Origin of the sequence: Pedobacter sp. L105, from assembly GCF_009765875.1 — a bacterium.
GTDB lineage: Bacteria > Bacteroidota > Bacteroidia > Sphingobacteriales > Sphingobacteriaceae > Pedobacter.
Genome location: NZ_LMUP01000008.1, coordinates 57,672 through 105,429, shown reverse-complemented (window position 1 = coordinate 105,429; position 47,758 = coordinate 57,672). Strand labels below are relative to the sequence as shown.

Genomic DNA, 47,758 nt, shown 5'->3' with positions numbered 1-47,758 from the left:
CGTTTTTGAATATATAGAGACTTGGTACAACCGTAAAAGACTACATTCTACACTGGGGTACTTGTCCCCGGAAGAATTTGGTAGAAACTTAAATAAACAAAATATTGCCGCTTAACTAAATGTCCACTTTAATGTTGCAAATCCAATCGTTGTATAATCAGTAACAAATTTTCCATACAGTAATGTTTTAGCTTAAGACCTCTGAATTATTCTTGATATTTTAATTAAAGCACTTCGATATAACTGATGATTTTTCTCAATTTCACATCCAGTTCTTTAGTCGCAGATTCCATCATTATCAAAGACTCTTTATCGGATTTATAGTCATCATGTTTAATAAGGTTCATCAACCCTAAAATAGAGGCAACCGGTTTCCTGTATTCGTGTGATAGATTGTTTGCTATTTCTAAAAGTGATTGGTTTTGACTGATGATTTCTGCCATTTGTTTTTGCGCTCATTCACATTTGAAGCAGTAAAAGCAACACTGATAACCTTGTTTTTATCGTCCGATATCGGTTGAAACGATAGTGACCACCATACCTCATAATTGTTTGTTTTTAGTAGAAACTCCTTGTCTACCCTATTTCCTTTTAATGCCAGTTGGAAATTATTAATAAACTTTTTTTGATACGTTTGATCGATATAAGGAATAATCCACTTTCCATTTTTAATCTGCTTACCGTAAAATTCATTAAAGAATGTTTCAGTCTCTTTGTTATAATCGAGGATTCTATAATAGGTGTCAATTAAGATATGGCATGCGGGCGAACTATTGAAAAAACCTCTCAATTTCCTTTCAGATTGTACTGTTTTTTTGTCTTCTGCGCTTTCAAGGCGATATTTTTATCTTTTATTAAATCAAGACCTAATTGCAACTCCGTCACATACATCACTTGCCTTGAAAGTATAGCTAACATCTCTTCCTGATGATCGGTAAAATGATGCCGGTTAAAATCAGCTATACAATAAGATCCGATTTGAATCCCAGAAGAAGAAACAAGTGGTACGCTGGTATAAAAACGAATAGTTAAGTCTTCCGTAGCAGCTGTATTTTCTTGACAATGCAGATCATGAACTGCATGACTAACTACCTTCGTCGTATCTGATTTAAAATATTCAGAGAGGAGGGTCTCCACTTGAGCTTCTTCCAGATCCAGACCAAACTTATATCTGATCGTCTGATTGTTTCCCTGATTCAATGTCAGTAGCACCACAGGTATTTTGCATATCTCTACGGTCAGAATAACGAGATCATTCAACTCTTTATTGGTAGAGAAATTTAAGAGGTTAAATTTCTCTACCAACTGATTTTGTTTAATTTTTGCATTATTCATAGATCATATGATTAGTGACGAAAAGAATTGCCATTCAGCCTTTTTTAGGATGCAAGTTTTCCCATAACAATGGACACTGCAATAGCTGACGTTTTTTTTATTGTCCGATTCTTTTTAACTTTAAAACTAGGGTTGAAAAAATTCAGCAGTAACATTTTATAAGTATCAACCTGTTCAATGTTGTTAGTTATCTCTATCAGAGCAGAAATAGCGAACTCAAAATACGGATCGTAGCTGTCAAACTTATCTATTTCAGAAACGATGGTTTCATGGAATTTACCTTCATCTAATAGGCTGATGAAAGATGAATTGTATTGAGATCTGTATTTAATTTCTTCTGCCATATACAGCACTAGTTTAGTCACAATAAGAGGCTCGAAATTGACAGAGAAAATTAAAGTCAGTGGTTTAAAATTGCCTGTTTTTAATAAAAATCTTATCGTCCACTGTAGTAATCGAATCTCAACCGGACTATTTTTGTATTTTGATTTGACATGTTTAAAGAAGTCCTCATTTATAGTTAAACTGAATTTTTCAATAAGCTGAACAAAGAGAAAGTATTCAAATACGCAATCGTGTTTAAACCTTATCGTTTCCACTCTGCTTTCTTCCACATATTTGGTCTCCTTGATCAGGATATCAGTATCAAGCAACTCGTCGTAAGCTGTTTTATAGATGGAGGTAATGCCCGGCACATTTGTTATTGGTACAAAAGGATGCTCAACTCCAACTTTAGTCAGTTGGGCTATTTTTTTTAGAAGCGGGATTTTTTCGCTACAGTTTTTGGTATTGTATATGCTTCGTTGAATTAGCATCGATACCAATTCATTCGAAACAGTGTCACAATAACAATTTAGGTTGGTGTTTTTTTGGTGGAAATCAAAATATAATTTGATAAAATCCGTCGATTTAAGTTGGTCTTTTAACGTGGGACTGATGATGTTATTTAAGGCTGAATTGATGTTTAATAGTAGCAATTCGGTTTCTTCATTAGACAGTTTTGGTATATTCGTATGGTCTTCCAAGCGGTAATGACTACCAGGAAACCACATGGATTTTAAATAATCGGATTGCTGAATACATAGGTAGAATTTGGACCACATAATTGTTCTCATACTGATGACCAATTTTATATTTCCAAAGTATTTTAGCGTTAAAATTAGGTTTCTAAGGGTACTAAATAGTTGATCGCAGCTCCATCTGGATAAAAAGTGATCTGTGAAATCATCCAGAATAATAACGAACTTCCCTCCATTAGTAATATGGCCATGATCTAAGTATTCGAACATATCTCCTCTAATTTCCATGCCGAGAAGCTGTTTTAGTCGGAGATCGGCGTCAAAGTTCGCCTCCCCCTCATGGAAAAAGTCACCTGCAGTCATGTACAAGAGCGTGGAATTATTATAGGTGGATTTAGAGGTCTTGAATAGTTTTTGCGCCAAATTGCTGATTAGGACAGATTTCCCATCACCTGCTAAAGAAACAAAACTTGTGAATATAGAAGTACTCGTATAGAATTGCATAAAATCTTCTTCTGCAAAATTTCTGGCAACTGTCATACCATGAGGGATACCGCAGCTATCACTAATTTTCTGTAAAGTTCGGTCGGTAATGTTATTTGATATAGCTTTAATAGCTTTCCACTCATCTACTTTTTGCAGGGCATCTTCATCTATCGTTTCGTATTTGGTATATTCTATATTTAGGAAATCTGATAATGTTAAAAGTGTAAATGTTGAGAACTTATACCGTTGTACTGCCAAGCCAAACAACCTCTTGAGTGTGGTCACACTAATATGCTTACTAACCTCTTTATTTATTTGTAAGGAGATGCTTTCGCAATCTTTAGGTGTAACATTCTTAATATTAACTTTTAATAGCAATAGTCGTTTTATTTCTGTGAGTTGAATAGCATAGGTCATAGCTTTTTTCTTTTAAATCGAGTGATAATTAGACTCCCACAATTGAATGGCGAAATGTTCAATGTGATAACTTATAGGAAAGATGAGCAATAAAATAGGTAATCGTTCTTAGTGAGTATATACGTGTGTTCATATAACAGATATTAGAACTGATTGCATGTATTCTGAACAAATATGTGCTTTTTACGATAGGGGAAGAAGCGTGTACTAACTGTTTTTAATGTTATTATTCCTGAGACTTTGTAGAAAAATGGTCGGACTCATACCTTGTTTTTTCTTAAATGCCATAAAAAAGGTTGTTCTTGAAGAAAAGCCTGCTTCATATGCCAATCCTTCAAAAGTTAATTCTTCCCAATCCAGCGCAGTCAACCTTCTGATTACATAAAGTATTCTGTATTCATTGATAAAATCATTGAAGTGTTTATTGTAAATGTGCCGCAGCATAAAAGAAAGTGCACGGACCGGGACTTTACATTGTGTAGCCAATTGCCGTATAGTGAGCCCTTGTTGCCTGTATAATTCTTGTTCAGCGAGTTCCGCCTCCAGTAATTTCTGATATATCAACAAAGTACTTGTAGAAAATAGTGGGCTATTATTATCTGTGGAGATAGCTGTGCTTAAATCACCAATTTCCTGATTGGCTATGTTAGCCACGGTGACTAATTGAGGCGGCTTAGTTTTTCCATCCTTCAGCAAATGCTCTTCAGTTTTCATATCATAACCAAACAATATCCTGGGATTTAGGTAAACATAAACGGCGGTAAAAATCAGTGATGAACACATGAGTACTGCTGGAAAGTATATCGCATGAATGAGGTATATCCCATCTGAAAAGTTCGTTATTAAAATAGCTGTGTAACCAGTCATACATATGTAGATAGTTCCTTGCATCATGACAAGGATTAAAGACCATTGATAATAATTTTTGTAAGGTTCCGATTTAAGATTGATACTGTTGTTCTCCTTATACAACCTTAACGAAATGACCAGATAACAGAGGTAACCAATTCCTTGAATTGGCATTAAAGCGTAATATAACCACATGGGTATAGCTCCAGGTGTGTCTTTAAAAATATAACTGTGATCTTTAATAATAGACGATACGATTGCGACCCGAGCATAGCTACTCATTCCTAACCAGGGTATAACATCTATTAAAGTTAATGCGGCTGGTAAAAAATGAAGCCAGTAGCGGTGGTTCCATTTTTTTTCAGTGCTTAATATGGTTTCGATATATAAATAGATGCATGGCGGAACAAAAAAATAAAGTGGTTTTACCAATTTATAGAAAATAGGGAAACCAATAATGAATTCTGTTAAAAATAGAAAATGGCAGGTGGCGTAACACCCTATGGAGAAAAACGTAAGTGCTACAAGAGTATTGGTTCTTTGAGTTTTATGCTTAAAGAATAGGATGAGGCTAATTGGAAAGCAAAGTATAATGCTACAAAAAAGCAGTACTATGATTAAACTGTTCATATTATTGTTGTTTATAGTATATTGGTTTCTTTGTCAAAACTGAAGGAGTGTCAATTTTAGCACTCTTCTACTATATACAATCTACATTAATATATTAGTTAAACAATTTGCTGTTTTGTATTCCCATTATAATTCGATATTTATGTTAAAGCTATAATTGCTTAGTGATTTTTACTTTCATTGAAGTATTATCTTTTTCTAATAAAAGTATTTTTTAAAGTTAAGCTTAAGGTGGTGCGATTTTTGTATTTTTAAATTTTATGTAAAATGCTCTACAATAAGTGGTTATTCTTTTTTTTTTGTAGAATTTGGAATGTCGCAAAGGTGTTACAAGCATTGTTTTAATGAAAAACTATGATATGTATGATAAACGTGACGAACATCATTTTTTTATTCCTAAAAATACTATATTAAAAATAATTACGTTTAATTAAATTATTGTTATATATTTCATAAATATTTCATGTCAGCCATAAGCATATAATAATTTTTTATTGCTCTTAAAACGGTAGTCATGTGTACTTAATCCAATTAACTATATAACTTCGGCAACGCTAATTTATTCTGATCATCTATTTGTGAAAGCATGTAGCTGCAAGTTTTGATTTTATTGCTGTTCCTAATCCAACAATCGGCCCTACCGTACGCATCCCTTATGTACGCCAGAAATTATGTAATTATATCATTGAGCAGGTATAATGTAGTTCAATTTTGAATAAAGCTATTCGAAGACTCCATGATTTTATCCTTAACCACCAAATATGAACACCCTCTCCTTATTAGCCGACAGACTAGTTGCAACACTATTTTGTGTTCGCCAGGTCAAAACTTATGTTATATACTTAAATAGGATAAAGGTATATCCTCCTCCCAATTTTTTGCATTAGGAATTTTTGGTGTCATACAAATTAGTTTGATGTTAAACTAAAGTTAATTTAAAGCTTTATTAAAGACCTTCTATGGAATAGTAATCGCCTGAAAATGATTATCATTTATTCATGGTTCTGTCAGCTAATGAAAAACTTGGCGTCAATTCTATATTTATCTTCAGGACGATATATACTCTACCTGAATTTTAATTTCACTTACATATATACACGTTACAGTGTATAATTGTCCCGATTGAATAGTCAATGGGAATTTGAAAATGCTATACTAAAATGAGAAAAGATGGATACTGATTATACCGACTTATTAAGCAATCACAAATTTATTTTTATCGTCGCCCTGCTCTTTGTAATAATCATTACAGTAATGACCGATTACGGCATTACATTATTTAAAAAATTTAGGCATGATCAAATTACCGTCTCGCAAATGATTGTTGCCGCTGAAGTAGTTGTCGTTGATGTAATTACCGCTATACCAGATCAGGTCATTGCATCTGGCTATGGTCTGCTTCAAGAGCAGAACGCGGAGAAATTGCATGCAATCATCCAGTTGGCACTTAAAAATGATGATGCTTTTTTTCTTAAATTCAATGAATTTGATTCCGACTTTCGTAAAAGCCTGTTGAAGATTGCTCCCGACCTGGTGTCAACTGAACTGGAGTTTTGCGCCTTATTGAAACTGAATTTTGATACCAAAGAGATTGCCCGATTTACAGCTATTTCCGTTAGGGCTGTTGAAGGAAAAAAATACAGAATCCGTAAAAAGTTAAACATTGGTTCCAAAGAAGATATAAACATCTTTATGGTGAACGTTTAACTAAGTACCTTTACCTCGTCACCTTGGATAATAAATATTCTCCACAGGATACAAATTCCATTTGAGCTGCTCATCTACCTAGTAAAGCCGCATGTAGATTGAATATTGTATCTGCCTTCTAGTTTTTTTAGCTTTTACTGCACCTCTGGTCTGTATGCTAATCAGTTATGCCCTATTCATAACTAATATCACCTTTCATTCTTGCTGGCCACTGGATATATACATGACGATTATCATGCCGGCATTTTGTCTTTAAGGCTTTTATTCTTTTTAGGGCTTATATACGCCTCATATGAGCATATGCTGAAGGATGTTCCGACTTTCTTATCATTTAAACTTTTTCTTATTGGTTGATATAGTCGCTGTTTGGGCACTGTTTTGCCCACTATGTGTACATATGAGTAGGAGTGTGAAGTATATGTAAGGAGTGGCCTGAAGTATATGTGCGTATGGAATTATAGTATATGGTGTTCTTTGCAATATAACTTTACTGTTAATAGTGGTTGCTGCTGCACTCGTAAATATCAATTGATCAAACTACATTATTTTAACCTTCTCCTATGATAAAATCTGTACTCTCAACTAATGCACTGCAATGTGCTGCCTATTTCATTCTCTTTTTCACGCTTTCGCCACAAGCTTTAAGACAGCATATGGCAAGATCAAGTAAGTCCTTTATAGTCCTTAATCCTTGTCTGAAGAATCTACTATTACTTTTATCGCATATTTCTTTCACTTTATCAACTTGTAGGAGATCCTTCCTGCAAGCATTGAACTGTGTTAGTCAGCAACTGTATAATATTTTTATTAAATGCAAATCCGGTAATATTGATTCAGCTAATGTGCAGGGCAACCCATCACTTGGTTCACTACCTGTTCCAATTTATTTGCGTTTATCAGAATATGACCTTAAAGTTAGAAGAGCGGCATCTGATTAAAATATTTGTGATTAAATGTGAATGTCGATATCGAATCTGACATCTGCTAAGTAACATTTCGAAAAGCATATTCCCTTCATATTTCTAATTAAACGTTCTTATGATCAGTTTAAAACTTACCTCCAAAAAATCTACATTCGTTGATGCTTTCCTGGGCATCATCTTGTTTTTTACCTTATTCCTTATCGGCAATAATGCTTTTAGCCAAACCAACCTGGCATTGGGAAAGGTAGTCACCTCATCCAGTAATCCAAACGCGGCCACAGCGCCTAACAGTAATTTGGTGGATGGTGATTTTACCACCGAAGCTGCGACAGGCAATACGCAAACCGGCCAAAATTCAGAATGGTTTTTGGTGGATCTGGGTGCAGATTATTTTATACAAAATGTAACCATTGGGGAGGATGTTACAAATCCGGTTGCGAGTAAAAGGTTTATGATCATTTCCTGGCCAAGTAGCGCAGGCCCTCCTGGTGGATTAGGCATCATCGCCCAAAATTATTTAAGAGGAAATGCTGACATCTCTTTGTATAACAGATTGCTTTATCAAGCGGGTAAATTAAATGCTAATGTAAATGCAGGTATCGGCAATGACCCCACTTACCTGGGCCCGAATTTCACTAACAACAGGTTTTCTTTTGATTTCGGATTGCATAAAGCAAGGTATGTCATGGTACTTAACTTGCAGCGCTCTACCTTTAATTTGTCAGAACTTCAGGTATTTCAAACACAAAGTGCTCCCGTAAGACAATTTACAAATGGTGGTTTTGAGTTGCAAACAGGTGGCGCCCTAGTCTATACACCCGAAGGAACCATGGCGGGATGGAGTGCTACTGAAGCCATAGGAAATACAGATCAAAGTCAACCTGTAAATGGAGGTTTTATAGAAATTTGGCAAAGTGGTTTTAATGGGGTTACTGCACATTCAGGAAGTCGTTTTGCTGAATTGAATGCCTACACGGCCGGGATGCTTGAGCAACAGCCAATATGTGTGTTGCCAGGTGAAACTTTTACCTGGTCTTTCGCACATCGCGGCAGGACCGGAATAGACGTTATGCGCTTGCGGATTAACGACGTAGATGTAGGAGAATTTACAGATAATAATGCAGTGGCTGGACCACATACTGGAGTGATTTTACCTGCAGGAACTTCTACCAGATTAACAACGGCCAGCCCTGCTACAGCGGATGCTAATGGTTGGACAGTTTGGAGAGGAACCTGGCAAAATACTACCGGAACAAGTCAGTCTGTTGCTTTTGGCTTTAGAGCTGTTTCTTCAGACGGTTCTACCTCAAATACCGGCGTTGGGAATTTTCTGGATGATGTAACCCTTCTTTCTTTATCTCCACTTCTTTCTTTAACTGGAGGGGGAACAGCCTCAGGACCAGAATATGTGAGTACAGCGAACCTTCCTAAGTTAAGAATTGCAGGAAATATACCTGCCAATTCTTCTGTTAACCTGAATATCACTGGTGGTACGGCTACCAGGGGCGTGGATTACGCTACACCAACTGCGCTTACCGGTGTGATCAATATCCCGATACCTGCAGGAAATTATGATGGTACAGATGCAACAGCTTTAAGCTTAGCATCCTATATAAAAATTTTACAAGATGATGTGAGTCCTGAGCCTAATGAGACTATCATTGGGAATCTGGAAGGTGCTACCGGGACCATGCTAATTGCAGATCCTAATGCCTGTACGGTTTCGCCAACAGCAGGAAATTTCAACTATACCATTATTGATACTCCACCCATAACTATTGCAATTGCGCCAAGTAATGTTACCTGTTTTGGTCAGAACAATGGACAAGCGGTTGCCACTGTAACTGGGGGGAGTGGGAGTTATAGATACTCCTGGAGCACTACACCGATACAAACGACCAGTACGGCCACGGGGCTTGCTCCGGGAACTTATACTTTGACGGTGACCGATCAAAATTCTCCGGAAGTACGGTCGGCTATAGTAACTATAACCCAGCCAACAGCACTGGCTTCCACCTTTACCACTACACCAGCTTCTGCACCTAACCAACATGATGGGGCTGTAGACTTAACAGTAACTGGTGGTACTGCTCCTTACGCTTATGCATGGTCAAACAGTACGACTACTGAGGATCTCACTAATGTAGCAGCAGGCACCTATACCTATACGGTAACGGATGCAAATGGCTGTAATATTAGCGGTACTGTAAGCGTAAAATCCAGACCTGCTGCTACTGCGGTTACTGATCCAACGATAATTTCGAATCAGTCGACCGGTACCACTATCCCCGCCTTAGCGGGTACCGATCAGGATGGTACCATAGCCAGTTACACCATCACCACTTTGCCACCTGCATCACAGGGTGTTTTAAAACTTGCAGATGGCACAGTAGTGACAGCTAATACGGTGTTAACCCCAGCTCAGGCTTCATCACTGGTATTTGTACCAAGCTCAAGCTATTATGGTCCTGTCACTTTTAATTACAACGTGACAGATAATGATGGCCTAACCAGTAACACACCTGCAGTTTACACCCTTAAGCTGGGCTCACCTCCTATAGCCAACAATGTAAATTATACCACACCAATATCCAACCAGGCAACAGCTACTACCATCCCTGGTTTGAGTGCTACAGATGTTGATGGTACGATTGCCAGTTATACCATTAGTACGCTGCCAACAGCTGCGGAAGGTATACTGAGGCTCGCTAACGGTTCTGCGGTGACTGCCGGACAGGTGATCACTCCCGCGCAGGCCGCAGGACTTACCTTTACGGCAACGCCCAATTATACAGGCCCTGCTAGTTTTACCTACACGGCCACAGATAATGATGGCTTTGTAGATAGCACACCAGCTACTTACACTTTAAGTGTTGTTAGGCCAGTGGCTGATTTAAGCATAGCCAAAACAGCAAGTCCTAAACCGGGTATCCCCGGTCAGGCTTTAACGTATACGCTTACCTTAACCAATAACGGTCCGGGCAGCTTGCTGAGCACAGATATTACCACTATCCAGGATCCACTGCCAACTGGTTTCACTGCTTCCACTTATGCGGTAAATAAAGGTTCTTATACCAGCAGTAATGGTCAATGGACAGGGCTAATGCTCAATACCGGAGAAACCGCAGTACTGACCATTGCAGGAAATATAGCTGCCTCTGCAACCGGTACCCTAAGTAACACTGTTACCATGGTTCCGCCGCCAGGTGCAGCAGATCCTGCAACAAGCAATAACACGGCTACGGACAATACAGATTTAACACCCAAGCCAGTATTAAATATAAGTAAAACAGGACCTTCGAGTCTTAATGCTGGTAATATTGTAACCTATAACCTAATTGTAACCAACAGTGGATCAAGTGATGCTGTTGCAGCCAGCATTAGCGATATAGTACCTAATACGTACAGCAATGTGAGCTGGACAAGCAGTATACAAGGTGCTGCCAGTGTGGGTGCAGGAGCTAGCGGAACAGGAAATAATGTAAACCTTACTGCAAGTATTCCCGCTGGTGCAACTAATAAAGTACTGGTAACCATCACGGCTACACTTAGTGCTGCCGCAACAGGAAATGTAAGTAATACGGCAACTGCCACACCTGCCGAACCCGCAGGAACATCTTCTACGGCTACACATACGTCCAGCATTACCAGTAGCCCAGGGATAACTATAGCTAAGAGTGCTCCGGCCAATTTAGCTGCAGGTAATTCCATTACTTACTCTATTGTAGTGGGGAACAATGGCCCTAGTAACGCCGTAAATACCAGTATTACTGATGCTGTTCCGTCATCGGTTACTAACGTAACCTGGTCGGCCGCCACAGCAGGAAGCTCCACCATTATTGGAGCAAGCAGCGGATCTGGTAATGCAGTGAATTTAACAGCAAATGTGCCTGCGGGTGCCAGTAATAAAGTAACGGTCACCATAACAGGTATAGTAAGCAGCACCTTTACCGGGCAGCTGACCAATACTGTGGTTGCTACCCCTTCAGAGTCGGGCGCCACTCCGGCCCAATCTGCAGCCAATACAGCGGTGACGGCTACGCCTGATTTTACCTTTTCAAAATCAGGACCAAACAGCCTGCTTGCGGGAAGTAATATCAGCTACACCCTTATAGGAATCAACAATGGCCCATCCAGCAGCAGCGCTACTGTGATCACTGATAATGTGCCCTCACAAGTGTCTAATGTAAGCTGGACAGCCTCGATAACCTCCGGTACCGGTACCATTACCGCTGGGGGCAGCGGAACAGGTAATGCAATCAGCGTAACCAGCAACCTTTCTCCCGGTGCAAAAATATCAGTTATAGTAAACGGAGTAGTGGCTGCAGGTTATTCAGGAAGCTTAGTCAATACAGCAACATTAACTCCGTCAGAACCTAACGTACCAGCAAAACCGGCTTCGGTCACCACCGCGGTTACCCGTGTTCCAGTATTATCTATTCAGAAATCAGGTCCGGCTTCCCTCAATGCAGGAGAGCAGATTACCTATACCCTCATCGCCAAAAACACAAGTACAGCTGATGCCTTAAATGCAATTATTTCGGATGTTTTACCTGCCGGAATATTAAATCCAAGCTGGACCTCTACTACCACAGGTACGGCTACAGTATCAGCGGGTGCATCTGGGAACAACAGTACGGTTAGCGTAACTGGCAACATTCCGGGCGGAACCGGTAATTCGATAGTGATTACAGTTGTTGGAACGGTAGATCCTGCTTCATCCAGTAACCTGGTGAATACAGCATCACTTCAACCCTCAGAGCCCGGGGCAGTTGCCCAAACCAGTAATCCTGTAACCACCACCGTAAACAGAAAACCTTCCGTTACGCTGGCAAAAAGTGGACCGGCAAATGTGGCTGCAGGTCAGCACATCACCTACCAGATTGATGCCATTAATAACGGGCCATCCAATGCAAGCAATTTAACCATTACCGATGCGATACCATCTGGGTTGGTCAATGTAAGCTGGACAGCAACCAGTAGCGGCACTTCCACAATAATCAGCGGTGGTACTGGAACTGGCAATAGCTTAAGTTTAGCAGCGAATTTAAATGCTGGTAATGCCAACAAAATCAGTATAACGGTCAGCGCAGATGTACCGGCAGACCAGGCCCCGAATACCATCACTAACGTGGCTACAGGTACGCCAACGGAACCTGGTATTAATCCGGTCAATTCAAATACGGTGACTACCAATATCACTACACAGAGCAGTCTGTCTGTAGTGAAATCTGGTCCCTCGGCAATGAATGCCGGTGAGCAGGGAACCTATGTGCTGACAGTTACCAACAACGGGCCGAGCAATGCACTTGGAGCACTGATCGCAGATGAGATTCCTGCAGATTTTACTGCTGTAAGCTGGACAACTGCTGTAACAGGTACTGCGGCGGTAACGGCTACTGGCAGCGGAACAGGCAATGCAGTGAGTGTTACTGCAAACATACCTGCAGGTGCTGCCAATAAAGTCACCATCACTATTACCGGAACTTTAAGTGCCGCAAGTACGGCTGCTTCACTTCAGAATGTAGCCAGCGCGACCATACCAGGTGGTGGCTCATCAAATTCCAATACAATGACCACGCAGGTCAAAAAAGAAGCAGACTTGAAGCTTGTAAAATCAGGTCCGCAAAGTCTGGCAGCGGGTCAGCATATCACTTATACCTTAAATCTCAGCAATGCCGGTCCTTCCAATGTGACGGGTGCAATCCTTATAGATAATATTCCTGCGGGGATTTTAAATCCAAGCTGGACCGTGGCGGTACAGGGAGCGGCTACGGCAAGTGTGAGTTCTGGTACGGGCAATGTAAGCTTAACTGCTAACCTCACTGCAACTGCGGCCGATCAGGTAATTGTTACGGTCAGTGGAACAGTTGATCCTACTTATACCGGTGCACAGATCGTAAACAGTGCCAGTGCAACTCCGCCAACAGGAGTAACAGATCCTAGTCCTGCTACATCCACTGTTACTACGCAAATTGCTAAAGAGGCGGATGTAAGGGTCACTAAATCCGGCCCGGGCACAAGAGGTGCAGGGGAAACCATGACCTATACCGTAAGGGTAACAAACGAAGGCTATACCACTGCAGTAAACACACAGATTACAGATAATATCCCTGCTACTATTTTAAATCCTACCTGGACGGTCTTAGCAAGTAGTGGGGCAACAACTCCTACAACTAATGGATCGGGAAATGTGAGTTTGATTGCCAGCATCCCTAAAGGAGGGGTGATTTTTATCACGATCAACGGACAGGTTGATCCGGCTGCGGCCAATGGCAGTAAGATTACCAACTCTGCCTCTGCAACAATAGATCCTTCTATTGTAGATGTAAATGCTGCAGATAACCAATCAAGCATTACCACAACAATTAACAATAACCCAACACTAAGAGTTTCTAAATCCGGCCCGAGTGATGTGAAAGTAGGAGATGAGGTTACTTATACGATTATTGTAGAGAATATGGGCACTTCAGTTGCTACAAATACTACGCTAACGGATAATGTACCAACCGATCTTACTGTTACTTCCTGGTCTGCCACGGTAACTAATGGTATACCTACTACTGCACTATCTGGCACCAGTCAGGATGTAAATATCGTCGCAACTCTTAATCCTGCGGCAAGTCCTCTGCCTGCTGGTAAAATTACGTTAACCATCAATGGAACGGTGAAACCTGAGGCGAGTGCAACCTTTACCAATACCGTACAGGTAGTAGTTCCTTCTTCCAATGAATCGGCCGTTGATGCCGTAACTACCGCTGTAAATACAAGTACAGACCTGTTTGTTGTAAAAACGGGTCCTACAAGTGATACTGCGGGCGGACAGATTTCTTACACCATCAAAGCGGGCAATAACGGGCCGATCAATGTAAATGGTTTGAGCATTAATGATGTAGTGCCATCTACAATACACAATGTGAGCTGGACTGCAACTGCCTCTGGTGCAGCTACCGTTAATAGCGCTGCTACCGGTACTTCTTCTACCATTGCTGTCAATGCCAGCATTGAACCTGGTGATGCTAATTTTATCACCATTGTAGTAACAGGTAAGATCCCTTCTGATGCATCAGCTACTGATATCGAAAATACGGCGACCATTACGCCTCCCGGATCAGTGCAGGACTTTAATAGCAGTAACAACAGTTCTACAGTGAAAACAAGCATTGTAGTAACTCCACAGCTGGTGGTTCAGAAATCCGGTCCGAATGCTGCCGGATCAGGTGAAGCCATTACTTATAATGTAAGAGTAACCAATACAGGACTAAGTGACGCCGTAGGTGTAAATATATCAGACAGGATAGCTACCCAATTAAGCAATGTAACCTGGTCCGCAACCACACAGGGCACAGCTAGGATCATTAGCGGGACCACAGGCACTGGCAATGCGGTTGCTATGTTAGCCAATGTGGCGGCAGGTGCCGGTAATGCAGTGGTAGTGACAATTAGTGGAACAATCAACCCTGATTTTAGAGGGGTGATCAATAATACTGGCCAGGCCGCTATAGGAAATGATACTCCGGTTAATTCACCAACGATCACTACTGAAGTAACGCCGATGGCCAACCTGAGCATCATTAAACATGCGCCAGCAACAGTGATTGCAGGCCAGACGCTTACCTATATCATTCAGGCAGATAATGCTGGTCCGAGTAATCTGCTGAACACAACTATAGCTGATGCAGTACCAGCATTGTTAAGCAATGTAAGGTGGACGGCAACGGGCACGAACGGAGCTAGCTTATTAACCGGTGCATCGGGTACGGGTAACCAAATGAATCTAACTGCTAACTTACCAGCAGGTGGAGGTGTGATAGTTACGATTACCGGATCTGTGCCACCTGATGCTACAGGTACACTGAACAATACGGCTACAGTGACACCGGAGGAAACTGGAATACCACCGGTTACCTCTGATCCGTCAGTTACAACGATTCAAAGCATTCCTAATCTAGGTTTAATAAAAATCGCACCCACAGCGATATCCTCTGGTGAGCAGATCAATTATAGTTTGATCTTAACCAATGACGGACCATCAAATGCCTTAAATACGTCCATTGCCGATATCATCCCAAGCCAGGTGTTAAACCCAACATGGGTAAGCAAGGTGAGTGGCGGTGCGTCGATAGTAAGCGGTGGAACCGGTACTGGAAACACCCTAAATACGGTGGTTAATATCCCGGCAGGTGCACGTGTAGAAATTGATATTACTGGCACTGTTCCACCTACATACAATGGAACACTGGTTAATACTGCTACAGCCACCCCAACAGAAACAGGAGCTGCTACAGTAACATCTTCTACCAGCACCAGGGTAACTCCTAAAGTAAGTATGGTTATTGTCAAATCTGCCCCTTCCCAATCAAATGCAGGAGAGGTGGTTAATTACCAGATTAAGGTAAGAAATGACGGGCCTAGTGATGCTACAAATAGTGTGATCACGGATGTGGTGCCATCAGCTATACAAAATGTAAGCTGGACGGCCACAGTAAGCGGGTCTGCAACGGTGAGTGCAGCCAACGGAAACAGTAATAACATTAGTATCACCTCCAATATACCAGCGTTAACAGGTGAGGTAGTCATTAATATCACAGGCACAATAGACCCATCATATGCTGGCACTATTGTGAATACTGCGGCCGTGACTCCGGCAGAACAAGGTTCTACACCTGCTACAACAAGTGTGACCACCGATGTGAGCAGGGTTCCTTCCCTGCAAGTGGTAAAAACAGGACAGGAAACAGCAAATGCAAGTTCAGCAGTTAATTATGTGATTACAGTTACCAATACTGGTACCGGAGATGCCATTAACACGGTGGTAAGCGATATGGTACCTGCGGGCATAGAAAATGTAAGCTGGACAGTAAGTGCTGCAGGCAGGGCCATTGTAAATGATGGTGCTACAGGGACAGGAAATGCGGTAAGCAGTAATATAACTATTCCTGCGGGTCCAGCCAATATCATCACGGTGAATGTTGCCGGCACGATCAGCGCCACGGCATCAGGCTATATTAACAATACAGCTTTCGCCACACCATCGGAACCGGTGATACAACCTAAAGGCTCCAATCCGGTACAGACGGCCATCAAAGGCTTGGGTACCCCGGATGAAGCACGCACCTTGACAGGTACCCCAGTTAATATTCCCGTAAAAACTAATGATCCAAATTCAACTAACGAGACTGTAGTTGCGGGTACTTCTCCTTCCAGTGGTTCACTAATCGTTAATGGTGACGGATCCATTACCTATACGCCAGCTCCTGGCTTCACCGGTGTGGATACTTTTACCTATCAGTTACAGAGTCCTGAGGGTATTCTATCTGATCCAATTACGGTGACGGTAACCGTTTATAATGCCATCTTCACCTTAACTAAAACGGCCTTGAATATAGGTACCAAGGCAGGGGATGTGGTGAACTATAACATTGTAGCTACCAATACCGGGCAGTCTGTACTGAATAACATCATCGTTACTGATGCAGGTGCAGATGCTGGCTCGATGACGCCATCCACTATCGCCAGTTTAGCGCTTGGGGAAAGTGCCACTGTTACTGCTAAACATACCTTAACACAGGCTGATGTGGACGCGGGTACCTTTAGTAACCAGGCCGGTGCAGCAGGGAAAGATGAGAACGGCAATGTCATTACCGTAGCCCATTCTGATGATCCAAATAAGCCCGGGCTGACAGATCCAACGGTAGTTACTATTGTTCCTGTTTCTTCTATGACCCTGGTTAAAATAGCAACACAACAAACAGGTAGCAGTATCATTACTTACCGGTTTCTCATCACCAATACAGGAAATGTAACCTTAAGCAATATCCTGGTCACTGATGCCAAGCTAGGCATCACCAATCAGGTAGTTCCAGGTTCACTGGCACCAGGTGCAAGCACCACAGTAACGGCAAACTACACGCCAACACTGGCAGATTTTGATGCAGGTCTGGTGACCAATACGGCAACGGTTAAGGCCAATACCCCGGGTGGGAAAACCATTACGGATGTTTCCGGTACTGGGGCCGATAACAATACGCCAACAGTGATTTCCATTAAACAGCTACCGGCAGTAACGCTGGTGAAAACAGCGGTGGCGGCTGCTGATGGAATGAGTATCAACTACCAGTTTATGGTTAAAAACACTGGTAACGTTACGCTAAGCAGTATTTTACTTTCTGATGCCAGACTGGGGACCAGTAACCAGGTCATCGCCCTGACGCTTGCTCCGGGAGAAACTACATCCATCAGCATAAAGTACAATACCACCGCGGCCGACAGGAGCGCAAATTCGGTCAGCAATACCGCTAATGTATCCGGTAAAAGTACTGGTAGTATCCTGGTGAATGACATCTCCGGAACGGAAGAAAACAACGATACACCAACAGTGGTCTTGCTCTTCAATGGCGAAGTTTTATCTCCACCTAACTTATTTACTCCAAATGGTGACGGCACCAATGACCTCTTTGAAATTAGAGGGCTGAACCAATACCAGCAGAATGAACTGGTTATCGTTAACCGTTGGGGAAATGAAGTGTACAAGATGAAAAACTACCAGAACAACTGGGATGGTAACGGACTGAATGAAGGAACATACTACTATTTGTTGAGAGTCAAAAAAGACGCTTCAACCGACTGGAAAACACTGAAAGGCTATGTTACCCTGATGAGAAAAAATTAATTGAACTGTAAAAAACGATCAAGATGAAAAAGCGCTTATTCACCCTAGCTGTACTGTTAACCATCATGTGCCAAATCGCCTACGGGCAGCAGGACGCACAGTACAGTCAGTACATTTTCAATGGTATTTACATCAATCCTGCTTATGCAGGTTATAAAGAAGTGCTGAACCTGCATAGTTATTACCGAAACCAATGGACAGGGGTAAAAGGAGCCCCTAAAACAATGAACCTTGCGGTAGACGCAATTGCCAATGACGGGAATGTGGGCCTGGCGTTTCAGGTAGTGAACGACCAGCTTGGGGCTCAAAGTAATACTTCGGCCTATGCCAGTTATGCCTATAGAATACGTTTCAATGCAGACGGAAGTTCCAGACTTGCCTTCGGGGTGAGTCTGGGGATTGCCCAGTTTGGCCTGGATGCGACCAAGTTAAACCCTAATGATCCCGAACCCAACATCACCAACACCGACAATAACATACTGCTGCCTGATGCAAGGGTGGGGGCTTTCTTCTCCAATAACCAGTTCTTTGTGGGTTTATCAGCTGATAACTTACTGGCCTCTCAATCCAGTGATAACCGTTTTACGGGGATCCCAAAACCAGCCATACATAGCTACCTGACTGCAGGTATGCTCGTGCCGTTGAGCGAGGGAATCCAGCTGAAGCCTTCATTCCTAGTGAAGGAGGATTTTAAAGGCCCTACAAATTTAGATCTGAATGCCTTTATCTTATTTGGCGAAAAATTATGGCTGGGTGCTACTTACAGAAGCGGGATCAAGCTTTGGAAAAAGAGTAACCTGCAGGATGATTTGAGTAACTCGGATGCAGTAGTAGCCACCTTTCAGGTTTTTCCAACCAGCAACCTTCGTATTGGGTATGCCTACGATTTTTCTGTAGGTCCATTGAAAGGAAACTCTGGCGGGAGTCATGAAATTTCTATCGGATACATGTTCAACAGAAGAAATGCAAGAATGGTTTCGCCAAGATATTTTTAACCTTTGCCCCTTATAATAAGACTTTTATCTATCAATTAACAAAAAAATATATCACAAGCTTAATCATTCAGTCATGAAGAAAAGTTTACTATGCCTCATCCTATTCTCTCTGCTTATACTGTTTCATCACAGTGCAAAAGCACAGTACATTTTAAAAGCAGCTGATCAGCAATATGAATTGTTTAATTACAGCAAGGCCATAGATCTTTATGAGCAGGCCTATAGGAAAAAACCTACCCTGCGGACGGCAGAGCGCTTAGCAGAAGCAAATCAATTGACAGAAGATTATATTCAGGCAGAAAGCTGGTATGCACTTGTTGTGACCCTGCCGGGCAGCAAGTTGGAGAACATCTTAAGTTATGGCAAAACATTGCAGCAGAACTCAAAATATAGTGAGGCAAAAGTTCAGTACCTGAGCTATTTTGATCAGAAAAAAGATGCTCCACAGGAGTTGAGATCCAGGATGATCGCTTCCTGCGATTCTGCGCTTTCCTGGATGAAACATCCAAAACCGTTTCAGCTGAATAATCTGAATAGGATAAACAGTGCGCAGTCGGATTGGGGGAGTTTCCCTTATCAAAATGGAATTGTTTTTACATCAGACAGGGCAACAAGAGTTAGTAAAACCCATACCATAAGACCGTTTTTAAAATTTGATGGTGCCCGGTTGCCCAGTAAAAAAATATATGGATGGACAGGGAACAGCTACCTGAAGCTTTATATGAAAATAGGAGTGGATAGTGTTAAACTGTTTCCTTTACCAGTGAAAACAGGCTATCATATTGGTCCTGCCAGCTTTACCGCTGATGGGAAAACAATATACTACACTCTGACTAAAATTCCAGAACGGCTTAAAGGGAAGTTAACGACTATTTATCTGGAAATTTACAGCAGTACAAAAGATTCTACAGGGAATTGGACAAAACCAGTCGCATTCGCTTATAATAAACCAGGTGTTTATTCTGTGGGTGATCCTTATATTTCCCCTGATGGAAAGAAATTATATTTTGTATCAGATATGCCAGGCGGAATGGGCGGAATAGATATTTATACTATACAAAAGGACGAACAGGGGGTATGGGGTATGGCCGCTAACCTAAAAGAGGTAAACTCCGCAGGCAATGAAAGAAGTCCTTATCCTGGGCAGAAGAACCACTTTTATTTTGCTTCCGATGGACGAGTGGGGATGGGTGGACTGGATATTTATCAGTACACAGCAAATTCGGTAAACCCTATTCAGAATATGGGTTATCCTATCAATTCTCCACAGGATGATTTTGCCTTCAATGTGGTCGGAACAAAGGGTCTGGCTTATCTTTCTTCTAATAGATATGGTGGATTGGGAAGCGATGATATTTATGCGATGAACGAACAAAGGGTTTTTGCCTTTAAACTGGTTGGAACAGTCTTTAACAGCAAGACCGATAAGCCTGTGGGCAATGCAATGGTGACGCTTCAAAAATTGGATGGTACTGCAAAAAGGATAGAGACGGATGCCTCAGGACGTTATAGTTTTGACCTGGAACAAGAAATGGATTACGGGCTGACTGGTGAAAAAACAAATTATAGATCTTATACGGCCACGGTTAGTACTAAAAGCTTACGAGATTCCGCTACGCTTAAAAGAGATTTGTTTATTGACCTTATAGAAATCGACAAAGCGATCCGCCTGGAGAATATTTATTATAATTTTGATAAATGGAATATTCGTCCGGACGCTGCGGTAGAACTGGATAAACTGGTTACGGTTATGAAGGAAAATCCGGGTATCTGGATCGAATTGGGCTCCCATACCGATAGTCGTGGTAAAGTGGTGTATAACCAATGGTTATCTCAGAAAAGAGCGCAATCTGCTGTTGATTACATCATTCAAAGAGGAATCAGCAAAAACAGAATCATAGCTAAAGGTTATGGAGAGTCACAATTATTGAACAAATGTTCCGATGGGGTGAATTGTACAGAATCACAACATCAAATGAATAGAAGAACAGAGTTTAAAATCACCAAAAAATAAGTTAATTAACAATAGAAATAGGTAGCAAAAATAAGACTCCACTTTAAAAACTAAGGGCTGCCAATTGTGCTTGCCCTTAGTTTTCTTCTTTTAAATTTACTCACTAGTTTTTAGGATTAATCAATAAAAGCAGATCAATCAGGTTACCTATAATCATATCCGGATGAGCTGATTCCAGCTGAGTTGCCGTATGTGCACCTGTAGTTATACCGATACTCAGGGAACATCCTGCATTCTGCCCCTCTTCAATATCAATAATTGAATCACCAACCTTCACTACTTCTGCGCTATCTGTAATATTGAAACGTTTCATGGCAAAGTGGATCATTGCTGGATCAGGGCGGTTAAGTGATACATCCGATGCTGTTACCAAACCATCAAAATCAACTCCTTCTTTCCATCCTAATTTGTCAATAATAGATTGTGCAGTTGCCCTGTCATAACCTGTATTCAACACTGTTAAAATTTCTCTTTCTTTCAATGCTGTAAAAAGTTCAATTGCGTTGGGCTGTGGCAGAATATCTTCAATGGCGTAAGCAGCTGTAAGCTGAGTGATAAAATTACCGTAGATCTGTTGCGTCAATTCTTCATCCTCAATGTTTCCATAGGTTTTTAAAACAGAACGGATCGCTTGTTTTTTCTCTTTACCAGCACCTTCTGCAAGTACTTCGTCCAGACTAAAATTATGTCCGGCTTCATTTATTGCATTCCTGAGCGTTTTATAGACTACATTATTTTCATTGACAGTAGTTCCGGCCATATCAAATACGACCATTTTTAGTTGTTTCTCCATTGTATGTGATTGAGTTAATATATTAATTTTTTAACAGATTTGGATACCTACCCGAACCGGTTTCTCTTCATTTGCAAACCTGAAAGCCTCTTCCTCATCAGCAAGCTGATATTCTTTTTCAATCAGTTGATCAAATGGATATTTCATATGGTTTTTCTCAATAAAGGCTGTAGCCTTGATGAAGTCCTCATAATTGTAGTTGTGCAGCCCTTTTATTTCCAAAATCTTACGCACTATTTTTTGCGCATCTACAGGTACTGAACTTGCAGGGAACACAGCGCCTATCCAAATAGCAGTGCCACCTAGAGCGAGTGAGTCAATACCGGTTTTCATCGCCGGCGGACTTCCCGTCATATCAAAAACCATATCTACTTCGGGCCAGGGTAATTCACCACTTGTATCTTCGGGGAAAATGTAAGTTTCATTGGCTCCGAATGTTGGCCCCCAATGCAAGCGCGATGATTCTGTGTCAATTAATCCGATCCATTCTGCTCCGGCCTCTTTGCACATGGCAACATAGGAAATACCCAATAATCCCGCGCCAAATACCAGCACTTTTTCCCTTTTATGTTTCCAGCTACCCTCAATGCGCCCATTACGGTTGAATGTGCACAACTGATTGTTGCTGCAACTTTTAAAGAGATATCGTTTGATATTTTAAGGAAAGCCATATTGGGTTTCAAGAGACAATAATCGGCCATACCGCCGCTAAAAATATCACTTTCAGTAGCTAACGCATGCCCGTATTTAAACAGCTGCCCGCTCTTTTGCGGCATATCTGCTCTCGGTGCTGCCACATCAGTCGGCACAGCAAAAATTAACCATACAATTGTGTCTCCAATTTGTACCGTCTCCCCATTTAAATCCTTTAAGGGTTGCTGAGGATCAAACCACAATACTTCACCAACAATTTCGTGGCCAAGCACTACAGGTTCTGGCTCTGTGCGATGACCACAATAGGTGTGGATATCACTGCCGCAGAGTGTGTATAACAATTTCTGACCAGTACTTCCTCTGATCTGAGTAATGGCACCTCACGGCTAATCATTTCAAAGGGCTTTCCGTGCCCCTTAAACAGCACAGCCCGGCCTGGCGAAATCTTTGTCAACTTGTTGTGCAGTGTTTTTTTATTTCGCGTTACAGTGGGACATTGATGTTATTCCATTGATGTAGCCTAGGCTATAACGGTGGGTATAATTTTGAATGAAATTGTGACAAATTCATTGAAATATGCGTTTCCAAATAATGAAATTGGAACAATCCACGTACTTGTTAAACGAATTGCAAACTTTATATAGATGCAGGTCAGCGATAATGGAGCAGGTTTGCCCGCAAATCTCAGTTTAGCAAGTACACCTAAATTAGGAATCACACTTTTAAAGGGACTTAGAGCACAGCTAAAAAGTACATTTTCTATCGAAATTATAATGGATTAACTATTACATTAAAATTCCCCAATGAAGTTGCCGTCATTAAGGTACAGCTATCAATGCATCAAAAATCGCTGTATAGTGAGATTGGATTTGTTTTTTCTATGACATAATAGTTTACGACTATAATAACTAATTTTTGCTCAGGCTTTCTCTTCAACAAATCCATTTTACAACCAATTCCAGCAATGGCTTATTACCGAAAAACGGTGATTTAATCATAAATTTCATTGAATATACTAATAAAAGTATAATATCTAAACTTGATGGAAGTTCCAGTTATAGATTTTACTCTGGTTAAAAATTCGGGTGCTAACAAAAATGTTGCCCTAATTTTTCTTTAAAATTGTCATATGAAAAGTTCTTTTTTAATGCTCCAAGACTGTAATTGTTTTCATCATTGCACTTTTTGGTGTAACCCTTGTCACTTTTTTTTCACTTTTAATTTCTTTCGATTAGCGGTATGAATGTCCGAGATAATTATCAGAATGATATCAAATCACTTTTAGAAGCAATCGATAACTTTGTGAATTCAGAAGCAATCTTCATCGGCCTGAAGGTTAAATGTAAAAACTGCGGATCGAATCTTTGGTATCCACTGAAAGAACTTAATCACCAGACGACTTGCCGGGGATGTTCTTTTGGAATCACACCGGAGGCAGAAAGTCCATTCTATTATAAAGTTAACGACACTATACTCAATAATTTGATGAGTGATCCAATAAGGCGGAAAAAGGCTTATGGAGGAAATTACGCAGTTTTGAAAGTGCTCGACCAGCTGCGTGACCCGCATCTAGACCAGATGCCTACTGCCTTCGGTTACTGTGCCAGCCTAGACATTTATTTAGATCAGGGGAATTTCCGTCAAACTGATCTCGATATTATTGCAATTCAGGATGGTAAATTGATCGTTGGCGAAGCAAAGATGAGTGCATCGGATTTTGATAACAAACAGATCAAGCAGTTAATATGGATAGGAAATGAGATCCGGCCTGATGTTGTTCTGCTCGCTTATAAAGATGGTAACTTAAATGAGCAAGTCCTTGATCAAATCCGTCAAGGAATTATCCACTCGCATATAGAAGTACGTGAAATGAGAGTGTCTAACTCACAATTTCAATTTGGTGCACTGCTAGGCCATAGTTAAGAGATACTTTATCGTAATAGAAACAATAAAAGGATAGTTTATTAAGTTATGTAGTTTATCAAACAAAAGGAATGTTATGGTTATTCTTCATGATGTCATGCTGTGTTAATCAGTTTGTATCATTGATATAAGTCAACTTTTATCCAATGTGATGTTTGTTGTGAATAAAATCAATGTGTATTGTGAAAAATTTCAATGTGTAGTGATGATCAACTTTTTTTAATAGGTCGAAACCATCTAATTTTGATGAATACATTGCTAATTAGAATCAAAAGCACTTTTTTAAATTCTTAAATGTGTAACTTGTAATGGAGCAAAGTTCAAGAACGTAGACTTTAGCTGCGACAAGTTGTTTGACACGTATTGACCTGCGATTAGATGAAAACCATACTGGTTACAAATACGTCACAGAGAGATTTTAAAGAAGTTGTAATCATCTGTAATTTAGACGATTATGTATGAAAATATAGCCTTGATCATCTGACTGTTAATCAGAGGGTCGCTGGTTCGAGCCCAGCAGAGGGAGCCAAGATTTTCAAGACCGAAAGTCACTTAAAAACCCCACTTCTAACGATAGAAATGGGGTTTTCAATTTTCAAAATAGGAAATTCTCCTAAATCGGACAGATATCAATTACCGTTTTTTAACAAGTTTTACATTAGAAAATGCAAAGTTTGTTATGAGCAAGTGATCGACTTGAGGTATTCTTTTTAATAAGTGTAATCGTGCGTAAAGTCGCTAGTTTTGGTAACCTGTACGTTCTCAATATTATTTTTCACTTCACCATTGATCTCTGCTTTATAGCTAATTGTATAAGGTGCATCACCTGGGCTAAGGCATTGTACACCTACACTAATGGTTTGTAAAGGTATTACCGATTCAATAACATATGTTTTTGTATTGCCACTAAAATCGTTCTGTCCAAGGGTAACAGCCTGCTCATTACTCTGGGTAAGGTTGTTTATTTTCCAAACCGTAGAATTTGATATATCTGTTCCTATGCCAGCCATCACAAAAGAGACATAGGAGGATTGAGAAGCTCCGGTAACAGTTATAGTAAATTTGGCATTTTTTCCCTTGGTTGTCTGTGGGGTACCTCCGTCGTCGTTCTTTTTGCTGCATGATGATAAGATTGTAAAAAGAGCGATACAGATGATTGCGACTGATTTTTTTTTAAAAAAAGATGTTTTCATAGTGTTTTAAATGAATTGAAATTATAGATTAAATAAATATATATGGATATGTTATTTTGGATTTACTAATTGGTTTTAAGCTGATCAATTTCAATTTTTATAGAAGGATGATTGGTGTAACTGGAATTTTGAGAAGCAGTGCTTCCATCCTAACTGTTTACTGATGGCAAAGCTATTTCTTGTCTAAACGAAATGAAATACCTTTATTTTATTGTTTTTTTCTCCTGATTTTTAGGTATTTTTATAACTAACAGAAAATAAATTATACATTATTTGATTTTTAGGCAGATATTTAAAGTTGATTAGACCTGCAGATGGCTTAAATGCCTGTATAGGTTAAGATGCCGATACCTGATGAAAATAATATACCTGCTACTACTTTCTTTGCTACTTCATATAACGGCTTTCCCTCAACAGCAGATTCCGCTTAACGAGAGGAAATACGTAGATAGTTTAGAGACTATTCTCAGAAAAAACATCGCTGATAGTTCTAAAGCCAATGCCGACTTCCTTTTGGTTGATTACTGGAAATTTAAAGACACTATAAAAAGTAAGACTTATCTGTTAAGGGGGAAAAAACTTGCTCAGCATTATCCATACTATAAAGCCTTATCATTCTTTTACGAAGGCCAGTACTATTTCAACATCAATCCTGATAAAGCATCGCTGGCATTTAAAAAAGCGGAAGAGGCACTCGCGCCCTTTACTACTAAGAGAGCATACGGTAACCGTGCTGCGGCCTGGTTTAACTATGCTTTAATGATCAAGGATAAAAAGGGGTATGAATTTATCACAAAAATTACACTTGATAAGGCCATTCCAAATGCCGAGAAAGCGGGGAATATGGTGATGCTGGCCCATTACTACACGCAGCTTTCTACTATTTTCATGAATAATTATCAATTTGCTAAAGCAGCGGTTTATGATCAAAAAGCGATTATATTACTCGACAAAGTAAGTCCGAAATCGGCTACTTTAGTATTTGCGTACCTTAGCGGTGTGGGTATTTACTGCTATGATAATCACCCGGAGAAAGCCCTCCCATTATTAAAAAAAGCCGCAATATTACTGGCTCCTTTCCCCCAATCGGTAAATTATCCCTTATATTATTATAATGAGTCATTATATTATACTACGGTTAAGCAACTAGATAACGCTTTAAAGAGTGCAGGTGAAGGGCTGGTGTTGGCAAAAAAATATCATCAGCAGCAGTTATATGCACAGTTCTTTTTCAGGAAATATGAAATTTTTAGTCAGCAGAAAGCTTACGCAAAAGCAAGACAGACTTTGCTTGATATCATCGCCGAAGGCACACTTACTGCAAATGTTAACGATCGGGCGGAGTTATATGCAGAATTAGCCAAAACAACCGAGCACCTGCAAAAGTATAAAGAGGCCTTCGGTTGGTTAACCAAACAGCGCCAGGTAACTGATAGTATCAACAATAGCCAAACCAAGGTTAAGATAAACGAATTGGAAACCAAGTATAGAGGCTTGAAAAACCAGGAGAAAATAAATGCTTTGCAAGCGCAAAATAAACAGGCTTCTTTAAAGGAGAAATATGAGCGCTGGTACAACTGGATGTTTGGTTTAGGATGCCTCTTTCTATTAGTAATTCTTGTTTTTGTAATCATCAATACGAAGATCAAACATAAGTTTAGTCTTCAAAAAGAAATCAACTATCAGCAGCAGCTAAAAGAGCTGGAACAAAAGCAGCAGCTAAAAGTTGCCAAGGCAATATTGGATGGTGAAGAGCATGAACGAGAACGTATTGCCCGCGATCTGCATGATGGTTTAGGCGGTATGTTGTCTGGAGTGAAAATTGGCTTATCAGGCTGGACAAGTAATAATGCAGAGGTATCTAACGATCAGGGGCTTCACCGCATTATTCATCAGCTGGATAGTTCTGTTAGCGAATTGCGCCGTATTGCCCGTAATATGGTTCCTGAAACTTTATTGAAATTCGGTCTTGAAGTAGCCTTGAAGGACCTTACCGAATTTTATATGCGGGAGGGATTACATATTGAGTTTCAGAGTTTTGATATTGAAAAAAATATTGCGTTAGCTGTGCAGTTACATATTTACCGGATTGTGCAGGAGCTTCTTTCAAATACTATCAAACACGCCAATGCAACTTATATTATGTTGCAATGCAGCCAAAATGGGCATATCTTTTTTATTACCCTTGAAGACGATGGCGTAGGATTTGATGTCTCCGTTTCAGGCAATAAAAAAGGTATGGGGCTTGATAATCTTAAAAACAGGATCGCATTTTTAAAAGGAAAATTTGAAATACAATCAACCCTGAGGGAAGGGACAACCATTAATATTGAACTAAATACAAGTGCTGATGGATAAATTATTGACAGCTATCGTTGATGACCACCCTATTGTAATTGAGGGGTTAAAAACGATGCTGCAAAACGAGGAGAATGTGCAGATTGTTGGCGGGTTTGGCGATGGAGAGAGTATACTTTTTTACATGAAATCCAATCAGGTAGACCTGATCCTGCTTGATGTTACTTTGCCGGATATTAATGGAATGGATCTTTGCCAGATGATCAAAAAAGAATCGCTTAGTACCGTTATATTGATATTAAGCAACCGTACCGAGCGAAGCATTATTATGCAAACAATCCAAAATGGAGCAAGTGGCTATTTACTTAAAAACAGCTCAATAGACGAATTACGTAATTGTATTGCTGAAGTTGCAAAGGGAAATATTTGTTTTTCTAAAGAAGTTATTGATATTATCAGCCGCCCTTCAAAAAATGAGCTTCAAGGAAGACCGCGGCTTACGCGCCGGGAAAAGCAGATCCTTATCCTGATAGCAGAAGGTAAAACTAGCCAAACTATTGCAAATGATCTTTTTTTAAGCCCGCTCACTGTTGATACACACCGCAAAAATCTTATTCAAAAATTTGAAGTTAAAAACATGGCCGAACTAATCAAGGTGGCATACGAACAATTTATCTTATAGCTAAATAAATGCTAATTGTGTGAATATTTCTATTAAAAATTAAATATAAAACTATGAAAAAACTTAAACACCTTATTCTGATACTTCCGCTAATGTGTACGCATTATTTTAGCAAAGCACAATATGTTCAGCCAGAGAAAAAAATCGATACAATTAAGTTGATGCCACAGACAACTTTTGATATTGCCAAAGCAAAAAGTGCACTCGCTCCAGGTAAAGCCACCATAAAAGGTGTTGCCTTTACCAAACCTAAAACAAAATTTGGCTATAATGCTCCATTTGGTCCGCGTATTTATGCTAATAAAATTAAAGTATTATTATTTCCGGTTACCCCTTATCTATTGGAATACCTGGATTTAAGGAAACAGGTTAATTATAAAAAACTAAAGTTTGCTTATATGTCTAATGAAGCCTGGAACATCCATTACTATGCGATCACAAATAGCGAGGGTCAATTTACATTTCCAAATCTGAAGCCGGGTAAGTATTACGTAGAAGGTTTATTAAATTGGACATCAACTGGTTCCTACAATCAGTATACTGGTTCTGGATATGGAAGTTATGGCGGCAGAGTAGACTATTATGATAGAAAATATTATGATGTTGCGCATGCAGACTTGTTAAATACCATTGTGGAAATCAAGGATAATGATGAGGTGTTAGAAATGAAGTTGAAGTAAGTACGAGAACGGAACTCACCATTAAAAATAGGAGTACAAATGAAAGCAACATAGCTTAAAGGAGGTGTTAAATCGTGAGTTCCGTTCTATATTAAATATCTCCTGGATCATATTCTGGTTGATCAGAAACTTAAACAAACAAATATTGAACTTGGCCAAATATCTATTTTATTGTTGCAGTTCAAATAGTAATGTAAGCAATGCTGTAGCGTTTTAGCTAATGCGGTCGTTTAAGAATGAAAACGATAATTATGAAGCAGGATTTATACAAAATATGTTCTATACTGATTATTATAATGGCCGTGGCATCTTTTCTATATGCCTGTAAATATACACTTGAAGATTCCCGATACCACAAAGGCCATCGGTCAAAATCATGGGATAAGAACGCACAGATTATATATGGCAGCCGATGAAAGACAGGTCAGGCAGTATTTTCAACTTTGATATGCATCTGCTTCCTGATGCGGCTTAAACTTTCGGGCGTAATGCCCAGATAAGAGGCAATATAAATCAGCGGAACCCGCTGGGTTAAATGTGGCTGAAGTTTGATCAGTTCCCGGTAACGTTCTTCAGCACTGCTGCTGTGTCTGGAATTTAACCGCTGCTGCAAACCAACATAGGCCCTCTGGTACAATTGACGGAAATATTTTTCCAGAGAAGGGACTTGATGATACAATCTTTCGAGATCCTGGTGCGGTAAAAGCAATACTTCACTGTCTTCAATAGCTTCGATATTAATTGTACCGGGCATTTGTGTGATAAAACTGGAGAGATCTGCAATCCAGTGATCTTCGATAGCAAGCTGTACAACATGTTCACTTCCATCTTTATTAACGGTGAAAGAGCGTAAACATCCTTTCTCCACAAAAAAAATGTACTTGCTGATGTCACCCTCGTTCACCAGGTTTTTCTTTTTCCTGATATAACTTTTAGTAAAAACTTCCTTTATCTTTTGATATTCATCATCAGTGAATTGGGCATGCCTGTTGAAATTACTGAATAATAAAGCTGTCATGTGAAAAAATACTGTTGCTCATAAATGTACAATAAAAAGCCGCATCCTCCGGCCACTCATTGACGAGTGGCCAGCTTTTTGACAGCCAGTAGATCAAAGTAATTTTTCAGGTCAGTATAAATCCATGTCTAGAGAAAGGTAAGAGCTACGAGTTAGTTAAGTACGTTTTTAACTCCATTTGCAGGTTTTTGGCTTTTTCTAAAAGTGCTTTATCATTCACAAAAGGTTCAATATTTGTAACATCGCTCAATAACTTTCTTTTATAAACCTTTTTGAAGTCTACGTATTTTAAGGAGAAATGCCATTTATTAACCAATTTGTCAAATAGTTTTGTATCTATATCACACAATGAATTGTGTTCAGTTACAATGTATTGGCTTTTAGATAAAGTTTGAATATTCTTTAGAATAGCTTCATTATAGGTGATCCAGACATTTAAATAAAATTCAGACTGATTTTCATAAAGCTTTCTTTCTTTTCTTGCACTGCGTATATTTTTCCAGATCTGTCTGGAAAACCAATTCCTTGCAAGGTATTTAGTTTCCATGTTTTTGAAATCTCTATGTATCAGCGAGCTTACCGTTGCATTAAAGTCTCTTACAATGATCAGGTAATAAGCATCTGGTATGATTTCCCTGTAATGCTCCAGAAATAAGCATGTTCTAGGTTCTTTCCATCCCCATTGTTCACGCATTTCACTTTTAAAGCCAACTAATCCTTTGAGCTTCTCTTTTTGGTACCGTGAAAGATTAGATATGGATTCATGAATAAAGCCATAGGTTGAAGAATTATTTTCAGCCAGGGTATCTTCATGAAATCTTAAAAAGTCCGTGTCTTCAAAATGGCCTTCAATATTTCCTATAGCTGCTCCCAGCAAACTGTCACCTAGATTTAAGCCGCAGCGGTAAAGCCACTGACTAATCAATGAGGTTCCTGAACGGTGCATTCCTGCAATTACTAAAATTTTTCTGTCCATTATAAGGAGGGTTTATTATTAATAATAAAATCAAAAAGCATTGAAGTGCATTCATTGATGTCTTTTGTTCCGGTATTAAGATATAGATCCGGTTCTACAGGTATATCGAACTGGTCATTAATCCCTGTCAGGTTAAGCAGTTTGTCAGGGTGGCCTTCAGGTAATAATGCCCTTTTATATAAGCCCTTAGTATCTCTGTTTATTAATTTTTCAACCGAACAATCAATAAATACAGTTTTAACATTAGGGTAGGTTTCTTTTAATTCGTTCCTGATTTCGGCATATGGATTAATTGCACTTATTAAGGTAACAATGCCGCGGGCAGAAAACTTACTTGCAATAAATCCAAGTCTCCGGACATTTTCAAAGCGGTCAATTTTGGAAAACCCCAGTTCTTTAAATAGCATGCGCCTATATTCATCTCCGTCAATTATTTCAGTATGGACGCCTGATTCATCTAGCTTTTTTTTAACACTGTTAGCTAAAGTTGTTTTTCCTGCGCCAGATAAACCGCATAATAGTAGTACCATGAAATACGTTATTTATTAAAATTAGTTTTGTTATACTCTACCTGACTTCTTTCCTGAAAAAAGGATTAAAATAGAGAATGTAATTAATTGATTACATTTCTTAATGTCTTTCTAACGTTAGTACACTGCATAAATTATTCCTAAAAGACGTTGTATCGATGAATACCGATATTGTATCGACCAATGGAGCGATTTAAAATCTGTATTAATAATAAAAAGAAAGATTTATTTAGAATGTCTGAATATTATTGGTAAACTGTATATAATAGCATTCATTTTTTACTGAATATGTAAAATATGGGCACCTAAATTGTTTTAATCTGTAATTTAACTAATTTTAAACCATGCAAACAGTTACACTGACCTGGCTTAAATCGCTTGAAATTTTCAATAATGTTCCCGATGACCAATTACAATGGCTGATGGATAATAGTGAAAATCGCCTCATTAATGACGGTGAGATTTTATTTGAACCAGGTATGCCACTTACTGGCCCTCACCTTATTGTAGCAGGAGGGATACAGTTTTATATGATCCAGAACGGTTCGCGACGTGAATACACTACATTTCAAAAAGGTGATGTAACCGGATATTTACCTTTTTCACGGGGAGTGGCTGCTGGTGGTTATGCCAGGGCAATTGGAGAATTACAGCTGATGAGCTATCCTACGGCCCGCATTCAGGAAATGATAAAGAATCATTTTGAGCTCACCCAGGCACTAGTGCACGTGATGAGCAACAGGGTGAGAGAGTTTACTGCCCTGCAGCAACAAAATGAAAAAATGATGGCATTGGGTAAACTCTCCGCAGGATTAGCACATGAACTGAACAATCCGGCATCCGCTATTGTGCGTGATTCTGTCTCCCTTAAAGAGCATTTGAAATTGGAGCCAAAAATTTTTAAAGATATGGTGATGATCCATATTGATGAAAAACAGATCGATGCATTGATTAAAGAATTGTTTGACGTTTTGTCGGTTACTGATCAACCGCGTTTAACACTAAAACAACGTATGGCACTGGAAGACGAACTCACTGACTGGTTTGAAGAACAGGGAATAGAGAACGCTTCTTCCATTGCAGAAAGTTTTGCGGATTTTAATTTTAACATCGATAATTTAACGGCGTGTGCAGGAACTGTAGAGGCAGACAATCTTTCTCCGGTGTTTAACTGGATCAGTAATTTACTCGTGACAGAAAGGATGGTAGAAGATATACAGCAATCTTCCAGACGCATAGCCGACCTGGTGAGTTCTATAAAAAACTTTACACATATGGATCGTGCACAGGATAAGCAGTTTGCCGACATTCACGTTGGAATACGCAATACGCTGACCATGCTGGGATATAAGCTCAGAAGGAATAATATCACCATAGTTGAAGATTATGACCAGGCATTACCTCCTGTTAAAGGGCTGATAGGTGAATTGAACCAGGTATGGACAAACCTGATAGATAATGCCATTGACGCGATGGAAATAAATACTAAAGGTACGCTTACCATAAAAACTATGAAAGATGGGGATTTTGTACGGGTGTTTATTCTGGACGATGGTCCTGGAATTTCTCGTGATACACTGCCCAATATATTTGATCCGTTTTTTACAACTAAGCCAATGGGTAAAGGAACAGGGATGGGACTTGAAGTGGTACAGCGTATCATCCATCAGCATAATGGCTCTGTAAAGGTCAAATCTGTTCCTGGAAAAACAGAGTTTATGGTTTGTTTTCCACTGGATAATTAGCCGGTATAACGTATATTTTTTATATCAATATTTACATTTCTTACAATAGATCACTATGAACCTTCCTATAATTTTTTCTATTGATGACGATCCTCAGGTTTTAAGGGCAATTAGCCGTGACCTGAAAGCGCATTATGGCAAAGAATACAAAATTATAAGTACTACATCGGCAAACGAAGCGCTGGAAAGCCTTACCGATCTTAAAAATAGTTCAGATGTCATAGCCTTATTTTTATGTGACCAGCGAATGCCGGAAATGGAAGGAGTTGCATTTTTAGAAAAAGCAATCCAGATATTTCCGGAGGCAAAACGGGTACTGCTTACTGCCTATTCCGATACAGAAGCCGCGATTAAAGCAATCAATGATGTAAAACTGGATTATTACCTGATTAAACCCTGGGATCCGCCAGAAGAGAAGCTTTATCCGGTGATTGATGATTTGCTGGACGATTGGCAAAATGATTATATCCCTGAATTTAAGGGAATAAAACTGGTTGGCTTCCAGTTCTCTCCGCTTTCTCATCTGGTAAAAGACTATTTAGGAAGTAACCTTATTCCTTATCGCTGGCTCGATATACAAACACATCCGGATGCCATTACTTTGCTTACCATTAATCAATTAAGTAATGATGATCTTCCATTGCTCTTTTTTGACGATGGTTCTTTTTTAAGAAAACCTTCTATTAAAGATATTGCTGCAAAAATTGGGAAGAATCCGGAGCTGATACATGATATTTATGATGTCGTGATTATAGGTGCAGGTCCTGCAGGTATGGCTGCTGCGGTTTATGGGGCTTCAGAAGGTTTAAAAACCCTGATGATTGAGCGTAAAGCTCCGGGCGGACAGGCAGGGACCAGTTCCAGAATTGAGAATTATCTTGGTTTTCCTACCGGATTGAGTGGTGCAGACCTGACCAGGCGTGCTATGAGCCAGGCCGTAAGATTGGGAGCCGGATTTTTATCGCCGCAATCAGTAAATGATATCAAACAAAAGGATGGTTATAAAACTATTATTCTGGATGACGGCCCTGAGATATTTACACGTTCAGTAGTAATTACAACAGGTGTAGACTATCGTAAACTTGATGTGAGGGGGATAGAGAGCTTTACAGGGGCAGGTATTTATTATGGCGCAGCTACAACCGAGGCCACTGCATGTAAAGATAAAGAGGTGTTTGTTATTGGTGGTGGTAATTCAGCAGGGCAGGCAGCTATGTATCTTTCTAAATTTGCCAAAAATGTAGGTATTATCATCCGTAAGGATGATCTTTCATCAACCATGTCTTCTTATTTGATCGATCAGATCAATCATACCCCAAATATTCGCATACTTCCGGCTACAGAAATTGTTGAAGCAGCTGGAGATCAGCACCTGGAAGAGTTAACACTGATCAATGTTAAAACAAAAGAAACAACAGTCAATAAAGCGAGCGCCTTGTATATTTTTATTGGTGCCAGACCTTATACCGACTGGCTTAAACTGGATATTATTAAAAATGATAAAGATTTTATTGAGACTGGGCGTGAGTTAAGAAGTTATGAGAATTTTAGCAAAACATGGAAACTGAAGCGCGATCCATATCTGCTGGAAACCAGCTGTGCGGGTATTTTTGCTGCAGGAGATGTTCGTGCAGGTGCAATGAACAGGGTAGCTTCTGCAGTGGGGGAAGGGTCAATGGCTATTAGTTTTGTGCATAAGTACCTGGCTGAAGTTTAATGTGTTAATTCATGAAGGTTCTTTTCAATGCCCCGGCATGATTTTTCTATTTTCTCAGCCATGGAAAATACTTTCTCCCTGCTCATTTCCCGGCTGCCTAACAACTGGGCATATAGAGAAATAGAAGTAACAGGATTTTTTATATCATGCGATAAACGATGGAAACGTTCGTGGTGTGCCTGTACCAATTTTTTGTCCTGCAGCCTGGATTCCAGTTTATCCATAACCAACTCTGATAAAAGATGAAGCATTCTTAATTGGCTGCCGCTTACTTGAGGTTGCGGATTTGGATCAGTGACATAAACTGCTCCAAGGATAAAAGCATCTGCAGTAACGATAGGGGCCGCTGCGAAAAATTTAATATTGTGTTGTGCTAAAGGTTCATAAATTACCAGTGGTTCTTTTTTAAGGACCACTTGCTCATATAAAGTATTTTCCCTTGATAGCTGAGGACTTTCCATCGTGTTCAGATTAGTTTTGAAAAAGACATGTTCCTTATCTATAAAGCAGATACCAGCATATTTTGTTGCAAATATCTCTGCTGCCAGCAAGGCGATAGTGTCGAAATCGGTCTCCGAAGGAGTATCTATAATTTCATACTGATATATCTTTTTTAATCTATTCTCTTCATTGTCGGGAATAGTCTGTAGCTGATTTTCGGAAGGTATCATTAATCTCTATTTGCTTGGAACTGATTCAAATTATTTTTCTGTAACTACTTTTATACGATTAAACAAAAAATTGGATTGATTGTTGTTAAAATATAGCTTTTACAGAATAGTTGTGATTAAATGCAAGAAATGATGGTTTTTCCATCAATACTTTTATTCATTAATTTAAAATATGAGTTTAATTAAATTTTGCTTCGGATTTATCAAGTTTCTTATATCTCAGATATAGGGTAGGGTTACTATATAAATACTACATTATCAGGGTCTTAATTTTCTTCTGGGGCTTTTGTGTATGTTTAAGATATAACATATATTGTATATACAGTAAAATGGCGCATCAAAAGCTATACAGTCGTTTAGTATAAACTACATTTTTCCGGCCATGGTAGTAACATTGACCTGAGGTTGTATCATCGGTAAAATTTCATCAACATATTTTCTCTCATTGGCTAATCTTGGTACCTTATGCTGTCCTCCCAATTTACCTTTTGATTTTAACCAGTTATAAAAAGTGTTATATGGTGCATTATGAACCATAGGCCTGCAAAGTGCCATGTTGTTAAAACGCTTGGCATCATAATCGGAATTGATATCACGCAGGGTCTGATCCAGAATGTCAACAAATTTTTCAAAATCATCAGGTTGCTGATCAAATTCGATGATCCATTCATGGCCCCCGGCTTTATCTCCTTTAAAGTAAATAGGGCAGGCAGTATAATCTTTGAATGCGGCACCTGTTTCCCTGCATGCTTTACTGATTGCCTGCTCTGCATTATCAATAATCACTTCCTCTCCAAAAGCATTGATAAAATGTTTGGTACGGCCGGTAATTTTTATCCTGTAAGGAGAAAGGGAGGTAAATTGTACTGTATCTCCTATTACATAACGCCATAGTCCTGCATTAGTAGAAATGACAATTGCATAATTTTTATTTAGTTCTACTTCTCCCAGGCAGAGTGTTATCGGGTTATCTTCGCAAAGCTGATCAAGAGGTATAAATTCGTAATAAATTCCGTAATCCAGCATCAGCAACATTTCTTCAGATTTAACCTGATCCTGTATGCCAAAGAAGCCCTCAGAGGCATTATAGGTTTCCAGATAATACATGTCATCAAATGGGATCAATTCTTTAAATTGCTCTCTGTAGGGGCCAAAATTTACCGCACCATGGAAGTACAATTCCAGGTTTGGCCACACTTCAAGCAGGTTCTTTTTGCCGGTAATTTCCAGTATTTTTTTTGCAAGAACAATGGTCCAGGTAGGTACGCCTGATATATTGGTTACGTTTTCTTTAATGGTGGCTTCCGCCATTTTATCCATTTTCTGTTCGTAATCATCCATCAGCGCAATGGATATATTGGGTGTGCGGTAGTATTCTGCCCACATCGGAAGGTTCTTTATCAGCACAGCAGACAGGTCTCCGTAATAAGAAGCTTCATTTAACTGATTGATCTGGTGACTTCCTCCAAGTACCAGCGCCTTGCCGGTTAATATCTGGTTACCGGGCTTGTTGTTACAGAAGATAGAAATCATATCCTTTCCGCCTTTAAAATGGCACTCTTCCAAAGCTTCAGGAGATACAGGGATAAATTTACTCCGGTCGCTGGTTGTACCTGACGATTTAGCAAACCACTTAATTTCTGAAGGCCAGAGAATGTTCTGTTCGCCTTTGAGCATACGCTCGATATAGGGTTTAAGGGAATCGTAGTTCTGAAGCGGAACGCGTTCCTTATACTGTTTAGAAGTTTCGATGGACTTATAATCATACAACTTCCCCCATTCCGTGTTTTCAGCACTTGAGATCAGGGTATGGAACCATTCTTCCTGGACATCTATCGGGTATTTCATGAAAAGCTCTATCTGGTGGACGCGCTTTTTCATATACCAGGAAAAAATTGAATTTACGATTGCCATATTTGGTTAGTATAGATTTATAAGTTTTTACTGCGAAGTACGAAGTTTGATCCTAAATATACCTTTCTTACCATTTCATTGGCTGCAAGCACTTCGGGGGTTCCTGATTCGAGGATCTTACCTTCAAACAGCAGATATGCCCTGTCTGTGATGGAAAGTGTTTCCTGAACATTATGATCTGTAATCAGTATCCCTATATTTTTATTTCTAAGCTTTGCAACTATGGTCTGGATTTCCTCTACAGCAATCGGATCTACTCCTGCAAAGGGTTCATCCAGCAAGATGAAATTAGGACTGGCTGCTAATGCTCTCGCAATTTCGGTTCTGCGCCGCTCGCCGCCCGACAATAAGTCGCCCCTGTTTCTTCTTACTTTATGCAAACTAAATTCGTCAATTAACTCTTCCAGCTTTTCATTTCGTTCATCCTTGGTCATCGTAGTCATCTCTAAGATAGACAATATATTATCTTCTACGGATAACTTTCTGAATACAGAAGCTTCCTGTGCAAGATAGCCGATCCCCTTCTGCGCCCGGCGGTACATTGCATCCTTCGTGATATCAACGTCATCCAGGAAAATATTGCCCTCATTGGGTTTAATGAGCCCTACAATCATATAAAAAGAGGTTGTTTTTCCTGCTCCGTTCGGGCCAAGTAAACCTACAATTTCACCCTGGCTTACACTGAATGAAACATCGTTCACTACCGTCCGTTGTTTATATTTTTTTATAAGATTATCAGCTCTTAATATCATTGTGTGGTTAATTGTGAATTTTTATCGCTTTAATGTTCAATTGTAAACGCTTTTGCTCCTTCCATACATTTTCTTCTATTGTGTAACAAACAGAGAAAGGAACATTAGGTTGCAAAAGATTTTCAAATTCTGCGAGACCAAATCCAATGGCCTCAAAAATAGCTGAATTTTGTTGTTTAATACTCAACTTTAAATGTTTTGTCCCAACAACGTATGGATTGCCTACATAAACGACCTCTTTACTCACAAAAACCGGGGCCGGGTTCATTGGTCCGAAGGGTGCCATCTGTGCAATAATACGCTGAAACTTCCCGTCAATCTGTGACAAGGCAATTTCACTGTCAATAAAAATTTCAGGACAGAGCAGATCTTCTGTAATTGTAGCAGAAACTACCTGTTCAAAACGCTCAGAAAAGGCTTCGATGTTTTCCTGTTTCATCGTCAGCCCTGCTGCAAATTTGTGTCCGCCAAACTGTTCCAATAGATCTGCGCAGCTCAATAAGGCCTCATAGAGATCATAACCTGGTACGGAACGTGCAGATCCGGTAAGGAGGCCGTTGGAAAGGGTAAGCACAATAGTAGGCCTGTAATACTTTTCCGTCAGCCGCGATGCTACAATTCCAATAACACCTTTATTCCAGCTTTCATTGTACACCACGGTAGTCTTTTTATTGATCAGGATCTCCGATTCATCAATCAGTGCCAGGGCTTCTGCCGTAATGTTCTGATCTGATGTTTTACGGTCAGAGTTTTGGATATTAATAAACAGACTTTGTTCTTTTGCCAGCTCATCTTCGGTGCACAATAACATTTTAACAGCCTGGTTGCCATGGTCCATACGTCCGGCAGCATTGATTCTTGGGGCCAGTGTAAAAACAACATCGGTAATCGTAAAATCTTTATTTTTACCGCAACTGTCCATTAATGCTTTGAGGCCGGTACAGGGTTTTTCGTTCAATTTGATCAGGCCAAAATAGGCGAGCGTGCGGTTTTCATCTACGATAGGTACAATGTCTGCAGCAATGGAAACCATCACCATATCCAGGTACTGCTCATAGTTTTCTGCAGGCAAATGATGCTGAATGCAATAGGCCTGGGCAAGCTTAAAGCCTATGCCACATCCTGCGAGTTCTTTAAAAGGGTAAGAACAATCGTTGCGCTTTGGATCGAGTACGGCCACGGCTTCCGGTAATTCATCACCCGGCAGGTGATGGTCACAGATAATAAAATCTATCTTCAGGGAATTGGCATAGCTGATCTTATCATTAGATTTAATACCGCAATCCAGTGCGATAATTAAAGTAATTCCTTTATCCTTTGCATAGTCAATCCCTGCTGTAGAAATTCCATATCCTTCCTTGTGCCTGTCTGGTATATAATATTCAATATGTGGGGTAAACTGACTGAAAAAGCTGAATGCCAGCGCTACAGAAGTAGTGCCATCCACATCGTAATCTCCGTATATCAATATTTTTTCGCCTGCAGCTAATGCGGTATCAATCCTGTTTATGGCTTTATCCATATCTTTCATCAGGAAAGGATCATGCAACTGCGACAATTGCGGCCTGAAGAAATCTTTTGCTTCCTGAAAAGAAGTAATTCCTCTTTGTGCTAAAATTCCCGCTAAGCTTTGGTCTATATTTAGTTCCTGTGCAAGCAGGTTTATGGTCTTCTGATCAGCCCCTGCTGCCTGCACCCATCTTTTCTCCATGTACTCGTGTTGTTATTATTGGTAATGAAGCCTGCATATCATGCAGGTTCCATATCTTTGCAATTGATTGTAAATATATCATTAATTATTCTTTTGACTAACACCTACGCCATTGCAAGTTTTCACTTTATATGAAGGGTCTTATTCTGTAGCTGCCGATAAAAAGTTTGTTCCTTTCAATCCTCAGACAGATAACCCGAAAGACAGACCCGGATCTTTATTTATACATGTTCAGCCTTTCCTGGTTAAACTGGATGATCAGCTTTTATTGCTGGATACCGGCTTAGGCTATAGTAATACCAATGGTGAATTGATCCTGCATGAGAACATCAGAAAAGCAGGGTTTAATCCCGAAGATGTTGATTATGTACTCATGTCCCATTTACATTTTGACCATTCAGGTGGAATGGTGCATAAAGAGAACAATGGGATGGAACTGAGTTTTCCAAATGCTACTTATGTGATCCAACGCGGGGAGTGGGAAGGGGCATTTGCCAACAGTTCTTCTTCTTACAGAACAGAAATCTTTGACTTTTTACAGCGAAATGCACAATTAACTTTCGTTGATGATACCGGTTTTTTTACACCGCAAATTAAGCATGAGCTTACGGGTGCCCATACGCCATGGCATCAGGCCTGGTTATTAGATGATGGAAAAGACAAAGTTTTCTTTGGAGGGGATGTTTTGCCCGAACCTGAAGAGCTACTTAGGAAGTTCATCGCCAAGTATGATTATGATGGCCGTAAAGCAATGGAATTGAGAGAGGAATTTGGTAAGAGAGCAGCTGCAGAAAACTGGAACTGCCTGTTTTACCATGGAAAAACAAAAGCTACTGGATTTATAGAACTGAATCCTGAAGGGCAGTTTAAGATTTTATAGGTTCTATATTTTTACCTTCAAACAATTCGATCAAACGTTCAATAGAAAGGGGTTTAGAAATAAACCCTTTTACTGTTTTATAGGTTTTTGCTTTTTCAATATCATTTTCATACACAGAAGATGACAGCATGTACATATCTACATTTTTTTCTATACCCATTTTCTCATAAGCTTCCAAAAACTCCCACCCATTTAAAACAGGCATGTTAATATCTATCAAGATGAGCTGTGGAAAAGGCTGCTGTGTCTGAAGTAATTCATTCAGGTAATCGATTGCCAGCTGCCCATTAGTTTTAGCAATCATTTTAGCTTCATATCCTGTTTTTTCTACAATTTTTTTAATAATGAAAATATTGATATCATCATCGTCAATTACCAGTAGATTAATTTTTTCGTTCATCGGATTTGAAGTTAATAAATTGGGGTATTAGATAAAGATAAGAAAAAGAAGTGTAAAGTTAATTATCATTATAACATTAACAAAAAGAGGACCACTATATATTAATGGCCCTCTTTTTATGTAAAATGGAGATTATTTTATTTTTTGATCATATAAATTGTATCAAAAAAATCTTACAACTGTTTATTATACAGTTGCTTCTTCTTCCATGTAACTTTCTATCGGCGGGCAGGCACAAACCAACGACCTGTCACCGAATGAATCATTAACTCTTCCAACAGACGGCCAGAATTTATGTTCTGCCACATAAGCCAGTGGAAATGCTGCGGTTTTTCTACTATAGGTATGCGACCACTCGTCTCCTGTTACTGTTGCAGCAGTATGAGGTGCATTCTTCAAAGGGTTATCCGTTTTATCCAGTGAACCGTTCTGTACCTGGCTGATCTCATTTCTGATCGCGATCAGCGCATCGCAGAAACGATCCAGTTCATGTTTAGGCTCGCTTTCTGTTGGCTCAACCATTAAGGTACCTGCTACAGGGAAAGATACTGTTGGTGCATGGAATCCATAATCCATCAACCTTTTTGCAATATCAACTACTTCAATACCGAAGTTTTTGAATTCCCTGCAATCCAGGATCATTTCGTGTGCACAACGTCCCTGGCTTCCTGAATACAACACCGGATAATGTTTTTCCAGGCGTGCTTTCATATAGTTCGCATTTAAAATTGCGTATTCAGTAGCTTTTTTTAATCCTTCTCCACCCATCATTGCAATGTAAGCATGAGAAATGATCAGTATAGAGGCTGAACCCCATGGTGCCGAAGACACGGCATGAATAGATTTTTCATTGTTGATGTCTACAACAGCATGTCCTGGTAAATATTTAACCAGGTGTGCGCCAACACCAATCGGACCCATACCCGGACCTCCTCCGCCATGCGGAATACAGAAGGTCTTGTGTAAGTTCAGGTGACATACGTCAGCACCAATATTTGCAGGACTTGTTAAGCCTACCTGGGCATTCATGTTAGCACCATCCATATATACTTGTCCGCCATGTGCATGTATCACTTCGCAGATTTCAATGATGCTTTCTTCAAATACACCGTGTGTAGAAGGATAAGTAACCATGAAGCAGGAAAGGTTAGCGGAATGTTCTTCTGCTTTTGCTTTTAAATCAGCTACATCAATATTACCCTGATCATCACATTTCACAATTACAATCTTCATACCGGCCATCGCTGCAGAAGCAGGGTTGGTACCGTGTGCAGAAGATGGGATCAAAGCAATGTTACGCTGATAATCGCCACGGTCCTGATGGTAAGCCCTGATCACCATTAATCCTGCGTATTCACCCTGAGCACCTGCATTAGGCTGTAAACTCATTGCTGCAAAACCAGTGATCTCACTTAACCATTTGTCCAGTTCGTTAAAAACAGTGTAATAACCTGCCACCTGATCTGCCGGGGCAAACGGATGGATTTTACTAAATTCTGCCCAGGTAACCGGGATCATCTCAGTGGTTGCATTTAGTTTCATGGTACATGAACCCAGGGCAATCATAGAATGGCAAAGAGAAAGGTCTTTTGCTTCCAGCGATTTGATATAACGCAGCATCTCATGTTCTGAATGGTGCGAGTTAAACAGGGGATGCGTCAAATAAGCTGACGTACGCTGTAAAGATGCGGGGATAACAGTCTCAATATTATTTTCTTCAGCAAGTTCCACACTGTCAGCAGAGATGGCTTTTACTTTAGAAAATATTTTGTTGAGCAGTTTAATATCGTTAATAGATGTTGTTTCATCCAGTGCGATCGTTGCAACTGTTCCTTTATAATTCAGGTTGATCTCATTATCTATGCACTCTTTGTGGATAGAATCCTTTAAGCTGCCCAGTTCCACCTGAATGGTATCAAAGTAAACGTCAGTTAAAGTCTGGTAACCTATTTTATTTAACGACTGAGAAAGGGCAATAGCCAAACCATGTGTTCTTTCTGCAATCAGTTTTAATCCTTTAGGGCCATGATATACGGCATAGAAACCAGCCATGATAGCCAATAGTGCTTGTGCTGTACAGATATTGGAAGTTGCTTTATCCCTGCGGATATGTTGTTCCCTGGTCTGTAAAGCCATCCTTAAAGCATAGTTGTTATGGCTATCGATAGTAACGCCAATAATCCTTCCCGGAATAGAACGTTTGTATTCGTCTTTTGTCGCAAAAAAAGCAGCATGTGGTCCGCCTGCACCCATAGGTACGCCAAAACGCTGTGTAGTACCTACCACAATATCAGCGCCCCATTCTCCCGGAGGAGTAAGCAGGGTAAGACTTAATAAATCTGCTACTACAGTTAGTTTAACATTTTTAGCATGCGTCTGTTCCGCAAATGAACTATAATCGAATACTTCACCATTTCCTGCCGGATACTGTACGATAGCACCAAAAAATTCTTCGGTTACTTCCAGTGAACGGTGGTCACCAATAACCAGCTCAATTCCGAAAGGATTTGCGCGGGTTTTTAAAATATCTATAGTTTGGGGGAACAGTAATTCTGAAACGAAGAATTTTGTAGCCTGTTGATTTTTACGTAAGCTGTACTGCATAAACATCGCTTCTGCAGCCGCCGTACCTTCATCCAACAAAGATGCATTTGCAATCTCCATACCGGTTAGGTCAATTACCATGGTCTGGAAATTTAACAGCGCCTGTAAACGGCCCTGTGCAATTTCAGCCTGGTAAGGCGTATATTGTGTATACCATCCCGGGTTTTCCATTACATTCCTAAGAATCACTCCCGGAGTAATGGTATCGTAATATCCCTGTCCGATATAAGATTTGAAAACCTTATTCAGAGAAGCCGTTTGTTTAAGGCTTTCCAGATATTCTTTCTCAGATTTTGCTTCCGGCAGATTTAATGGCTGTTTTAACCTGATTTTTTGAGGTACGGTTTGTTGGATTAACTCATCAACAGAACTCAGACCAAGGGTGCTTAACATGGCGTCGGTATCCTCCGAATCAGGAGCAATATGACGGTCTTTAAAGTCTTCTTTGTAATGGATATTTAAACTCATGAAGTATAACAATAAAAGTTGCGCAAAGGTACTAAAATTTCAGTTTATAACGAATATCCTAACCCTAACAAAATCTAGTCTGCAAGTTGTTTCAGATAGAGCTGTATGGTATTCTCCAAACCCATATATAAGGCACTGCTGATTAAGGCATGGCCGATGGATACTTCCAGTAAATTAGGGATGTTCTGTGCAAAATATTTAAGGTTCTGCAAGTCCAGATCATGCCCTGCATTAATTCCAAGGCCCAGTTTATTGGCAATATGTGCGGCCTGTATATAAGGTGCAATTGCTTTTACAGGGTCAGTTGGATAAAGGCCGGCGTAAGATTCAGTGTATAATTCAATTCTGTCAGTACCAGTTGTTTTTGCAGCTTCTATCATTTCCCTGACTGGGTCGATAAAAATGGATACCCTGATCCCTTTATCCTGAAAAAGGCTCACCATCTCTTTAAGGTAATCCTGATTTTTTATCGTATCCCATCCATGATTGGAGGTAATCTGCCCTTCAGCATCCGGTACAAGTGTAACCTGTGCAGGGGTATTGGCCAATACCAGGTCTACAAATTTTTGCTCCCTGCAGTTTCCTTCAATATTAAATTCAGTAGAAATTGAAGCTTTCAGGTCAAACACATCCTGATAACGGATATGACGTTCATCGGGCCTGGGATGTACAGTGATTCCCTGTGCACCAAAGCGCTCACAATCCAGTGCTACTTTAACCAGATCTGGGTTGTTTCCACCACGGCTGTTGCGTAGCGTGGCTATTTTATTGATATTTACGGATAGTTTTGCCATATACAAAGGTAATTTATTAAATATGAACAGGTATAATATTATTGTAAACAGGTTGTCAGCAGGTATATTAAGTTGCTTTCTGCTATTTTTTATATCTACTTTTTGTACAGCACAGGAAGTAGTTAAAAACTATAGTATTTATACTGGAGTGGCCAAAGTCCAAGGTAAAGAGTTACTACTGCTCCGGAAAATGGAAAAATCAGGTCAGCTGACTTACCTGGCAGTAGATCCACAAACATTATCAACACAACTTCTTCCCGCCTCAGTTGCTGTAGCGGTGAAACAAATGAATTGGGTAGCTACTCAAACTTACTTTCAAAATACCCCTTATTTCAGGGCTTTGTCTGCCGCCGGTAAACAATCCCTGGCCTTACAGGATGCCGGTATCACGCGGGGGTATCCAAAAGAAAAAGGAATAACGCTAACTATTGATCTTTGTCCTTCGCATAAACCGCTCGACCGGATCATTTTTACTTCACTGATCGCAGAGTTTAAAAAAATAGAGCAGCCCGTCCCGGTTGCAATTTCTATCACAGGAAGATGGATGTTAACACATACCGACGATCTTAACTGGCTGAAAGAACTGGTGGCAAAAAAGGAAATCGATATTACCTGGACTGACCATACTTTTAATCATCACTTTAGCCTCACTGCCCCACTGAAAACCAATTTCCTGCTGGAGCCCGGCACAGATTTGAATTTTGAGATATTGGGTACTGAACTGGCTATGTTGCAGCATGGCTTGCTGCCTTCAGTGTTTTTCCGTTTCCCGGGATTGGTTTCAGATCAGCGGGTAGTAGATAAAGTATTGTCTTATGGTATTATCCCTATAGGGAGTGATGCCTGGCTGGCTAAAGGGCAGCAAGCGGCGCCAGGTAGTATCGTCCTGATCCATGGAAATGGAAATGAGGAGATAGGGGTGAACGATTTCATCAAACTGTTAAAAAGTAAATCTGCTGATATTATGGGTAAGCAATGGATGATGTATGATCTCTCAGAAAGTGTTGAGGATGAGTTTTCTACCCAATAAATCACAGGTAAAGAATTAATGAGCCACAAAAAAAGGGAATGCTGCTGGTTAGCGGCATCCCCTTTTAAAATATTACTTGAGCTTAGTATCTGTAAGCATCTCCTTTGAAAGGACCTGCAACAGGTACGCCAATATAATCAGCCTGGTGCTGATCCAGTTCATCTAATTCAACGCCGATTTTAGCTAAGTGTAAACGTGCCACTTTTTCATCCAGATATTTTGGAAGAACGTAAACTTTGTTCTCGTATTTACCAGGGTTCATCCATAACTCTAATTGTGCTAAAGTTTGGTTGGTGAAAGAAGCAGACATTACAAAACTTGGGTGACCAGTGGCGCAACCTAAGTTAACCAAACGTCCTTCCGCCAGTAAGATCACATCTTTACCGTCGATAGTATATTTATCAACCTGAGGTTTGATCTCAACTTTAGTATGCCCATAGTTTGTGTTTAACCAGGCAACGTCGATCTCATTGTCAAAGTGACCAATGTTACAAACGATAACTTTATCTTTCATTGTTTTGAAGTGTTCTGCACGAACGATGTCACAGTTACCTGTAGTAGTTACTACGATATCAGCTTCTTTAACCGCGTTAACGAATTTTTTCACTTCATAACCTTCCATTGCAGCCTGTAGCGCACAGATAGGATCTATCTCAGAAACGATTACACGAACACCTTGTGAGCTTAAAGATTCAGCAGAACCTTTACCTACATCACCGTAACCTGCTACAACAGCAACTTTACCTGCCATCATTACATCAGTAGCACGACGGATCGCATCTACCAATGACTCACGGCAGCCATATTTGTTGTCAAATTTAGATTTTGTAACAGAGTCGTTTACGTTGATTGCAGGTAAATGTAATGTTCCGTTTTTCATGCGTTCGTACAAACGGTGAACACCGGTAGTGGTTTCTTCAGACAAACCTTTGATCGCAGCGATCAGCTCTGGGTACCTGTCAAAAACCATGTTGGTTAAATCACCACCATCGTCTAAGATCATGTTTAAAGGTTGTTGCTCAGCACCAAAATGTAAAGTTTGCTCAATACACCAGTCAAATTCTTCTTCGTTTAAGCCTTTCCAGGCATAAACCTGGATACCCGCAGCAGCAATTGCAGCAGCAGCGTGATCCTGCGTAGAGAAAATATTACATGATGACCAGGTAACTTCAGCACCCAGTTCAACCAAAGTTTCAATTAAAACTGCAGTCTGGATGGTCATATGCAGACAACCTGCAATACGTGCGCCTTTTAAGGGCTTCGACGGACCAAATTCTT

General features: G+C 39.9%; 33 protein-coding genes (1 of these 33 running past the window's edge). 13 read left to right on the top strand and 20 right to left on the bottom strand.

Annotation, left to right across the window (positions count from 1 at the left end):
* Positions 1-115, top strand: a 115-nt coding sequence (locus tag GSQ84_RS15745) for an IS3 family transposase (RefSeq protein ID WP_158798708.1), incomplete at its 5' end; no start/stop codon positions are given.
* A gap of 109 nt (positions 116-224) precedes the next feature.
* On the opposite strand, the gene GSQ84_RS27820 is transcribed toward GSQ84_RS15745, so the two are convergent.
* The 5 genes from GSQ84_RS27820 to GSQ84_RS15725 form a co-directional block, all read right to left on the bottom strand.
* Complete coding sequence (locus GSQ84_RS27820) at positions 225-443, bottom strand: HAMP domain-containing histidine kinase (protein ID WP_174238670.1); 219 nt, start codon at positions 441-443, stop codon at positions 225-227.
* The gene (locus GSQ84_RS28390; RefSeq protein ID WP_158798244.1) at positions 407-790 is read right to left on the bottom strand and encodes a PAS domain-containing protein; all 384 of its coding nucleotides are present in this window, start codon (positions 788-790) and stop codon (positions 407-409) included. The genes GSQ84_RS27820 and GSQ84_RS28390 overlap by 37 nt, the downstream gene beginning before the upstream one ends.
* Positions 787-1,335 (bottom strand): GAF domain-containing protein, encoded by a 549-nt coding sequence (locus tag GSQ84_RS15735; RefSeq protein WP_158798243.1) that lies wholly within the window; start codon positions 1,333-1,335, stop codon positions 787-789. Before GSQ84_RS15735 ends, GSQ84_RS28390 begins: the two co-directional genes overlap by 4 nt.
* A 44-nt stretch (positions 1,336-1,379) precedes the next feature.
* Complete coding sequence (locus GSQ84_RS15730) at positions 1,380-3,257, bottom strand: hypothetical protein (RefSeq protein ID WP_158798242.1); 1,878 nt, start codon at positions 3,255-3,257, stop codon at positions 1,380-1,382.
* A gap of 207 nt (positions 3,258-3,464) precedes the next feature.
* On the bottom strand, positions 3,465-4,736 hold the full coding sequence (locus GSQ84_RS15725; RefSeq protein ID WP_158798241.1) for an AraC family transcriptional regulator: 1,272 nt from the start codon (positions 4,734-4,736) through the stop codon (positions 3,465-3,467).
* Positions 4,737-5,906: 1,170 nt separating this feature from the next.
* On the opposite strand from GSQ84_RS15725, the gene GSQ84_RS15720 reads away from it, so the two are divergent.
* The 4 genes from GSQ84_RS15720 to GSQ84_RS28270 all read left to right on the top strand — a co-directional run bounded on the left by GSQ84_RS15720 (position 5,907) and on the right by GSQ84_RS28270 (position 21,047).
* Complete coding sequence (locus tag GSQ84_RS15720) at positions 5,907-6,443, top strand: hypothetical protein (RefSeq protein ID WP_158798240.1); 537 nt, start codon at positions 5,907-5,909, stop codon at positions 6,441-6,443.
* A 1,038-nt stretch (positions 6,444-7,481) separates the two neighbouring features.
* Positions 7,482-18,038 (top strand): gliding motility-associated C-terminal domain-containing protein, encoded by a 10,557-nt coding sequence (locus tag GSQ84_RS15715; RefSeq protein WP_158798239.1) that lies wholly within the window; start codon positions 7,482-7,484, stop codon positions 18,036-18,038.
* Between the two features lie 23 nt (positions 18,039-18,061).
* Positions 18,062-19,033 carry a type IX secretion system membrane protein PorP/SprF gene (locus GSQ84_RS15710; RefSeq protein WP_158798238.1) on the top strand — a complete coding sequence of 324 codons (972 nt, stop codon included), beginning with the start codon at positions 18,062-18,064 and terminating at the stop codon, positions 19,031-19,033.
* A 73-nt stretch (positions 19,034-19,106) separates the two neighbouring features.
* Positions 19,107-21,047, top strand: coding sequence for an OmpA family protein (locus tag GSQ84_RS28270; RefSeq protein WP_158798237.1), 1,941 nt, complete (start codon positions 19,107-19,109; stop codon positions 21,045-21,047).
* Between the two features lie 103 nt (positions 21,048-21,150).
* Here the strand turns inward: GSQ84_RS28270 and GSQ84_RS15700 are convergent, their stop codons facing one another.
* The 3 genes from GSQ84_RS15700 to GSQ84_RS15690 are packed head-to-tail and all read right to left on the bottom strand — an operon-like array spanning position 21,151 to position 22,835.
* Positions 21,151-21,840: an HAD-IA family hydrolase gene (locus GSQ84_RS15700; RefSeq protein ID WP_216848938.1), complete on the bottom strand. Its 690-nt coding sequence runs from the start codon at positions 21,838-21,840 to the stop codon at positions 21,151-21,153.
* Between the two features lie 30 nt (positions 21,841-21,870).
* Positions 21,871-22,395 carry a zinc-binding dehydrogenase gene (locus GSQ84_RS15695; RefSeq protein WP_158798236.1) on the bottom strand — a complete coding sequence of 175 codons (525 nt, stop codon included), beginning with the start codon at positions 22,393-22,395 and terminating at the stop codon, positions 21,871-21,873.
* Positions 22,314-22,835: an alcohol dehydrogenase catalytic domain-containing protein gene (locus tag GSQ84_RS15690; RefSeq protein ID WP_158798235.1), complete on the bottom strand. Its 522-nt coding sequence runs from the start codon at positions 22,833-22,835 to the stop codon at positions 22,314-22,316. The genes GSQ84_RS15695 and GSQ84_RS15690 overlap by 82 nt, the downstream gene beginning before the upstream one ends.
* A gap of 898 nt (positions 22,836-23,733) precedes the next feature.
* Here GSQ84_RS15690 and GSQ84_RS15685 point away from each other — a divergent pair.
* The gene (locus GSQ84_RS15685; protein ID WP_158798234.1) at positions 23,734-24,417 is read left to right on the top strand and encodes a hypothetical protein; all 684 of its coding nucleotides are present in this window, start codon (positions 23,734-23,736) and stop codon (positions 24,415-24,417) included.
* A 710-nt stretch (positions 24,418-25,127) separates the two neighbouring features.
* Here GSQ84_RS15685 and GSQ84_RS15680 read toward each other — a convergent pair.
* Positions 25,128-25,610, bottom strand: coding sequence for a hypothetical protein (locus GSQ84_RS15680; RefSeq protein ID WP_158798233.1), 483 nt, complete (start codon positions 25,608-25,610; stop codon positions 25,128-25,130).
* A gap of 354 nt (positions 25,611-25,964) precedes the next feature.
* Here GSQ84_RS15680 and GSQ84_RS15675 point away from each other — a divergent pair, with 354 nt between their 5' ends.
* From GSQ84_RS15675 to GSQ84_RS15665, 3 genes are read left to right on the top strand one after another with little or no spacing between them, the layout of a single operon-like run.
* Complete coding sequence (locus GSQ84_RS15675) at positions 25,965-27,968, top strand: sensor histidine kinase (RefSeq protein ID WP_158798232.1); 2,004 nt, start codon at positions 25,965-25,967, stop codon at positions 27,966-27,968.
* Positions 27,961-28,590: a response regulator transcription factor gene (locus GSQ84_RS15670; RefSeq protein WP_158798231.1), complete on the top strand. Its 630-nt coding sequence runs from the start codon at positions 27,961-27,963 to the stop codon at positions 28,588-28,590. The genes GSQ84_RS15675 and GSQ84_RS15670 overlap by 8 nt, the downstream gene beginning before the upstream one ends.
* A gap of 53 nt (positions 28,591-28,643) precedes the next feature.
* Complete coding sequence (locus GSQ84_RS15665; protein ID WP_158798230.1) at positions 28,644-29,270, top strand: carboxypeptidase-like regulatory domain-containing protein; 627 nt, start codon at positions 28,644-28,646, stop codon at positions 29,268-29,270.
* Positions 29,271-29,694: 424 nt separating this feature from the next.
* Here the strand turns inward: GSQ84_RS15665 and GSQ84_RS15660 are convergent, their stop codons facing one another.
* From GSQ84_RS15660 to cysC, 3 genes are all read right to left on the bottom strand, one after another.
* Positions 29,695-30,288, bottom strand: a complete 594-nt coding sequence (locus GSQ84_RS15660) for a Crp/Fnr family transcriptional regulator (RefSeq protein ID WP_158798229.1) — start codon at positions 30,286-30,288, stop codon at positions 29,695-29,697.
* Between the two features lie 145 nt (positions 30,289-30,433).
* Positions 30,434-31,264 (bottom strand): hypothetical protein, encoded by an 831-nt coding sequence (locus tag GSQ84_RS15655; protein WP_158798228.1) that lies wholly within the window; start codon positions 31,262-31,264, stop codon positions 30,434-30,436.
* The gene (cysC, locus tag GSQ84_RS15650) at positions 31,264-31,794 is read right to left on the bottom strand and encodes an adenylyl-sulfate kinase (protein WP_158798227.1); all 531 of its coding nucleotides are present in this window, start codon (positions 31,792-31,794) and stop codon (positions 31,264-31,266) included. The genes GSQ84_RS15655 and cysC overlap by 1 nt, the downstream gene beginning before the upstream one ends.
* Positions 31,795-32,138: 344 nt before the next feature.
* Between cysC and GSQ84_RS15645 the strand changes: the two genes are divergently transcribed.
* Both GSQ84_RS15645 and GSQ84_RS15640 read left to right on the top strand, forming a co-directional pair.
* Positions 32,139-33,539: an ATP-binding protein gene (locus GSQ84_RS15645; RefSeq protein ID WP_158798226.1), complete on the top strand. Its 1,401-nt coding sequence runs from the start codon at positions 32,139-32,141 to the stop codon at positions 33,537-33,539.
* A gap of 55 nt (positions 33,540-33,594) precedes the next feature.
* A complete protein-coding gene (locus GSQ84_RS15640; protein ID WP_158798225.1) occupies positions 33,595-35,256 on the top strand; it encodes a response regulator in 1,662 nt (553 codons plus the stop codon).
* Here GSQ84_RS15640 and GSQ84_RS15635 read toward each other — a convergent pair.
* The 4 genes from GSQ84_RS15635 to recJ form a co-directional block, all read right to left on the bottom strand.
* Positions 35,253-35,927: a histidine kinase dimerization/phospho-acceptor domain-containing protein gene (locus GSQ84_RS15635; protein ID WP_158798224.1), complete on the bottom strand. Its 675-nt coding sequence runs from the start codon at positions 35,925-35,927 to the stop codon at positions 35,253-35,255. The two genes, GSQ84_RS15640 and GSQ84_RS15635, sit on opposite strands and share 4 nt — an antisense overlap.
* A 366-nt stretch (positions 35,928-36,293) precedes the next feature.
* Positions 36,294-37,841 (bottom strand): GH3 auxin-responsive promoter family protein, encoded by a 1,548-nt coding sequence (locus tag GSQ84_RS15630; protein ID WP_158798223.1) that lies wholly within the window; start codon positions 37,839-37,841, stop codon positions 36,294-36,296.
* A gap of 17 nt (positions 37,842-37,858) precedes the next feature.
* Positions 37,859-38,593 (bottom strand): LPS export ABC transporter ATP-binding protein, encoded by a 735-nt coding sequence (gene lptB / locus GSQ84_RS15625; protein ID WP_158798222.1) that lies wholly within the window; start codon positions 38,591-38,593, stop codon positions 37,859-37,861.
* Between the two features lie 7 nt (positions 38,594-38,600).
* A complete protein-coding gene (gene recJ / locus GSQ84_RS15620) occupies positions 38,601-40,304 on the bottom strand; it encodes a single-stranded-DNA-specific exonuclease RecJ (protein ID WP_158798221.1) in 1,704 nt (567 codons plus the stop codon).
* A gap of 112 nt (positions 40,305-40,416) precedes the next feature.
* Here recJ and GSQ84_RS15615 point away from each other — a divergent pair, with 112 nt between their 5' ends.
* A complete protein-coding gene (locus GSQ84_RS15615; protein ID WP_158798220.1) occupies positions 40,417-41,184 on the top strand; it encodes an MBL fold metallo-hydrolase in 768 nt (255 codons plus the stop codon).
* Here GSQ84_RS15615 and GSQ84_RS15610 read toward each other — a convergent pair.
* From GSQ84_RS15610 to GSQ84_RS15600, 3 genes are all read right to left on the bottom strand, one after another.
* On the bottom strand, positions 41,171-41,584 hold the full coding sequence (locus tag GSQ84_RS15610; RefSeq protein WP_158798219.1) for a response regulator: 414 nt from the start codon (positions 41,582-41,584) through the stop codon (positions 41,171-41,173). The two genes, GSQ84_RS15615 and GSQ84_RS15610, sit on opposite strands and share 14 nt — an antisense overlap.
* 186 nt (positions 41,585-41,770) lie before the next feature.
* Entirely contained in the window at positions 41,771-44,656 is a 2,886-nt protein-coding gene (gcvP, locus tag GSQ84_RS15605) for an aminomethyl-transferring glycine dehydrogenase (RefSeq protein ID WP_158798218.1), read from the bottom strand.
* Positions 44,657-44,730: 74 nt separating this feature from the next.
* Positions 44,731-45,450, bottom strand: coding sequence for a pyridoxine 5'-phosphate synthase (locus GSQ84_RS15600; RefSeq protein WP_158798217.1), 720 nt, complete (start codon positions 45,448-45,450; stop codon positions 44,731-44,733).
* Between the two features lie 22 nt (positions 45,451-45,472).
* Between GSQ84_RS15600 and GSQ84_RS15595 the strand changes: the two genes are divergently transcribed.
* A complete protein-coding gene (locus GSQ84_RS15595; RefSeq protein ID WP_158798216.1) occupies positions 45,473-46,480 on the top strand; it encodes a polysaccharide deacetylase in 1,008 nt (335 codons plus the stop codon).
* A gap of 82 nt (positions 46,481-46,562) precedes the next feature.
* Here GSQ84_RS15595 and ahcY read toward each other — a convergent pair whose 3' ends face one another.
* Positions 46,563-47,758 carry the 3' portion of an adenosylhomocysteinase gene (gene ahcY / locus GSQ84_RS15590; RefSeq protein WP_158798215.1) on the bottom strand. Its footprint extends 121 nt past the window's final position, so the window shows 1,196 of its 1,317 coding nt (coding positions 122-1,317); its start codon lies off the right edge, out of view — the gene reads right to left on this strand; the stop codon is at positions 46,563-46,565.

Bases quoted from the DNA above. Each gene is read 5' to 3' on its own strand.
- GSQ84_RS27820 (WP_174238670.1), bottom strand. From the start codon at position 443: ATGGCAGAAATCATCAGTCAAAACCAATCACTTTTAGAAATAGCAAAC.
- GSQ84_RS15735 (WP_158798243.1), bottom strand. From the start codon at position 1,335: ATGAATAATGCAAAAATTAAACAAAATCAGTTGGTAGAGAAATTTAAC.
- GSQ84_RS15730 (WP_158798242.1), bottom strand. From the start codon at position 3,257: ATGACCTATGCTATTCAACTCACAGAAATAAAACGACTATTGCTATTA.
- GSQ84_RS15725 (WP_158798241.1), bottom strand. From the start codon at position 4,736: ATGAACAGTTTAATCATAGTACTGCTTTTTTGTAGCATTATACTTTGC.
- GSQ84_RS15720 (WP_158798240.1), top strand. From the start codon at position 5,907: ATGGATACTGATTATACCGACTTATTAAGCAATCACAAATTTATTTTT.
- GSQ84_RS15715 (WP_158798239.1), top strand. From the start codon at position 7,482: ATGATCAGTTTAAAACTTACCTCCAAAAAATCTACATTCGTTGATGCT.
- GSQ84_RS15710 (WP_158798238.1), top strand. From the start codon at position 18,062: ATGAAAAAGCGCTTATTCACCCTAGCTGTACTGTTAACCATCATGTGC.
- GSQ84_RS28270 (WP_158798237.1), top strand. From the start codon at position 19,107: ATGAAGAAAAGTTTACTATGCCTCATCCTATTCTCTCTGCTTATACTG.
- GSQ84_RS15700 (WP_216848938.1), bottom strand. From the start codon at position 21,840: ATGGAGAAACAACTAAAAATGGTCGTATTTGATATGGCCGGAACTACT.
- GSQ84_RS15685 (WP_158798234.1), top strand. From the start codon at position 23,734: ATGAATGTCCGAGATAATTATCAGAATGATATCAAATCACTTTTAGAA.
- GSQ84_RS15680 (WP_158798233.1), bottom strand. From the start codon at position 25,610: ATGAAAACATCTTTTTTTAAAAAAAAATCAGTCGCAATCATCTGTATC.
- GSQ84_RS15675 (WP_158798232.1), top strand. From the start codon at position 25,965: ATGAAAATAATATACCTGCTACTACTTTCTTTGCTACTTCATATAACG.
- GSQ84_RS15670 (WP_158798231.1), top strand. From the start codon at position 27,961: ATGGATAAATTATTGACAGCTATCGTTGATGACCACCCTATTGTAATT.
- GSQ84_RS15665 (WP_158798230.1), top strand. From the start codon at position 28,644: ATGAAAAAACTTAAACACCTTATTCTGATACTTCCGCTAATGTGTACG.
- GSQ84_RS15660 (WP_158798229.1), bottom strand. From the start codon at position 30,288: ATGACAGCTTTATTATTCAGTAATTTCAACAGGCATGCCCAATTCACT.
- GSQ84_RS15655 (WP_158798228.1), bottom strand. From the start codon at position 31,264: ATGGACAGAAAAATTTTAGTAATTGCAGGAATGCACCGTTCAGGAACC.
- cysC (WP_158798227.1), bottom strand. From the start codon at position 31,794: ATGGTACTACTATTATGCGGTTTATCTGGCGCAGGAAAAACAACTTTA.
- GSQ84_RS15645 (WP_158798226.1), top strand. From the start codon at position 32,139: ATGCAAACAGTTACACTGACCTGGCTTAAATCGCTTGAAATTTTCAAT.
- GSQ84_RS15640 (WP_158798225.1), top strand. From the start codon at position 33,595: ATGAACCTTCCTATAATTTTTTCTATTGATGACGATCCTCAGGTTTTA.
- GSQ84_RS15635 (WP_158798224.1), bottom strand. From the start codon at position 35,927: ATGATACCTTCCGAAAATCAGCTACAGACTATTCCCGACAATGAAGAG.
- GSQ84_RS15630 (WP_158798223.1), bottom strand. From the start codon at position 37,841: ATGGCAATCGTAAATTCAATTTTTTCCTGGTATATGAAAAAGCGCGTC.
- lptB (WP_158798222.1), bottom strand. From the start codon at position 38,593: ATGATATTAAGAGCTGATAATCTTATAAAAAAATATAAACAACGGACG.
- recJ (WP_158798221.1), bottom strand. From the start codon at position 40,304: ATGGAGAAAAGATGGGTGCAGGCAGCAGGGGCTGATCAGAAGACCATA.
- GSQ84_RS15610 (WP_158798219.1), bottom strand. From the start codon at position 41,584: ATGAACGAAAAAATTAATCTACTGGTAATTGACGATGATGATATCAAT.
- gcvP (WP_158798218.1), bottom strand. From the start codon at position 44,656: ATGAGTTTAAATATCCATTACAAAGAAGACTTTAAAGACCGTCATATT.
- GSQ84_RS15600 (WP_158798217.1), bottom strand. From the start codon at position 45,450: ATGGCAAAACTATCCGTAAATATCAATAAAATAGCCACGCTACGCAAC.
- GSQ84_RS15595 (WP_158798216.1), top strand. From the start codon at position 45,473: ATGAACAGGTATAATATTATTGTAAACAGGTTGTCAGCAGGTATATTA.